The sequence below is a fragment of the Shigella sp. FJ200513 genome, from assembly GCF_040495915.1.
In the GTDB taxonomy this organism is placed as follows: Bacteria; Pseudomonadota; Gammaproteobacteria; order Enterobacterales; family Enterobacteriaceae; genus ECMA0423.
The window spans coordinates 1-55,946 of record NZ_JBDYCV010000012.1 but is presented as its reverse complement, the minus strand read 5'-3'; the positions used below and the strand labels follow the sequence as shown (position 1 = coordinate 55,946).

The window sequence follows — 55,946 nt, the reverse complement described above, 5'->3', positions numbered from 1 at the left end:
CTGGTCAATACGACGTTCGAAAGATTCGAAACGAGCCATTGCTTCATCCAGTTTGCCACTGTCCAGCTGACGACGCACATCGCGCGACGAGTTTGCCGCCTGATGACGTAACATCAATGCCTGCTGGCGAGCGCGTGTTTCGCTCAATTTGTTTTCCAGCTCGCCAATCTCTTTCTTCATGCGTGCCAGCGTATCGTCCACCAGCGTCACTTCATGTTCCAGGGACTTAATCAGATCGGTCAGTTTCTGTTTTTCAATTAACGCTGCACGTGCCAGATCCTCTCTCTCTTTCAGCAGCGCCAGTTCGGCTTTTTCCTGCCATTCAACTTCACGCGCCGACGCTTGTTCAATACGGCGAGTCAGCTGTTTCTTTTCTGCCAACGCACGCGCCGAAGTAGAACGTACTTCAACCAGTGTATCTTCCATCTCCTGGATCATCAGACGCACCAGTTTCTGTGGATCTTCCGCTTTCTCTAACAGAGCGTTGATGTTGGCATTCACGATGTCGGCAAAGCGAGAAAAAATACCCATAATGTTGTCCTCTTGATTTCTGCGTTCAGGATTGTCCTGCTGAACTGTTAATACAATTTGCGTGCCAATTTTTTATCTTTTTGATTTATAAAGATCTGATTGAAGAATCAACAGCAACATGCCAGGATGAATTAGCGAATTACACTAACAAGTGGCGAATTTCATCATGGCCGAATACAAAGATAATTTACTTGGTGAGGCGAACAGCTTTCTCGAAGTGCTGGAACAGGTTTCGCATCTCGCACCGCTGGACAAACCGGTGCTCATCATCGGCGAACGCGGCACCGGTAAAGAGTTGATTGCCAGCCGCCTGCATTATCTCTCCTCCCGTTGGCAAGGGCCGTTTATTTCCCTTAACTGCGCGGCGTTAAATGAAAATCTGCTGGATTCCGAACTGTTTGGTCACGAAGCGGGGGCGTTTACCGGTGCGCAAAAACGTCATCCTGGGAGATTTGAACGTGCCGACGGCGGTACGCTATTTCTTGATGAACTCGCTACGGCACCGATGATGGTGCAGGAAAAATTATTGCGTGTGATTGAGTACGGTGAACTGGAGCGCGTTGGCGGTAGCCAGCCGTTGCAGGTGAATGTGCGGTTGGTATGCGCGACGAATGCCGATCTCCCGGCGATGGTCAATGAAGGTACTTTTCGCGCTGACCTGCTCGACCGGCTGGCTTTCGATGTAGTGCAACTGCCGCCCCTGCGCGAGCGCGAAAGCGACATTATGCTGATGGCAGAACACTTTGCCATTCAGATGTGTCGGGAAATCAAGCTGCCTCTGTTCCCGGGGTTTACGGAGCGCGCCAGAGAAACATTGCTGAATTATCGTTGGCCGGGAAATATTCGTGAATTGAAAAACGTGGTGGAACGTTCAGTGTATCGCCACGGCACCAGCGATTATCCGCTTGATGACATCATTATTGATCCCTTTAAACGGCGTCCACCTGAAGAAGCCATCGCCGTTTCAGAAAATACCTCGCTTCCGACGCTGCCGCTGGATTTACGCGAGTTTCAGATGCAGCAGGAAAAAGAGTTGCTGCAACTCAGTTTGCAACAGGGGAAATATAACCAGAAGCGCGCGGCTGAATTACTGGGGTTAACTTATCATCAGTTCCGCGCGTTGTTGAAAAAGCACCAGATTTAGCGAAGTTGAGCAATACAACTTGCCGGATGCGGCGTGAATGCTTTATTCGGCATACATAATCAATACGTCGTTTGCAGGCCTGATAAGCGCAGCGCATCAGACATTATTGCGTTGGGCTATTAATCGCTCAGCGCATCCTGCAAAATTTTCATTGCCGCATCGAATTGCGCATCCGGGATGGTCAGCGGATACAGGAAGCGAATCACGTTGCCGTATGCGCCACAGGTCAGCAGGAGCAGCCCCTGCGCCAGCGCGCGTTGCTGGATTTTCTGTGCAATCGCCGCTGACGGCTCGCCCGTTTGCGGATCGTTAAACTCTGCCGCAATCATCGACCCCAGGCCGCGTACCGCAGCAATGGCCGGAACGCTTTCTTTGGCATCAATCAACGTGTTTTTGAGACGCTGGCCCAGTTGATTCGCGCGTTCGCAGAGTGATTCTTTGTCGATAATATTGAGCACCGCGTGCGCGGCAGCCACCGCCAGCGGGTTCCCGGCGTAGGTGCCACCCAACCCGCCCGGCGCGGGCGCGTCCATAATATTCGCGTTACCGACCACGCCCGAAAGCGGCATCCCGCCCGCGAGGCTTTTCGCCATCGTCATTAAGTCCGGCTTATCGGCGTAATGATCCATGGCAAACAGTTTACCGGTACGCGCAAAGCCGCTTTGCACTTCATCGGCAATCATCACAATACCGTGCTCGTCGCACAGGCGGCGAATGGCGGCAACCAGCTCTTTTGGCGCAACGTTGAAACCGCACTCGCCCTGCACCGGTTCGAAAATAATGGCCGCGACCTGCTTCGCTTCGATGTCTGATTTAAACAAGCGTTCGATGGCGTCGAGGGAGTCCTGTGTTGAAATGCCGTGTAAATCTGACGGATAAGGTACGTGATACACCGAACCAGGGAACGGGCCGAAGCCGATTTTGTACGGCGCAACTTTTCCGGTCAGCGCCATGGTCATATATGTACGACCGTGGAAGCCACCGCTAAACGCAATCACGCCAGGTCGTCCGGTATGGGCGCGAGCAATTTTCACCGCGTTTTCCACCGCTTCCGCGCCGGTAGTGAAGAATGCGGTTTTAGCCTGCCCGCTCACTGGGGCAAGGGTGTTAATTTTCTCCGCCAGCGTGACGTAGCTTTCGTACGGCACAATCTGATACGCCGTGTGGGTAAACTGTTGCAATTGCTGCTCCACCGCCGCGACCAGATCAGGGTGGCGATGCCCGGTATTCAGCACCGCAATGCCTGCGGCGAAATCGATGTATTCGTTGCCCTCTACGTCCTTCAGCGTAGCGTTTTCTGCCGACTGGGCGAAGAAGTTACACATCACGCCAACCCCGCGTGGGGTAGCAGAAAGACGACGCTGATGGAATTCATTGTTGCTCATGTTTCACACCTTTTGACTCTTCACTGTTAATCGGAAATTAAACGCCCAGACGATCGCGCAGGCTGTAATAAGCCGCGCCCATCGCGGTAAATGGCACGCGCAGCGTGCGCCCGCCGGGGAACGGGTAATGCGGCAGATTGGCGAAGGCATCGAAACGCTCGGCGTCACCGCGCAGCAGTTCAGCAATCAAACGCCCGGCAAGATGGGTACAGGTGACGCCGTGGCCGCTGTAACCCTGCATGTAATAGATGTTGGTATCAAGGCGGCCGAACTGCGGCATGTGCGACAAGGTCAGCAGGAAGTTGCCCGTCCAGCGGTAATCAATTTTCACGCCCTTCAACTGAGGGAAGGTTTTTAGTAGTTTCGGTACCACAAGACGCTCAACGTCATCCGGGTTGCGTGCACCATACACTACACCCCCGCCGTACAGCAGGCGGTTGTCGGCGGTAAGACGGTAGTAATCAAGCAGATAGTTACAGTCTTCCACACAGTAGTTTTTCGGGATCAGCGAACGGGCTAAATCTTCCGACAGCCGTTCGGTGGTGATCACCTGCGTGCCGCACGGCATGCTGCGTTTCGCTAGTTCCGGCTCTACTTTATCGCCCAGATACGCATTCCCGGCGACAATCACATACTTCGCCGTCACCTGACCATTGGCAGTCCGAACCACGGCTGGCGTGGTGTGCTGGATCTGCGTCACGGCGGAAAGCTCATACACGCGCCCGCCGTTCAGGCGGATGGCATCGGCTTCACCAATGGCGAGGTTTAGCGGGTGAATATGCCCACCGCTGTGATCCAGCAGCGCACCAGTGTAGCGATCGCTGGCGACCTCGCGGCGAATAGCGTTGACGTCCAGCAGCTCCAGCTGTTTATTGCCGTAGCGTACCCAGTTCTCTTTCTGCTCTTCGAGTGTGGCGAGTTGTTTATCATTCATCGCCACAAACAGACCGCCGGGGCGGTAGTCGCAGTCAATCTGATAACGTTTGATACGTTCGCGGATGATCTCGCCACCCTCGAACATCATGCTGCCGAGCATACGGGCGGTGTCCATGCCGTAGCTTTTTTCGATCACGTCGATGTCGCGGCTGTAGGAGTTCACAAGCTGCCCGCCATTGCGCCCGCTTGCGCCAAAGCCGATGCGTGAGGCTTCGAGAACCACTACGTCAAAGCCCGCTTCCGCCAGATGCAGCGCGGAGGAGAGCCCGGTATAGCCGCCGCCAACCACGCAAACGTCGCAGGTGATTGACTCATTCAGTGTGTCGAATGGTGCATATTTATTCGCACTGGCGGCGTAGTAACTGCTGGTATGTTCGGTCATTTCAGGCCTCCAGGCTTATCCAGATGGTTTTCAGTTCAGTGAATTTTTCAAGGGCATGCAGGGATTTGTCGCGACCGTTGCCGCTCTGCTTATAGCCGCCAAACGGCACGGTCATATCGCCGTCGTTGTAGTTATTGACGAAGACGGAACCGGCTTTCAGGCGTCGGCTCATGCGGTGCGCGCGGGAGAGGTCGCGCGTCCATACCGCCGCGCCAAGGCCGTACTGGCTGTCGTTGGCAAGCTGCAGCGCCTGATCTTCTGATGTGAAACGGGTGACCACCAGCACCGGACCGAAAATCTCTTCGCGGCTTAAGGACGCATTCGGGTCCACATCCACGAAGATGGTCGGGCCGATGGCCGCTGCCAGCCCGGCGTTGCGACCATCCAGCAGCAGTTGCCCCTTGCCTTCGCCTTCACGAATAAAGGTGTGTACCGAGTCAGCGTGAGCGCTGTCGATTAAGGTGCCCATGGTGGTTGCGGGATCAAGTGGATGGCCCGGCTGCCAGTTTTGCGCCTGCTGTTTTAACAGGGCTAAGAATTCATCGGCGATGCTCTCTTCCAGTAACAAACGCGTTCCGGCGATGCGCACCTGGCCCTGGTTGTAGAAGATGCCTGCGGCGGTGGCGCTTGCCGCTTTTTGCAGATCCGGACAATCGGCGAAAACGATGTTGGCGCTTTTGCCGCCCGCTTCCAGCCAGACACGTTTCATGTTGCTATCACCCGCGTCTTTCAGCAGTTGTTTACCCGTACGCGTGGAGCCGGTAAAGGCGATGGCATCGATATCGTTATGACGCGAAAGCGCCTGCCCCGCTTCATGACCAAAACCCGTCACCACGTTCAACACACCATCCGGCAAGCCTGCTTCTTTCGCCAGCCCCGCGAGACGAATCGCACTGAGCGGTGATTTTTCAGACGGTTTTAGAATCACGCTGTTTCCCGCCGCCAGCGCCGGGCCGAGTTTCCAGCAAGTCAGCAACAGCGGGAAGTTCCACGGCACGATGGCGGCAATCACGCCGACCGGTTCACGCACGATCATCGCCAGCTCATGGCTACTGGTGGTCGCCACTTCGCCATACACTTTGTCGATCGCTTCGGCGTACCAGCGAATGGCGCGCGCCGCGCCGGGAATATCATCACGCAGACTGTGACGAATCGGTTTGCCGGTGTCGAGAGTTTCCAGCAGTGCCAGCTCTTCGGCGTGGGCTTCCATTAAATCGGCGAGTTTATTCAGTACCGCTTTACGTTTAGCCGGAGAAGAGAGTGACCAGTCGCCGCGTTCAAATACGCCGCGTGCTGCGCTCACCGCACGGTCGATATCGACGCTCTTGCCGCGGGCAATTTTCGCCAGCGGTGCCTGGGTGACCGGATCAACGGTTTCAAAGGTTTCATTTTCCGCCGCAGCAGTATATTCACCGTTAATAAATAAGCGGTTTTCAATGGCGAGACTTAACGCTTTATCCTGCCAGTAAGCCAGATGATGAAAATTCATTATGACTCCTGTTTCACGTCTATCAGATATATGCAGTTTGTGAACGTCAGGGCGCAGAGATCCCCGGGCTGCATGCCCGTTTATTTCTGGCGACATTCTTTATGGATTGCCGGGCGCATTGCGCTTACCCGGCTTACAGAACAAAAAGATTAAAACGTGGTGGGCGTATGGGCGCTGATAATTCGGCAAATACCTGCCGACGTATTACTGAAACTGTGCGGGATGCCGGTATTAATGGCATAACTTTGCCCCGCGACGAGGTGGTAATCCTGACCATTAATCGTCAGAACAATTTCACCTTCCAGTACTGTGCCTATTTCCTCACCCTGATGCTTAATTCTTTCCCCAGTGGTTGTGCCCGGCTGGTACGTTTCAAAGATCATCGCCAGCGTGCGATTCGGGTTACCGTTATGAACCAGCTTCATTGACACACCCTGACTGCCCATCTCAATTAAGTCGTCCTGATTAATGACGACCTGCGGCTCATCAGGTTTTTCCGGCTCGGAAAAGAATTCCGAGAGTGACAGACCATACACCTTCAGCAGCTTTTGCAGCGTACTGATGGCAGGGCTGACTTTATCTTGTTCTATCGTACTGATAGCACTGTGAGTCAGCCCGGAGAGTTCGGCGGCACGACGTTGTGAAAGCCCCTGCTGCTGGCGGATTTCCGACAAGCGTTTTCCTGGCGCCAGTCCCTCATCACTCATATTTGCATTTCCTTAAACTGTAGTGGTCAGAGTCGCTGTTTTTCAGCGATATGGTGCTGCCAAGCGGTGATAAAGCCCTCGAACAATATACGCGAAAGCGCGTACTCGCTACTGTTCCATTCCGGGTGCCACTGTACGCCCAGCGCAAAAGGATGATTGATGACGCTAACCGCCTCAACTAAGCCATCCGGCGAGCGAGCTTCAACACGCAACCGTGGGCTAACGACCTTCGCCCCTTGTCCATGTAGAGAGTTTACCCAAAAGTTGCTACATTCAGGTAACAACGCAGACAGTAATCCCCCCTCTTCAACCTGAACTTCATGCGACGGTGCATATTGCTGTTCCACCGGCAGTTCGGGATCTTCCCGATGTTCCAGCAATTCAGGCTGTTCGCACAGCTTGCGATGCAACGAACCACCGGTTGCCACCACCAGTTCTTGTAAACCCCGGCAGATGGCGAAAATGGGGATGCGCCTTTCGAGTGCGGCATTAATTATCGCCATGCTCAGAAGATCACGCCCGGGATCGGCGTCAGGCTCATCGCCGTTTTCACCATATAGGTGCGGCTGCACATTGCTGGGACTACTAGGAAGATAAATGCCATCGAGTTTCGGCAAAAGTTGTTCAAGTAACGACGGTTCCGCCAGCGCATGTGGTAGCGCAATTGGCAAGCCGCCTGCGTGGATGATGGCATTCAGGTACTTTTCTTGCAGAGTCTGGGTCGCATGACCCTTAAGCCTGTTCCTGCACATTACGACACCGATAACCGGATTGTTCATTATATTTTCCATGCTCAATCTCACAAAATGGACTAAATTATCGCCATTACTGCGCTTTAAATGACCTTTATGTTCAATATTTTTTCAATCTAGCAGTGGATTTTCATTTTTGCAAACTCAATTTAACATTTGACAAACATTTGGTTTGCATACAGATTCGAATGATGGTCATTATATTTTACGCTTTGATAACGAGCGGAAAACAAACCAAAGGCGAAGAATCATGGAAACCAATATCGTTGAAGTAGAGAACTTTGTTCAGCAGTCAGAAGAGAGGCGGGGTAGCGCCTTTACGCAGGAAGTGAAACGCTACCTGGAGCGCTACCCGAATACGCAATATGTTGATGTTTTACTTACTGATTTGAATGGTTGCTTCCGTGGAAAACGTATCCCTGTTTCAAGCCTGAAGAAGCTCGAGAAAGGGTGTTATTTCCCGGCCTCGGTATTTGCAATGGATATTCTGGGCAACGTAGTAGAAGAAGCAGGTCTGGGTCAGGAAATGGGCGAGCCGGATCGTACCTGTGTTCCTGTTCTCGGTTCCTTAACTCCTTCTGCCGCCGATCCAGAGTTTATCGGTCAGATGCTCCTGACCATGGTCGATGAAGATGGCGCTCCCTTTGACGTTGAGCCGCGGAACGTTCTTAACCGCCTGTGGCAGCAGCTGCGCCAGCGCGGATTGTTCCCGGTTGTAGCGGTAGAGCTGGAGTTCTATTTACTGGATCGCCAGCGCGACGCTGAAGGGGATCTGCAACCGCCCTGCGCGCCTGGCACCGATGACCGCAATACACAAAGCCAGGTTTACTCCGTTGATAACCTCAACCACTTCGCCGACGTGCTCAATGATATTGATGAACTGGCGCAGTTGCAGCTGATTCCGGCAGATGGCGCGGTCGCTGAGGCCTCGCCGGGTCAGTTTGAAATCAACCTTTACCATACTGATAACGTGCTGGAAGCCTGCGATGATGCGCTGGCACTAAAACGCCTAGTGCGTCTGATGGCAGAAAAGCATAAGATGCACGCCACTTTTATGGCGAAGCCGTATGAAGAGCACGCGGGCAGCGGGATGCATATCCATATCAGTATGCAAAATAATCGTGGCGAGAATGTGCTTTCTGACACAGAAGGCGAAGATTCGCCGCTGCTGAAAAAGATGCTCGCCGGGATGATTGACCTGATGCCGTCGTCGATGGCGTTGCTGGCACCAAACGTGAACTCGTATCGCCGCTTCCAGCCGGGAATGTATGTGCCGACGCAGGCGTCGTGGGGCCATAACAACCGCACCGTCGCCCTGCGTATTCCGTGCGGTGACCGTCATAATCACCGCGTGGAATATCACGTGGCGGGTGCCGATGCCAACCCATATCTGGTGATGGCAGCGATTTTTGCCGGTATTTTGCATGGCCTTGATAACGAGCTGCCGTTGCAGGAAGAAGTCGAAGGCAACGGGCTGGAACAGGAAGGCTTACCCTTCCCGATTCGCCAGAGCGATGCCCTGGGTGAGTTTATCGAGAATGATCACCTGCGCCGCTATTTAGGCGAACGGTTTTGCCATGTGTATCACGCCTGTAAAAATGATGAGCTGTTGCAGTTTGAGCGCCTCATCACAGAAACAGAAATTGAGTGGATGTTGAAAAACGCGTAATTCCCCTTGCGGGGTTGTTTCATCGGCCTGAGCGGAGCCAGGCCTGACATTTGCTGGTAATCCAGACATTTCCCGGATGTCGCGTTATGGAGCGCAGGCGGCAACGGGCTTCCGTTAACGATTAAGACTGTGACGAGGAAATGAGATGATGCCGATGATTAAATCCCCGCATGGCGAGGGAGGCTGCGTATGCGCCCCTCCTGCTACTGACTGGACTCCGCCCCCTTTGCTTCCCTTGCTAAACAGGTTTGATTTCAGGTCGACACGACCGCAAACCTTATTACGCAGGGGAGGCAGCAATTATGGCTATTAATTCACCACTGAATATTGCTGCGCAACCCGGCAAAACCCGTCTGCGAAAATCACTGAAATTGTGGCAGGTGGTAATGATGGGTCTGGCCTATCTCACGCCGATGACCGTATTTGATACTTTTGGTATTGTCTCCGGCATTAGCGACGGTCACGTTCCGGCGTCCTATTTGCTGGCGCTGGCGGGCGTGCTGTTTACCGCTATCAGCTACGGCAAACTGGTTCGCCAGTTTCCGGAGGCCGGTTCGGCCTATACCTACGCGCAAAAGTCGATTAACCCGCACGTCGGATTTATGGTCGGCTGGTCATCACTGCTGGATTATCTCTTTTTGCCAATGATCAACGTTTTGTTGGCGAAAATCTATCTCTCCGCCCTCTTCCCGGAAGTGCCGCCGTGGGTGTGGGTGGTAACCTTCGTCGCCATTTTAACCGCCGCGAATCTGAAGAGCGTCAACCTGGTCGCTAACTTCAATACCCTGTTTGTACTGGTGCAAATCTCCATCATGGTGGTGTTTATCTTCCTGGTGGTTCAGGGACTGCATAAAGGAGAAGGCGTTGGCACCGTCTGGTCACTTCAGCCGTTTATCAGCGAGAACGCGCACCTGATCCCGATTATTACCGGTGCGACGATTGTCTGTTTCTCGTTCCTCGGTTTCGATGCGGTGACCACGCTTTCGGAAGAGACGCCGGACGCCGCACGCGTGATCCCGAAAGCCATCTTCCTGACGGCGGTATACGGCGGCGTTATCTTTATCGCGGCGTCGTTCTTTATGCAGCTGTTCTTTCCCGATATCAGCCGCTTTAAAGACCCGGACGCCGCACTGCCTGAAATTGCGCTGTACGTCGGCGGCAAGCTCTTTCAGTCGATTTTCCTCTGCACCACGTTTGTGAACACATTAGCGTCTGGCCTGGCTTCACATGCCAGCGTGTCGCGTCTGCTGTATGTGATGGGGCGTGACAATGTGTTTCCGGAGCGCGTGTTTGGCTATGTGCACCCAAAATGGCGGACTCCGGCACTCAACGTCATTATGGTCGGGATTGTCGCGCTGTCGGCGCTGTTCTTTGATTTAGTCACCGCGACAGCACTGATTAACTTCGGTGCTCTGGTGGCGTTTACCTTCGTGAATCTGTCGGTGTTTAATCATTTCTGGCGGCGTAAAGGAATGAATAAAAGCTGGAAGGATCACTTCCACTATTTGCTGATGCCGCTGGTTGGCGCGCTGACGGTGGGTGTGCTGTGGGTTAACCTAGAGTCAACGTCACTGACACTCGGTCTGGTATGGGCTTCGTTAGGCGGCGCATATTTGTGGTATCTGATCCGCCGCTATCGCAAAGTGCCGCTGTACGAAGGTGACAGAACGCCGGTGAGCGAAACGTAATAGCCGGATGCGCGGCGCATTATCCTGCCTGAGGGTAACGCGCCGCGCCATTAACTATAAAAAGATGTATGACCCGGATCACGAGTGCTATCATCCGCCCTTATGCTTAGCGCATTAACCCCAGGGGCAAATAATGAACCACGATATCCCGCTAAAATATTTTGATATTGCCGATGAGTACGCGACCGAATGCGCAGAGCCTGTCGCAGAGGCTGAACGCACACCGCTGGCCCACTACTTCCAGTTACTGCTCACCCGTTTGATGAACAATGAAGAGATCAGCGAAGAAGCCCAACATGAAATGGCTGCTGAAGCGGGGATTAATCCCGTACGCATTGATGAGATCGCAGAGTTTTTGAATCAATGGGGTAATGAGTAATTATTTAATTGCAGACGATCGGTCAGTATCGTTGTCCGGATAAAGCGTTCACGCCGCATCCGGCTAACAATGACACGCACTGCAGCGTGCTTTAATGGGTTTCTCACGATCGTACCGCTCTGCTCCTCGCTAAGTTGTTCTGTGAGTTATAGTTATAGAGAAATCACGGGTACGAATGTTGAACAGATGGCGACGCCACCTGTTCAACGACCAACCACACGGCCCTCATTACGACCCCTGAACACAAACGGTAATGGCAAATGTCATTAAATATTAGTAAGATAGCCTCTTTACATAAAATCCCTTAATATTATGCGCCAGGTATTATCGTCTCTTTTGGTGATTGCTGGACTTGTGAGTGGTCAGGCAATCGCCGCGCCTGAATCCCCCCCGCATGCTGATATCCGCGACAGCGGTTTTGTCTATTGCGTCAGCGGGCAAGTCAACACCTTTAACCCATCCAAAGCGAGCAGTGGGTTAATTGTCGATACCCTTGCCGCCCAGTTTTATGATCGACTGCTGGATGTCGATCCCTATACCTATCGCCTGATGCCGGAACTTGCCGAAAGCTGGGAAGTACTCGACAACGGCGCGACCTATCGCTTCCACCTGCGTCGCGATGTTCCGTTTCAAAAAACCGACTGGTTTACTCCCACTCGTAAAATGAATGCCGACGATGTGGTGTTTACCTTCCAGCGAATTTTTGACCGCAACAACCCGTGGCATAACGTCAACGGCAGCAACTTCCCCTACTTCGACAGCCTGCAATTTGCCGATAACGTGAAAAGCGTCCGCAAACTGGATAATCATACCGTTGAGTTCCGACTCGCCCAGCCGGATGCTTCTTTTTTGTGGCACCTCGCAACCCATTATGCTTCGGTCATGTCGGCAGAATATGCCCGGAAGTTAGAGAAAGAAGATCGCCAGGAGCAACTCGACCGTCAACCGGTCGGCACCGGTCCGTATCAGTTGTCGGAATACCGCGCCGGGCAATTTATTCGCCTACAACGTCATGATGACTTCTGGCGCGGTAAACCGTTAATGCCGCAGGTAGTGGTGGATTTAGGCTCCGGCGGCACCGGACGTCTGTCGAAACTCCTGACCGGGGAATGCGACGTTCTGGCCTGGCCTGCTGCCAGCCAGCTATCCATTTTGCGTGACGACCCGCGCTTGCGTTTAACGCTGCGTCCTGGGATGAACGTCGCCTATCTGGCATTTAACACCGCCAAACCGCCGCTAAATAATCCCGCTGTCCGCCATGCACTGGCACTGGCGATTAATAACCAGCGCCTGATGCAATCCATCTATTATGGTACGGCTGAAACGGCGGCCTCTATTTTACCGCGCGCCTCGTGGGCCTATGACAACGAGGCTAAAATTACTGAATACAATCCGGCGAAATCGCGCGAACAGTTGAAGGCGTTGGGGCTGGAAAACTTAACGCTGAAACTGTGGGTGCCCACACGTTCGCAGGCGTGGAACCCCAGTCCACTGAAAACTGCCGAACTGATTCAGGCGGATATGGCGCAGGTTGGCGTAAAAGTGGTGATTGTGCCGGTAGAAGGTCGCTTTCAGGAGGCGCGGTTGATGGATATGAGCCATGATCTGACGTTATCCGGTTGGGCGACGGACAGTAACGACCCGGACAGTTTCTTCCGTCCGTTACTGAGCTGCGCGGCAATTCATTCACAGACCAACCTCGCCCACTGGTGCAATCCGAAATTCGACAGCGTGTTGCGTAAGGCGCTCTCCTCGCAGCAGCTGGCAGCGCGTATTGAAGCCTATGACGAAGCGCAGAGTATTCTGGCGCAGGAATTACCTATTCTGCCGCTGGCGTCGTCATTGCGTTTGCAGGCCTATCGGTACGATATCAAAGGTCTGGTACTTAGCCCGTTTGGTAACGCCTCCTTTGCTGGGGTGTATCGCGAGAAACAGGATGAGGTGAAAAAACCATGATTATCTTCACCTTACGCCGCATTTTGTTATTGATTGTCACCTTGTTCCTGCTGACCTTCGTTGGCTTCAGCTTGAGCTATTTCACTCCACACGCGCCGTTACAAGGCGCGTCACTGTGGAATGCCTGGGTGTTCTGGTTTAATGGCCTGATCCACTGGGATTTTGGTGTTTCCAGCATTAACGGTCAACCAATTGCCGAACAGTTAAAAGAGCTCTTCCCGGCGACGATAGAACTGTGCATCCTCGCCTTCGGTTTTGCGCTGATTGTTGGCATCCCCGTGGGGATGATTGCCGGGATTACGCGCCATAAGTGGCAGGATAACTTGATCAACGCCATCGCCTTACTGGGCTTTTCAATCCCGGTGTTCTGGCTGGCGCTTCTGTTGACACTGTTTTGTTCACTCACGCTAGGTTGGTTGCCCGTTTCAGGGCGTTTCGATCTGCTCTACGAAGTGAAACCGATTACCGGTTTTGCGTTGATTGATGCCTGGCTTTCGGACTCACCATGGCGGGATGAAATGATCATGAGCGCAATCCGCCATATGATATTGCCCGTGATCACCCTGTCGGTTGCGCCAACAACTGAAGTGATCCGCCTGATGCGTATCAGCACTATTGAAGTGTATGACCAGAACTATGTAAAAGCGGCGGCGACCCGCGGTTTGTCGCGCTTTACTATTTTGCGTCGCCACGTTCTGCATAACGCGTTACCGCCGGTTATTCCTCGCCTGGGCTTACAGTTTTCCACCATGCTGACGCTGGCGATGATCACCGAAATGGTTTTTAGCTGGCCGGGTTTAGGGCGCTGGTTAATTAACGCCATCCGCCAGCAGGATTACGCAGCCATTTCCGCCGGAGTGATGGTGTGTGGCTCACTGGTCATTATTGTTAACGTGATTTCTGATATTTTGGGTGCCATGGCTAACCCTCTGAAACATAAGGAATGGTATGCCTTACGATAGCGTATACAGCGAAAAGCGCCCGCCGGGCACGCTGCGTACCGCCTGGCGCAAATTTTATAGTGACGCCTCTGCGATGGTCGGCCTGTACGGCTGCGCGGGACTGGCTGTACTGTGTATTTTTGGCGGCTGGTTTGCGCCTTACGGCATCGACCAGCAATTTCTCGGTTATCAATTATTGCCGCCATCATGGTCGCGCTATGGCGAAGTTTCTTTCTTCCTGGGGACTGACGACCTCGGACGTGATGTTTTAAGCCGTTTACTGAGCGGAGCTGCGCCAACCGTGGGTGGCGCATTTGTGGTGACGCTTGCCGCGACGATCTGTGGCCTGGTACTGGGCACCTTCGCCGGGGCGACACACGGCCTCCGCTCAGCGGTGCTTAACCATATTCTGGATACCTTACTGGCGATCCCTTCGCTGCTGTTGGCAATTATCGTTGTAGCGTTTGCCGGACCGAGTTTGTCCCACGCTATGTTTGCTGTCTGGCTGGCATTGCTGCCGCGTATGGTACGTTCGATTTACAGCATGGTGCATGACGAACTGGAAAAAGAGTACGTTATCGCCGCCCGTCTGGATGGCGCATCAACGCTGAATATTCTCTGGTTTGCTGTGATGCCAAACATCACCGCCGGGCTGGTCACCGAGATCACCCGCGCACTGTCGATGGCAATTCTCGATATCGCCGCGCTGGGCTTTCTCGATCTCGGCGCACAACTCCCCTCGCCTGAATGGGGAGCGATGCTCGGTGATGCGCTGGAACTGATTTATGTCGCCCCGTGGACTGTCATGCTGCCAGGTGCGGCAATTATGATTAGCGTGTTGTTGGTTAACCTCCTTGGCGATGGCGTTCGTCGTGCGATTATTGCGGGGGTGGAATAATGCCATTACTCGATATTCGTAACCTGACCATTGAATTTAAAACCGGTGATGAGTGGGTTAAAGCCGTCGACCGGGTAAGTATGACCTTAACCGAAGGTGAAATCCGCGGTCTTGTTGGTGAATCCGGTTCCGGCAAGAGTTTGATTGCGAAAGCGATTTGTGGGGTGAATAAAGATAACTGGCGTGTTACTGCTGACCGTATGCGTTTTGATGATATCGATTTGCTGCGTCTCTCCGCACGCGAACGGCGCAAACTGGTTGGCCATAACGTGTCGATGATTTTCCAGGAACCGCAGTCGTGTCTTGACCCTTCAGAACGTGTGGGTCGCCAGTTGATGCAAAACATCCCAGCCTGGACCTATAAAGGCCGTTGGTGGCAGCGTTTTGGCTGGCGCAAACGCCGTGCCATTGAACTGCTGCACCGCGTGGGGATTAAAGATCACAAAGATGCGATGCGCAGTTTTCCCTATGAGTTGACCGAAGGTGAATGTCAGAAAGTGATGATAGCCATTGCACTGGCGAATCAACCGCGTCTGCTGATTGCTGACGAACCGACAAACTCAATGGAGCCAACAACCCAGGCGCAAATCTTTCGCCTGCTGACGCGTCTCAACCAAAACAGCAATACCACTATTTTGCTTATCAGCCATGACTTACAAATGCTTAGCCAATGGGCGGATAAAATTAACGTGCTTTACTGCGGTCAAACAGTGGAAACCGCGCCGAGTAAGGAGTTGGTGACGATGCCACATCATCCTTATACCCAGGCGCTGATCCGCGCGATACCAGACTTCGGCAGCGCGATGCCGCATAAAAGTCGCCTCAATACTCTACCCGGCGCTATCCCATTGCTGGAACAGTTACCGATTGGTTGTCGTCTGGGGCCACGTTGCCCGTATGCACAACGAGAATGCATTGTGACGCCACGTTTGACGGGGGCGAAAAATCATCTCTATGCCTGTCATTTCCCGCTGAACATGGAGAAAGAGTGAGATGATCGAAACGCTGCTTGAAGTGCGTAATTTAAGTAAAACGTTCCGCTACCGGACCGGTTGGTTTCGTCGTCAGACCGTAGAAGCGGTAAAACCCTTGAGCTTTACGCTACGTGAAGGCCAGACACTGGCGATTATTGGCGAGAATGGTTCGGGTAAATCCACACTGGCAAAAATGCTGGCGGGAATGATAGAACCTACCAGCGGCGAGTTATTGATTGACGATCATCCGCTGCATTTTGGCGATTATTCCTTCCGTAGTCAGCGTATTCGCATGATTTTTCAGGATCCTTCGACCTCGTTGAATCCCCGTCAACGTATCTCACAAATTCTGGATTTTCCACTGCGCCTGAACACCGACCTGGAACCGGAACAGCGTCGCAAACAGATTATTGAAACGATGCGTATGGTTGGGCTGCTACCGGATCACGTCAGTTACTATCCGCATATGTTGGCACCCGGACAAAAACAGCGTCTGGGTCTGGCGCGCGCGCTGATATTGCGCCCAAAAGTCATTATTGCCGATGAAGCCCTCGCTTCACTGGATATGTCAATGCGTTCGCAGTTGATTAATCTGATGCTGGAGTTACAGGAAAAACAGGGCATTTCGTATATTTATGTTACCCAGCATATCGGAATGATGAAGCACATTAGCGACCAGGTGCTGGTGATGCATCAGGGCGAGGTTGTCGAGCGAGGCAGCACCGCGGATGTGCTGGCATCGCCGCTGCATGAACTCACCAAACGGCTGATTGCCGGGCACTTTGGCGAAGCATTGACAGCGGATGCGTGGCGTAAAGATCGCTAATTTTCTGAATCCTCCTTCCAGATTATTCACCTCATTCTGACAAGAGATTAAATCTTGTCAGAATGAGGTGATGGATAAAATAAAATCAAATGCGCGTGATTTAAGACGCAATCTCACTTTGCAGGAACGAAAGCTCTGGCGATATCTTCGCAGCCGACGTTTTGGTGATTTCAAATTTCGCCGTCAACATCCGGTGGGGAGCTACATTCTCGATTTTGCTTGCTGCTCGGCGCGCGTAGTCGTTGAGCTGGATGGTGGGCAGCATGATTTGGCAGTTGCCTATGATACCAGGCGCACTAGCTGGCTTGAGTCGCAGGGCTGGACCGTGCTGCGTTTCTGGAATAACGAGATTGATTGTAATGAGGAGGCGGTGCTGGAGATTATTCTGCAGGAACTGAACCGCCGGTCACCCTCACCCTGAAAGGGCGAGGGGGCCGACCGAGCCGAATAGCTGTTGTGGTGAAAACATGGAGACAGTGCTGGAGAATATTCGGCAAGGTCTGAACCATCCCAGCCATCGCCATAAAAGGGTTAGGGGCTGTATGAGCCTGTTTGTTGCTGGGGTAACAATATTTGCACAATATGGTCCCCTCGCCCCTCTGGGGAGAGGGTTAGGGTAAGGGGAAAAGCGCCCCCCCTGCCGCAGCCTGCTCCGGTCGGACCTGGTAACTATAGCTACTCACAGCCAGGTTGATTATAATAACCGTTTATCTGTTCGTACTGTTTACTAAAACGACGAATCGCCTGATTTTCAGGCACAACAAGCATCAACAATAAGGATTAAAGCTATGGGTTTTCTTTCCGGTAAGCGCATTCTGGTAACCGGTGTTGCCAGCAAACTGTCCATCGCCTACGGTATCGCTCAGGCGATGCACCGCGAAGGAGCTGAACTGGCATTCACCTACCAGAACGACAAACTGAAAGGCCGCGTAGAAGAATTTGCCGCTCAATTGGGTTCTGACATCGTTCTGCAGTGCGATGTTGCAGAAGATGCCAGCATCGACACCATGTTCGCTGAACTGGGGAAAGTTTGGCCGAAATTTGACGGTTTCGTACACTCTATTGGTTTTGCACCTGGCGATCAGCTGGATGGTGACTATGTTAACGCCGTTACCCGTGAAGGCTTCAAAATTGCCCACGACATCAGCTCCTACAGCTTCGTTGCAATGGCAAAAGCTTGCCGCTCCATGCTGAATCCGGGTTCTGCCCTGCTGACCCTTTCCTACCTTGGCGCTGAGCGCGCTATCCCGAACTACAACGTTATGGGTCTGGCAAAAGCGTCTCTGGAAGCGAACGTGCGCTATATGGCGAACGCGATGGGTCCGGAAGGTGTGCGTGTTAACGCCATCTCTGCTGGTCCGATCCGTACTCTGGCGGCCTCCGGTATCAAAGACTTCCGCAAAATGCTGGCTCATTGCGAAGCCGTTACCCCGATTCGCCGTACAGTTACTATTGAAGATGTGGGTAACTCTGCGGCATTCCTGTGCTCCGATCTCTCTGCCGGTATCTCCGGTGAAGTAGTCCACGTTGACGGCGGTTTCAGCATCGCTGCAATGAACGAACTCGAACTGAAATAATCGTTCTGTTGGTAAAGATGGGCGGCGTTCTGCCGCCCGTTATCTCTGTTATACCTTTCTGATATTTGTTATCGCCGATCCGTCTTTCTCCCCTTCCCGCCTTGCGTCAGGATAACGATTTCCTTTACGACCAAGGAGCGCCCATGGAACAACGCCACATCACCGGCAAAAGCCACTGGTATCATGAAACGCAATCCAGTACTACGGAGTATGACGTTCTGCCTCTGGTCCCGGAAGCCGCAAAGGTCAGCGATCCCTTTCTGCTCGACGTGATCCTTGATGAAGAGACGCTGGCCCCCTTCCTTTCATGGCTGGTCCCTGCGCGCGTTCTTGCAGTGGAGTTGTTCCCTGACCAGCTTACCGTGACCCGTTCACAAACCTTCACCGCTTATGAACGCTTGTCGACGGCCCTGACGGTTGCTCAGGTTTGCGGCGTCCAGCGGTTATGTAACTACTATTCGGCGCGACTTACGCCGCTCCCCGGACCTGATTCCTCCAGGGAAAGTAATCATCGGTTGGCACAAATCACGCAATATGCCCGCCAACTGGCTAGCTCGCCTTCTATTATCGACAACCGATCGCGCCAGCATCTGAATGACGTCGGTCTTACTGTCTGGGACTGTGTGATCATTAACCAAATCATTGGTTTTATTGGCTTTCAGGCGCGGACAATTGCGACATTTCAGGCTTATCTCGGGCATCCGGTACGCTGGTTACCCGGGCTGGCGATACAAAACTACGCCGACGCGTCACTGTTTGCTGATGAATCAATACGCTGGCGAAGCAGCTATGAGGTGGAAAAACTACCTGAAGAGCACACAAAAAGTTCAACTGCAGAACTTTGCCAACTGGCCGAAACACTCTCTCTCCACCCTATTTCACTTTCCCTTCTCGAAAAGTTGTTAAACAGCACACGGGTCAATGCACAGCCGGATAATCAGCTTGCGGCGTTGTTATGCGCGCGTATAAATGGCAGTCCTGCTTGTTTTTCCACCTGTATGGATTCATCAAATGAATATAAAAAAATCAGCACCCTTCTGCGCAAGGGCGAAAATGAAATTAACCGATGGGCTGACCGTCATTCTGTTGAGCGCGCTACCGTTCAGGCGATACAATGGCTGACCCGAGCACCCGATCGCTTTAGCGCCGCCCAGTTCAGCCCTTTACTCGAACACGAAAAATCATCAACGCAGATTATTAATCTGCTGGTATGGAGCGGGCTGTGTGGCTGGATAAATCGCTTAAAAATCGCGTTGGGTGAGACATATTAACCTTGCCGCGTCAGACAGATTCGCGTAAAACTGTCAGCCGCTCTAATGGCCACCAAAATAGACAATTATGTTTCAGGACAACCCGCTGCTAGCGCAGCTTAAACAGCAACTGCATTCCCAGACGCCACGCGCTGAAGGGGTGGTAAAAGCCACAGAAAAAGGCTTTGGCTTCCTGGAAGTCGACGCACAAAAAAGTTATTTCATTCCGCCGCCGCAGATGAAAAAAGTCATGCATGGCGACCGAATTATCGCGGTGATCCACAGTGAAAAAGAACGTGAATCCGCAGAGCCAGAAGAACTGGTTGAACCGTTCCTGACTCGTTTCGTGGGTAAAGTTCAGGGCAAAAATGACCGTCTGACCATCGTTCCTGATCATCCACTTTTAAAAGACGCCATTCCTTGCCGCGCAGCCCGTGGCCTGAACCACGAGTTTAAAGAAGGCGACTGGGCGGTTGCCGAAATGCGCCGTCATCCGCTGAAAGGCGATCGTTCTTTCTATGCTGAACTGACACAATACATCACTTTTGGTGACGACCACTTTGTACCGTGGTGGGTTACCCTTGCGCGCCATAATCTGGAAAAAGAAGCACCAGACGGCGTCGCTACCGAAATGCTCGATGAAGGTCTGGTTCGTGAAGATCTGACCTCGCTGGATTTTGTCACCATCGACAGTGCCAGCACTGAAGATATGGATGACGCCCTTTTCGCTAAGGCGCTGCCGGATGACAAACTTCAGCTGATTGTGGCGATTGCCGATCCAACCGCGTGGATTGCTGAAGGCAGCAAGCTGGACAAAGCCGCGAAAATTCGCGCATTCACCAACTATCTGCCTGGCTTCAACATCCCTATGCTGCCTCGCGAGCTTTCTGACGATCTCTGCTCACTGCGCGCCAATGAAGTCCGCCCGGTACTGGCATGCCGCATGACGCTCTCCGCTGATGGCACCATTGAAGATAATATCGAATTCTTTGCCGCCACCATCGAATCCAAAGCGAAGCTGGTGTATGACCAGGTTTCTGACTGGCTGGAAAATACCGGTGACTGGAAGCCTGAAAGTGAAGCAATTGCCGAACAAGTCCGTTTGCTAGCGCAAATTTGCCAACGCCGCGGCGAGTGGCGTCATAACCACGCACTGGTGTTTAAAGATCGCCCGGATTACCGCTTTATTCTCGGTGAAAAAGGTGAAGTGCTGGATATCGTCGCCGAGCCTCGTCGCATTGCCAACCGTATCGTCGAAGAAGCGATGATTGCCGCTAACATTTGTGCGGCCCGCGTACTGCGCGATAAGCTCGGTTTTGGCATCTATAACGTGCATATGGGCTTTGATCCGGCGAATGCCGACGCGCTGGCAGCGTTGCTGAAAACGCACGGTCTGCATGTCGATGCCGAAGAAGTGCTCACGCTGGACGGTTTCTGCAAACTGCGTCGTGAACTGGATGCGCAACCAACTGGTTTCCTCGACAGCCGCATTCGTCGCTTCCAGTCATTTGCTGAAATTAGCTCTGAACCCGGTCCTCACTTTGGCCTCGGTCTGGAAGCATACGCCACCTGGACTTCGCCGATCCGTAAATATGGCGACATGATCAACCACCGTCTGCTGAAAGCGGTTATCAAAGGCGAAACTGCGACGCGTCCGCAGGATGAAATCACTGTCCAAATGGCCGAACGTCGCCGTCTCAACCGGATGGCAGAACGTGATGTTGGCGACTGGTTATACGCACGCTTCCTGAAAGATAAAGCCGGGACCGGCACCCGTTTCGCGGCGGAAATTGTCGATATCAGCCGTGGCGGCATGCGTGTGCGTTTGGTTGATAACGGCGCTATCGCCTTTATTCCGGCACCTTTCTTACACGCTGTGCGCGATGAACTGGTTTGCAGCCAGGAAAACGGCACTGTACAAATTAAAGGTGAAACGGTTTACAAAGTAACTGACGTTATTGACGTCACCATTGCCGAAGTCCGCATGGAAACCCGCAGCATTATTGCGCGCCCGGTCGCGTAATCTCCTTTCACGGCCCATTCCTCATGGATGGGCCGTTTATTTCCCCGCTCTACCTTCGTTATATCCAGGCAGATTTTTTAACTGACTTTCGTTTGAAAACTGGCGTTTTTCCAAAACTGGATTACAAATAAATATATAAAAAAACAATGCGTTTAGCCGCCGTTAATTTCATGTAAGTCATGTTGTTCCTTTTATTTAACCGCGGACTCCGCTGTTAACCGGAGGATATGCATCATGAAAACCGTTAGGGAGTCCACAACGTTGTACAACTTTCTCGGATCGCACAATCCATACTGGCGGTTGACGGAAAGCAGCGATGCTTTGCGCTTTTCTACCACCAAAACCACAGAACCTGATCGTACATTGCAGTTATCTGCCGAACAGGCTGCTCGCATCAGGGAAATGACGGTCATCACCTCCAGCCTGATGATGAGTCTGACCGTCGATGAAAGCGATCTTTCTGTGCATCTGGTAGGACGAAAAATCAATAAACGGGAATGGGCTGGCAACGCGTCTGCATGGCATGACACACCGGCGGTTGCTCGTGATTTATCACACGGGCTTTCCTTTGCTGAGCAGGTAGTTTCTGAAGCACATTCCGCAATAGTGATTCTCGACAGCCGGGGGAATATCCAACGCTTCAATCGGTTATGTGAAGATTACACAGGGTTGAAAGAACACGACGTCATTGGGTAAAGCGTGTTTAAACTGTTTATGAGCCGTCGTGAAGCTGCGGCATCCAGGCGCAATAACCGTGTATTTTTTCGAAGCGGCAATGCATATGAAGTCGAACTGTGGATACCAACACGTAAAGGCCAGCGGCTGTTTCTGTTTCGCAATAAATTTGTCCACAGCGGCAGTGGCAAAAACGAGATTTTTTTAATCTGTTCCGGTACCGACATTACCGAAGAGCGCCGCACTCAGGAGCGACTGCGTATTCTGGCAAATACCGACAGTATCACCGGACTGCCGAATCGTAACGCAATGCAGGAGTTAATCGATCACGCTATTAATCAGGCAGATAACAATAAAGTTGGGGTTGTGTATCTTGATTTGGATAATTTTAAAAAGGTCAACGACGCCTATGGGCATTTGTTTGGTGACCAGTTATTACGCGACGTGTCATTGGCTATTTTAAGCTGTCTCGAACATGACCAGGTGTTGGCGCGTCCAGGTGGCGATGAGTTTCTGGTACTGGCATCCAATACCTCACAAAGCGCGCTGGAAGCAATGGCATCACGAATTTTGACCCGCTTACGCCTCCCCTTTCGTATTGGTTTAATTGAAGTTTATACCAGCTGTTCAGTAGGTATTTCGCTCTCTCCCGAACATGGTTCGGACAGCGCGACTATTATTCGTCACGCCGACACAGCAATGTACACAGCGAAGGAAGGCGGACGAGGACAATTTTGCGTTTTTACTCCAGAAATGAATCAGCGGGTATTTGAATATCTCTGGCTGGATACCAACTTGCGTAAAGCACTGGAAAACGATCAGTTGGTTATCGAAAATCACCTAGCGTGTCGAAGTGCGCAGTCTGGAAGCACTAGTACGTTGGCAGTCACCTGAACGTGGGTTGATTCCACCGTTGGACTTCATTTCCTACGCCGAAGAGTCAGGGCTAATTGTGCCTTTAGGCCGTTGGGTGATTCTCGATGTCGTACGCCAGGTGGCAAAGTGGCGGGATAAAGGCATAAACCTGCGAGTGGCGGTAAATATTTCTGCACGTCAGCTCGCCGATCAAACCATTTTCACCGCCCTGAAACAGGTTCTCCAGGAACTCAATTTTGAATACTGCCCTATAGATGTTGAACTGACAGAGAGTTGTCTGATTGAGAATGATGAACTGGCACTGTCTGTTATTCAACAATTTAGCCAACTAGGTGCGCAAGTGCATCTGGATGATTTTGGTACCGGCTACTCTTCACTTTCGCAACTGGCGCGCTTTCCGATCGATGCCATCAAACTTGACCAGGTTTTTGTTCGAGATATTCACAAACAACCTGTCTCGCAGTCACTGGTCCGGGCGATCGTCGCTGTGGCCCAGGCATTGAATCTTCAGGTGATCGCCGAAGGTGTAGAGAGTGCAAAGGAAGATGCTTTTTTAACCAAGAACGGGATCAATGAGCGGCAAGGATTTTTGTTTGCCAAACCGATGCCCGCCGTCGCCTTCGAACGCTGGTATAAACGCTATCTGAAGCGCGCATAAGTAGATGAATATATATACTTAGCGCTATATCCCGTCATTATATATCGTATTCCTGGATGATAATTAGCCGTTGCTGTTAAACACTTCTCTTTTAGCGGCAATTTTTGCATTATTCATTTTCCCCCTTTTGCTATAAGGATGTCCTTGATGTCTGAATTTGATGCCCAGCGCGTTGCCGAACGTATTGATATTGTGTTAGATATCCTTGTGGCAGGCGATTACCACTCTGCGATCCATAATCTCGAGATACTTAAAGCAGAACTCTTGCGCCAGGTTGCTGAATCTACGCCAGACATCCCGAAGACACCGTGGGAGATTTAACAATCGTGCCTTCAGGTTTTCCTATTTGAGGATGCCCGGCGCGTCAGTATTTTTTTATTTAGTATTATAACGTTATAAGAATTACAGCGATGAATTCCCGACAACAAACTATTCTACAGATGGTCATTGACCAGGGTCAGGTTAGCGTAACCGATCTGGCAAAAGCCACTGGAGTTTCTGAAGTTACCATTCGCCAGGATCTCAACACCCTCGAAAAACTGAGTTACCTCCGCCGTGCACATGGCTTTGCAGTTTCGCTTGATAGTGATGACGTCGAAACCCGTATGATGAGCAACTATACGCTGAAGCGTGAACTCGCCGAGTTTGCCGCGTCACTGGTTCAACCGGGCGAAACCATCTTTATCGAAAATGGCAGCAGCAATGCCCTGCTCGCCCGGACTCTGGGGGAGCAGAAGAAAAATGTCACTATCATCACGGTCAGCAGCTACATCGCGCATTTGCTGAAAGACGCGCCTTGTGAAGTCATTTTGCTCGGTGGCGTGTACCAGAAAAAAAGCGAAAGTATGGTTGGCCCTTTGACACGCCAGTGCATCCAGCAGGTACATTTCAGCAAAGCATTTATTGGTATTGATGGCTGGCAACCTGAAACTGGATTCACCGGTCGCGATATGATGCGCACCGATGTGGTCAATGCCGTGCTGGAAAAAGAGTGCGAAGCGATAGTCCTGACTGACAGCTCGAAATTTGGTGCTGTACATTCATACTCCATCGGTCCCGTTGAGCGATTCAATCGCGTGATTACCGATTCGAAAATACGCGCCAGCGATCTGATGCATCTTGAGCACAGTAAACTCACCGTTCACGTCGTTGACATTTAACCATTTCCCTTCTCTACGGATGATTTGCAGTTTGGCAAATCATCCGCTCTAAGATGATTCCTGGTTGATAATTAAGACTATTTACCTGTTATTAACACTCTCAAGATATAAAATTATTATCAGCGATATAACAGGAAGTAATTATCACCTGCGTGATATAACCCTGCGCGCGAGCAGATTTCACGGAATAATTTCACCAGGCTTATTCTTAGCTATTATAGTTATAGAGAGCTTACTTCCGTGAATCATAAATTCAGGAGAGAGTATTATGTTTGTAACGAGCAAAAAAATGACCGCGGCTGTTCTGGCAATTACTTTGGCAATGTCTCTGAGTGCCTGTTCTAACTGGTCTAAACGGGACCGCAACACCGCAATCGGCGCGGGTGCAGGGGCATTAGGCGGTGCAGTACTGACCGATGGCAGTACGTTGGGTACATTAGGTGGTGCAGCTGTCGGTGGTGTTATTGGTCACCAGGTCGGTAAATAATCGTAAATAAATGTCGATTATCGACTCGCAATTATAATACGCTTGATTCTGTTCAGTACGAAATAACTGAATAATACACACAGTAAAATATTCGAAAGCCACGGATATATCCGTGGCTTTTTATGTTAACCGCCTGCGAGTTTTACCTTCATCCCTTTCGCTTCAAGTAGTGATTTTAATAAATCACGCTTATCGCCCTGGATTTCAATAACTCCATCTTTAACTGCTCCGCCGCAGCCGCATTTTTTCTTCAGTTCCGCTGCAAGTTTTGTCAGTTCGGCATCATCGAGATCGATACCGGTAATCAGGCAAACGCCCTTACCTTTACGTCCACTGGTCTGACGCTGAATACGCACCGCTCCATCGCCTTTAGGGCGTACTGGGGCCGCTTTGGGCTCATCAATACGCCCGGTTTCCGTTGAGTAGACCAGACGGCTGTTGGAATCACTCATCATGCACTCCGCTGTAAAGAGGCGTTGATCGCTTTCAGTGTCTGCGCTGGATCTACCGATTGCGTTACCGGGCGACCAATCACCATATAATCAACACCAGCCGCCAACGCCTGTTCTGGCGTCATAATGCGGCGCTGGTCACCAGCTTCACTCCCCTGCGGACGAATGCCCGGTGTAACCAGTTTGAACTCCTGACCGAATACCTGTTTAAAGCGCACAGCTTCCTGAGCAGAACACACCACACCATCAAGGTCACATTTTTGCGTCAGTGCTGCCAGACGTTCTGCATAATCTGCAGGTGACAGTGTCACGCCAAGATCGGCCAGGTCGCTGGCTTCCATGCTGGTCAACACTGTCACAGCAATCAAAAGCGGTGCATCTTTGCCAAACGGAACCAGTGCCTCACGCGCTGCGGTCATCATACGCGCCCCACCGGAGGCATGAACATTCACCATCCACACGCCTAAGTCAGCTGCAGCAGCGACAGCGTGCGCTGCAGTGTTGGGGATATCGTGGAATTTCAGGTCAAGAAAGATATCAAAACCACGCTGTTGAAGTTCGCGCACAAACTGTGGCCCAAACAATGTAAACATCTCTTTACCGACCTTCAGACGACAATCGCGTGGGTCGATCTTGTCGACAAAGGACAGCGCGTCATCACAATTATGATAATCAAGGGCAACAACCACAGGAGAATTCGTAACGGCGCGGGAAGAAGATGAAGCAGTTAACGTCATGACCAGACCTTCTTGATGATGGGCACCGGGAGTGGCGCGAAACAGGTAAACGGCGAGCATTCTACCCGTGAAAATAAAAAATTAACAGTTGCGATTTTTCCCCTAGCAGGCTTTTTCTGCTCCGTCGTTGCCGGAGCACAATGGGACATCAATAACTAGTATGTTGTAACTAAAGTCGGATTTTTTTAAAAATTACAGGCCATCAAGACCGCGAATCGGTTTAATAGTTGACCAGGCACGACAAGACGGACAATGCCAGTAGAGGGTGTATGCGGTAAAACCACATTTCTGGCAGCTATAACGAGGCTTACTACGCACCTTCTCGCCAACCATGTCACGCAGCACCATCAGACTCTCTTTGGCGCGCCCTTCTTCCGCTTCATTTAAGTGGTAATCCATTAGCTTATGGAATACACGCATGGTCGGATGACGCTGAAGCTGGCGTGTAATATAGACCTGTGCAGCCTCACTACCGTCGCGCGCTTCGATGATATCAGCAAGCATCAATTCAGCATCGGCACCGGTGTTCTCTTCCACCGCGCGTTGCAGGAATTCTGCCCATTCGGCAGTTTTACCCAACTGCTGATAGCAGGTTTGCAACATTTCCAGCGTTTCGCTGACCAGTTCTCTGTCCTGGGATATGACGCGTTGCAAACTTTCGACGGCTTTGGCGTATTCTCCTTTCGCCATAAACACGCGTCCCATCATGATGGATACGCGGGCGCTGTTTTTATCTGCCGCCGCCCCTTTTTTTAGCAAGGTCATGGCACGATCGAGATCGTCGCTGGCCATATGCTGCAGGGCTAACTCACAGTAGAAATGGGCAATTTCGACGCGCTGTTTATCTTTACCCAGCTTCACCAGGCGTTCGGCAACATCAATTGCTTTCTGCCACTCACTGGTAGCCTGGTAGATTTGTAGCAACTGTTGCAGCGCGCCAATGCGGAAGTCAGTTTCATCGGTCAGCTGATTGAACATGTCTTCCGCGCGGTCGTATAACCCGGCGGCCATGTAATCACGCCCCAGTTGTTGAATCGCCAACAGACGCTGTTCATAGGTCAGCGAGGCGCTTTCCATTAGGGTCTGATGGATGCGAATAGCGCGATCAACTTCGCCACGCGAACGGAACAGGTTTCCGAGCGTAAGGTGGGCTTCAACGGTGCCTGTATCCTCTTTAAGCATATCGAGAAACAGGTCTACCGCTTTATCCTGTTGATTACTAAGCAGGAAGTTAACCCCCGCTACGTAATCACGCGACAAGCGGTTGGCTTCATCTTGCTTGTTTTGTTGCGCACTTCTGCGGCCCATATACCAGCCATAGGCAGCGGCTACAGGCAAAAGCAGAAACAACAACTCCAGCATAGAAAGTTATTCCTTCGCCGCTGACGAGTGCGGCACTACAGCCACGTCAGTCGCGGGTGAAAGCTGGTTTTCCAGTCGCTTTATTTTACGTTCAGCGCGCGCCAGGGAAACACGAACTCGCAGCCAGAACAGGCCACAAATCAACCAACCGATAGCAAACCCCGCAGCAAACAATACCGCCAGCAATGTGGAAATACGGTACTCCCCTTGCGCTAACAGATAATTAAACGTCACCTGTTGATCGTTCTGCGCACCCAACGTGACCGAAATCACGAAGATCGCTAACACCAGTAAGAAAATGAGTAAATATTTCACATTACTTCCCGTTATGTGGTTAGAGCGAATAAATTATGGTCAACTTACCGCAATAGCCCTTTAAAGTACCATTTTCGCGCCGTCTGCGAAATGGCATCCACGCGCATTGTTGATGATTTAAGGCCTAAATTCGGAAAATCAACCAGCGTTAACTTTCTTGTTCTCGTTGTGCAATTTCGCGATTTTCTTCCGCAGGTGGTGTTAATGGCCCACAAATTCGTTGCGCAAGCCACGTTGCCACCGCCACCAGCGCCCACGAAATCAACGTAGCTACCACCAGATCGCGTGGCCAATGCATCCCGAGCAGCAGGCGGCTTCCCATGACTCCCGTTGCCCAGACCAACAAGATAGCAATGGTTAACGTTCGCCGACGCGGCCACAGCAAACCAACGGCCAGCAGTGCCCAACTGGCAGCAAACATCGTGTGACCGGAAGGAAAGGCAAACCCCGTCTCTTTCTGCCAGTGTGAACGCAAATATTGTGGAATATTTTTCTCTTCAGCCAACTGTTCTTTTACTAGATTTCCGCGTTCTGCTCGCTTTAAAGTGTAGAACTCATCAACCGGAATATGATGTGTTTTTTCCAACCAGATAACAAAAGGTCGTGGTTCCTGTACTTTGTCTTTGATCCAGGATTTAACGCCTTGTCCAACAAGGATTGCCGCCGCCAGAATGGCAAATAATACAAAGGCAGCCTTAATGCGAAAACGCAGACACCAGAGAAACCAGCCGAACAAAATCAAATGTGTAATGACGCCCCAGGGCTGGGTGACAGTTTCAGTAACCCAAAAAGCCGCTTTTAGTAGCCAACTTTGTTCTCCAGGTTGCCAACGCCAGCCAGAAATCCATACGGCTACTGGCATGACAAGCAATAGTGCAGCTCCCACTGCGGTACGTCGGGCAATCGAACGCATGGCCTCTCCTTTTTGATAAGTCCCACAATCATAACTGAAAATGCCAGTTCCAAGAAAAATTGACAGATTTGTGCCATTCCGTGAACGATCGACGCGTCGTGATTAGGTGAACCCCTTCTCGTTATGGCAAAATAAGCCAATACAGAACCAGCATTATCTGGAGAATTTCATGCAGCTTAAACGTGTGGCAGAAGCCAAACTGCCAACCCCATGGGGCGATTTCCTGATGGTGGGATTTGAAGAACTGGCAACCGGACACGATCATGTTGCGCTAGTCTATGGCGATATTTCCGGGCATACCCCGGTACTTGCGCGCGTCCATTCCGAATGTCTGACCGGTGACGCCCTGTTCAGCTTGCGCTGCGATTGTGGCTTCCAGCTCGAAGCGGCATTGACGCAAATTGCCGAGGAAGGCCGTGGTATTTTGCTGTATCACCGTCAGGAAGGTCGTAACATTGGTCTGCTGAATAAAATCCGCGCTTACGCACTGCAGGATCAAGGTTACGATACCGTAGAGGCTAACCACCAGTTAGGCTTCGCCGCTGATGAGCGCGACTTCACTCTTTGCGCTGATATGTTCAAACTCCTTGGCGTCAATGAAGTCCGCTTGTTAACCAATAACCCGAAAAAAGTCGAAATTCTGACCGAAGCAGGGATTAATATTGTTGAACGCGTACCATTGATTGTAGGTCGTAACCCCAATAACGAACATTATCTCGATACCAAAGCCGAGAAAATGGGCCATTTGCTGAACAAATAACCCTCTTGCATCGTGTAATTCATTTGCTTGCCGGAAGCAAAATAACCGGCAAGCAAATACTTGTTACTTCAACATATTACGAATGACATAATGCAAAATGCCGTCGTTCTGGTAGTAGGTCAACTCCGTCGCGGTGTCGATACGACAACGGCAGGGTACGACTTCCTGGCTACCATCCGCGCGCGTAAGCGTCACCGGAACCGTCGCGCCAGGTTGTAGATTTTGCAGATCGCCAATATCAATCTTCTCTTCCCCGGTTAGCCCTAACGTTTTACGCGTCACGCCTTGCGGAAATTCCAGCGGCAGGATGCCCATGCCAATTAAATTCGAACGGTGAATTCGTTCAAACGATTCGGCAATCACCACACGAATTCCAAGCAGACGAGGTCCTTTTGCCGCCCAGTCACGGCTTGAGCCTGATCCATACTCTTTCCCGGCAATCACCGCCAGCGGCGTTTGCTCCTGCTTATAGCGCATCGCAGCATCATAAATAGAGACTACGTCGCTGTCAGGTAAATGCCGCGTCATCCCCCCTTCAACGCCAGGCACCATTTCATTACGGATGCGAATATTGGCGAAGGTGCCGCGCATCATCACTTCATGGTTACCACGCCGCGAACCGTAGGAGTTAAAGTCTTTTCGCTCAACACCCCGACCTTGTAGATATCGACCCGCTGGGCTGTCGGGCTTAATACTGCCCGCCGGAGAGATATGGTCAGTGGTGACTGAATCCCCCAGCATTGCGAGGATCCGCGCACCGTGAATATCTTCCACTGGTGCTGGTGTTGCCTGCATTTCATCAAAGAAAGGCGATAAGCGAATATAGGTTGAGTCCTCCTGCCAACCGTAGGTATCGGATCGTGTGACGTTAATTTCCTTCCACTCTGCTGTGCCTTCAAAAACTTCTGCGTACTCTTTGCGGAACATTTCTGTGGAGACTTGTTCTACCGCACGGGCAATTTCTTGTGCCGATGGCCAGATATCTTTCAGATAAACCGGCTCGCCTTTGCGATCATGGCCGATAGGCTCAGAAGCCAGGTTGATATTCATATTTCCCGCCAGCGCATAGGCAACCACCAGCGGTGGCGAGGCCAGCCAGTTAGTTTTAACCAGCGGATGGATACGGCCTTCAAAGTTACGGTTGCCGGACAGCACCGCACCGACGGTTAAATCGCCTTTTTTGATTGCCGTTTCGATAGGATCGGGCAGCGGCCCAGAGTTACCAATACAGGTGGTACAACCGTATCCCACAAGGTTAAACCCCAGTTCGTCGAGATACGGTGTCAGTTTCGCTTTTGCCAGATAATCAGAAACGACTTTCGAACCCGGTGCCAACGACGCTTTGACCCACGGTTGCCGCTTGAGGCCAAGAGTTACGGCTTTTTTCGCCAGCAAGCCTGCGGCCATCAGCACACTTGGGTTAGAGGTGTTGGTGCACGAGGTTATCGCAGCAATGACCACAGCGCCATCAGGTAACTGATACTGATGTCCGTTCATAACATAATCGACTGGCAGGCGATCTTTATGCGTGGCATTCACTTTCAGTTCGTTACTGGCGGCAAATGCTTTTGGTACATCGGGCAGTGCAACGCGATCCTGTGGGCGTTTTGGCCCTGCCAGGCTCGCTTCAACGTCATTCATATCCAGTTCTAACATACTGGTAAAAATCGGTTCATCGCCCGGGTTACGCCACATGCCCTGCGCTTTGGCATATTTTTCGACCAACTCGACCTGATCTTCGCTGCGCCCGCTTAAACGCATGTAATCGAGGGTTACTGCATCGATTGGGAAGAAGCCACAGGTGGCACCATATTCTGGCGACATATTGGCAATGGTGGCGCGATCCGCCAACGGTAGTGAATCCAGACCATCACCATAAAATTCGACGAATTTCCCCACCACGCCATGTTTGCGCAGCATTTGGGTAACAGTGAGAACCAGGTCTGTGGCGGTAATACCTTCACGTAATTTTCCGGTAAGTTTAAAGCCCACTACGTCCGGGATAAGCATGGAAACCGGCTGGCCTAACATGGCGGCTTCTGCTTCGATCCCACCCACGCCCCACCCCAGCACGCCAAGGCCGTTGATCATAGTGGTGTGCGAGTCAGTACCAACGAGTGTATCCGGATAAGCAATCCATTCACCGTCCTGCAATTCGCTCCACACTGCTTTGCCGAGATATTCGAGGTTAACCTGATGGCAAATGCCTGTGCCTGGCGGCACGACGCTAAACCGACTGAACGCTTGCTTTCCCCATTTCAGGAACACATAACGTTCGTGGTTGCGCTCCATTTCCAGGCGTACGTTTTCTTCAAATGCCTCATCATCACCAAAACGATCGACGGTCACCGAGTGGTCAATGACCAGGTCGACCGGTGAGAGCGGGTTAACCTTTGCAGTATCGCCACCGAGGCGTTTAACCGCTTCGCGCATTGCCGCCAGATCAACAACGGCAGGTACGCCGGTAAAGTCCTGCATCAGCACCCTTGCCGGGCGGTAGGCAATTTCACGGTCAGCATGGGCATTTTTCAGCCATCCCGCCAGTGCGTGGATATCCTCTTCGGTAACTGAGTTACCATCCTGCCAGCGCAGCAGGTTTTCGAGCAAAACTTTGAGTGACTTGGGTAGACGGGTGATATCGCCCAGTGATTTAGCAGCAAGCGGCAGGCTGTAGTAGTGGTAAGTTTTATCTTTGGCCTGCAACGTGTCCTTACTGGCTTCTCGTAGGGTTGACGACATAGCTCCTCCTTAATGACAGGGTTGCGAAGCCCTGATTCTCTTCAGGGTGAATATTAAAGATAACACAAACATCGCGTAACGATTTGATAACAACCCAAATTGATAAAAGAGGAGAAACCTTGTGGCAAAGCAAATGACAACCCCGCCGCAGCGGGGTCAAGGATCAGTGAGTAATGATCCAGAGGAGTTCGGCCCAGAAGAGCATCGACAGAGAAAACGCGCCCATCCAGGACCAATATTTCATATTTGTGTTGATCATAGGCTACACCCTTAACGGTTATTATTTTGTGTTGAGATAACTCAAGCTGTTATTGCTGCGGTGTATTAAAAGCCCTTTAATTCATTAAAAATGGGTAATAAGAATGATGATAATTATTGTTTCGGCTGATCATCTTCAGCAAACAGTTCTATAAAGGCTTGCTGCTGCGATGTTAGTTGCCAGTCGTCTGGAATAACGACGGAACATTCCCGTTTCGTTTCTGGTTCATTGTCACTATGCTGGCATAATGGTGACGACTCCAGTTGCTCCTGACCGACCATAGTTATCCCCACACTTTCCAAATCAGCAGTGCGACAACCACCCAGAAAAGTGCAGAACCAAGAAAAACCGCCAGCCAGGCTTTACGTTTTAATTCAGGATCACGGCGGGGTTCCTGATTTCCAGAAGGCATTGCTAACCTCATATAATCGCCATCACTTATCAGCAAGACGTTGAATGATTGGTGTAATTAATCATACGATGAGACAAATCCTAAAGAAACTTTAGTCAAAAATCCAGCGAATTTACGAATCGTCTCCAGTGAATAATTCAATCTTTTGACCTGAAATAGATATTTGAAAACTGGAATTTGCGAGGCGGGTAATTAGACACTACTTTACAGGTAATTTACCCTATAAATATGAGGGATAAAAATATTGTGCACGGTATAGAAATAAGTAACAAAAGAGAATATATTCCGGCACCTTCGCTACATAAAAGGTGCCGAAAATAACGCAAGAAATTATTTTTCCGGCAGTTTTATATCTTTAAACATGACCTCAATTTCTTCATTGGAGCGCAATGCGACAGCCGCATCAACGACATCACGCGTTAAATGCGGTGCAAAACGCTGAATGAAATCATACATATAACTGCGCAAAAAAGTACTACGGCGAAAACCAATTTTGGTTGTACTGTGGCTGAAGATATCGTGAGCATCAACGCGCACAAGGTCGGGATCGGCGACCGGATCCACCGCCATGCTGGCAATGACCCCTACCCCCAGCCCTAACCGGACGTAAGTTTTAATGACGTCAGCATCCGTTGCCGTGAAAACGATACGCGGCGTTAACCCTGCGCGGTTAAAGGCAGTATCCAGTTCTGAACGTCCGGTAAAGCCGAAGGTATATGTCACCAACGGATATTGCGCCAGTTCTTCAATGGTAATGGCTTTTTTGCCTGCCAGCGGGTGATCCGGAGTGACTACAATAGCCCGATTCCAGTGGTAGCACGGTAACATCACTAAATCTTCATACAGATGCAGCGCTTCTGTGGCGATAGCGAAATCGGCATTGCCTTTAGAGACGGCATCAGCAATTTGTGTCGGCGGGCCCTGGTGCATATGCAAAGAAACGCGGGGATAACGCTCAATAAAGCCTTTGATAACGTTTGGTAACGCGTAGCGTGCCTGGGTATGCGTGGTGGCGATATACAGCGAGCCTTTATCCGGCCAGGTGTGCTCACCGGCAACCGATTTTATGGCATCGACTTTCGACAGGACTTCGCGAGCGATACGAATTATTTCTTGTCCTGCTGGCGTTACCTGCGTCAGGTGCTTGCCGCTTCGGGAAAAAATTTGAATGCCTAGCTCGTCTTCCAGCATTCTGACTTGTTTACTGATCCCGGGTTGTGATGTGTAAAGTCCTTCCGCTGTTGATGAGACATTCAGGTTATGATTGACCACCTCAACAATATAGCGAAGTTGTTGTAATTTCATGTTAAACCATCCACTTAGACGCCATCAGAACATCGTTTTTTCGTCACACCTGGCGGGTGACTAATACGATTTAATAATAAAAAAGGTGCTAACTATAACCACTATATCATTTATAGCCTTAGTGTATAGGTGTGAAGAAAAAATAATATGCAATAAAAAAGGGCCGCTTTCGCGACCCTTTGTTTATAAAAACCTGACAGAATTAAAGGTTATTTTTTTCCTTCAACCCATTTGCCATCAACATAAAATGCTGACCAGCCAGTCGCCTTTCCGTCTTTTTCCGAAGAGACATATTGCTGTTTGGTTTTACGGCTAAAGCGAACCATGGTCTTATTACCTTCCGGATCCTGCTGTGGCGCATCGGCCAGATAACGCAGTTTTTCCGGCAGACGGTCGCGGAAGCGATAAAGCTCTTCCACCAGTGGCGCACGCGTTTCACGCGATTTCGGGAAAGTGTTGGCAGCCAGGAACACACCGGCAGCACCGTCACGCAGCACGAAATAAGCATCTGATTTTTCGCACGGCAGCTCAGGTAATGGCACCGGATCTTCTTTCGGTGGTGCCACTTCACCGTTACGTAAAATCTTACGTGTGTTTTTACACTCTTCGTTGGTGCAGGCCATGTATTTACCGAAACGCCCCATTTTCAGGTGCATTTCAGAGCCACATTTTTCACACTCAACGATCGGGCCGTCATAACCTTTAATGCGGAATTCGCCCTCTTCGATCTCGTAACCGTCGCAGGTTGGGTTATTACCACAGACATGCAACTTACGTTTCGGATCGATGAGATAGCTGTCCATCGCCGTGCCGCATTTCGGGCAACGACGTTTTGCGCGCAGCGCGTTGGTTTCAGCATCTTCGCCTTCCAGCACGTTCAGCACTTCGTTTTCCGGCACCAGGTTAATGGTGGTTTTGCAACGCTCTTTCGGCGGCAGCGCATAGCCAGAACAGCCAAGGAATACCCCGGTACTCGCTGTGCGAATCCCCATTTTGCGACCACAAGTCGGGCAGTCAATGCTGGTCAGAACCATCTGGTTCGGGCGCATACCACCCTCTTCCGGATCTTTTTCAGCTTTATCTAACTGCTGGGTGAAATCCGAGAAGAAGTGATCCAGTACAGCTTTCCACTCTGCTTCGTGATTTGCCACCTGGTCGAGGCTGTTTTCCATCTGCGCGGTAAAGTCGTAGTTCATTAACTCGCGGAAATTTTCTTCAAGGCGATCGGTGACGATTTCGCCCATTTTTTCCGCATAGAAACGACGATTTTCTACTCGCACATAGCCACGATCCTGAATGGTCGAAATGATCGACGCATAGGTAGACGGACGACCGATACCACGTTTTTCCAGTTCTTTAACCAGCGATGCTTCACTGAAACGGGCTGGCGGCTTGGTAAAGTGCTGGGCTGGTGTTAGTTCAACGAGCGTCAGAGCATCGCCTTTATCGACTGCCGGTAAGATACGATCTTCATCGCCTTTACGCAGTGCAGGCATCACTTTTGTCCAGCCATCAAAGCGCAAAATACGACCGCGTGCTTTCAGGCGGAAATCGCCCGCACCAACGGTCAGCGTCGTGGAGTCATATTTCGCTGGGGTCATCTGGCAGGCAACGAACTGACGCCAGATTAACTGGTACAGTTTCTGCGCATCTGCTTCCATATCCTTCAGCGATTCCGCCATCACATTGACGTCAGAAGGACGAATCGCTTCGTGCGCTTCCTGTGAGTTTTCTTTGCTGGCGTACTGATTCGGACTTTCCGGCAGATATTTCTTACCAAAATTATCGCTGATATAACCGCGAACCATATTTACCGCGTCCTGACTCAGGTTAGTGGAGTCGGTACGCATGTAAGTGATATAGCCTGCTTCATACAAACGCTGCGCCATCATCATGGTTTTTTTCACGCCAAAACCAAGACGGGTGCTGGCAGCTTGTTGCAGCGTAGAGGTAATAAAAGGAGCGCCAGGTTTACTGGTTGTCGGTTTGTCTTCACGTTCCAGCACGCTGTAGCGCGCTTTTTCCAGCAGACTTACCGCAGCCTGAGTTTGTTCTTTGTTGACCGGACGGAACGGTTTGTCATTCTGATGAGTCACCTGCAACTCCAACGCTTCACCAGATGGCGTAGTCGTGCTGGCATCGACTTCCCAGAACTCTTCCGGTACGAACGCTTTAATTTCACGCTCACGCTCTACCACCAGGCGGACCGCCACCGACTGCACACGACCGGCAGACAGACCACGAGCGATCTTTTTCCACAGCAGCGGCGAAACCATATACCCCACCACGCGGTCCATAAAGCGACGCGCCTGCTGGGCATTAACACGATCAATATTCAGCTCACCCGGTTTGTTAAATGCCTGGCGGATCGCGTTTTTAGTAATTTCGTTAAACACCACTCGGCTATAGCGCGCATCATCACCACCAATCACTTCCCGCAGGTGCCATGCAATGGCTTCCCCTTCGCGGTCAAGGTCGGTTGCGAGATAGATGTGGTCGGCTTTTTCAGCCAGTTGTTTCAGTTCAGAGACGACCTTCTCTTTACCAGGCAACACTTCATAGTGCGCCTCCCAATTGTGCCACGGGTCAACCCCCATACGGTTGACGAGAGCGCCACGTTCATCCTTTTTAGGCTTTTTAGCCGTCTTGGTGGAGGTAGAGTCGGCACTCTTTTTGGCAGCTGAGCCACTGGTCGGCAAATCGCGGATGTGACCGACGCTGGATTTCACCACGTAGTCACAACCCAGATACTTGTTGATCGTTTTGGCTTTTGCCGGGGACTCAACGATGACAAGAGCTTTACCCATATTCACCTTACCTAATTTGATTCTTCCAGGAATGCGTCGCACGTTGATAAACCTTCCACTGGCAACGAGTTACCGATATGGACTCGCTCTCTGCGGATATCAACCCCTTGTCGTGACTCTGTTCACGAAAATTCAGGTGACTGAGTTAACAGGTCTTGGCCTACAGGCGCTATAGCACGACGGATTTTTGGTCGAATGTCAAGCAAATCTATTGCCAGATTGACGAAAGCGTCACACTGTACCTGATAAAATCCGATACGCAACTTTATTAGCATGCAAAATCCAAAGTTGCCAGTAAGGCGCTCTTGCCACCAGCGTGGTATATTTGTCTGCAAGCCATGCCTGGCGTAGACTAATGTCCTTGTTTAAGGAGTAAATAATGAACAAAGAGACACAACCCATCGACCGCGAAACGCTGTTGAAAGAGGCCAACAAAATCATTCGTGAGCATGAGGATACGCTCGCAGGGATTGAAGCCACCGGCGTCACGCAGCGTAATGGCGTGCTGGTATTTACCGGCGACTACTTTTTAGATGAACAAGGATTGCCAACAGCCAAAAGCACCGCGGTGTTTAATATGTTCAAACACCTGGCCCATGTGCTTTCAGAAAAATATCATCTGGTTGATTAAAGCAAAACGCGAGGTCTTAGCCTCGCGTTTGTCTTTTACATCAATGGCTTTTGACCCCGCTGCCACCAGCGTAGCAACAATCGATCGGCGCTCTCTGCCGCGCTGCCGGTGAATCGGTCAATGAGTCGTTTACGCTGCATATAGCGTACATTAACCACTTCACGGCCTTCCATCAGGCTAAGAATAACTTCATCACTGGTGTTGATTTCATCAACCAGGCCTTTCTCTACCGCCTGTTGTCCGTACCAGTGTTCACCCGTTGCCACCTGTTCAATATCCAGAGACGGACGCATACGCTTCACAAAATCTTTAAATAACTGATGCGTTTCGTTCAGCTCTTCGCGGAATTTCTCCCGCCCTTCTTCGGTATTTTCACCCAGCAAGGTCAGCGTGCGCTTATACTGCCCGGCGGTGTGCAGTTCGATATCAATATCTTTGCTTTTCAGGAAGCGGTTAAAGTTGGGCATTTGCGCCACCACCCCAATGGAACCCACAATAGCAAACGGTGCGGAAACAATTTTGTCCGCCACACAGGCCATCATGTAACCGCCGCTGGCAGCGACTTTGTCTACCGTAACAGTTAAAGGAATGTTTTTATCACGCAGACGCTGCAGCTGCGAAGCCGCCAACCCGTAACCATGCACCATGCCACCAGGGCTTTCCAGACGGAGCACAACCTGATCCTGCGGTTTGAATGCTGCGAGTACCGCCGTTATCTCTTCACGTAGCGAGTTCACTTCATGGGCGTCCATGCTGCCTTTAAAATCCAGCACCCAGACGCGAGGTTTACTGTCAGTTGCCACCTCGCCCAGTTTGGCTTTCGCTTTTGCTGCTTTCGCTTCTTGCTTGTGCTTTTTCTTCTGCGCTTTGTGCCACTGTTTTTGCTGATGTGAGTCCATCAGCGCCGCGGCCAGTTCTTCTTTCATCTCCTTATACTGTTCGCTGAGATTGTTGACCCGTAACTCGCCACGCTGGCGTTTATTACGTTGAGCAACATTGACAATAATGGCGGCAATCGCCGCAATCGCTAGCACAACGGTAACGATTTTAGCCAAAAACAAACCATATTCAGACAACAATTCCACGAGTCCCCACCTTGGTTAAACAACGCTTTGGCTCACAGTTTACAACAGGCATGTTAAGCCGTCTCGCAGAGATGTTATTGCAGCGAAAGTATGACAAAGTATCCATTTTGCGGTGTTATCGCCCCAGGCTGATTGAAATGCCCTTCTGTTTCAGGCATAAAGCCCCAAAGTCATAAAGTACACTGGCAGCGCGACAGACAACGTCGTTGAGGAGTAGCCATGCATTACCAGCCAAAACAAGATTTACTCAATGATCGCATTATCCTGGTGACGGGAGCCAGCGATGGGATTGGTCGTGAAGCCGCGATGACGTATGCACGCTATGGTGCGACAGTGATTCTGTTGGGCCGTAATGAAGAAAAATTACGTCAGGTAGCCAGCCACATAAACGAAGAAACTGGGCGTCAGCCACAGTGGTTTATTCTCGATTTGCTGACCTGCACGTCCGAAAATTGCCAACAACTGGCACAGCGCATTGTCGTTAATTATCCGCGTCTGGATGGTGTTTTGCATAATGCCGGATTGCTCGGCGATGTTTGCCCAATGAGCGAACAAAATCCGCAGGTCTGGCAGGACGTCATGCAGATCAACGTTAATGCCACCTTTATGCTCACCCAGGCACTGCTTCCTTTATTACTCAAATCGGACGCCGGTTCACTGGTCTTTACTTCATCAAGCGTTGGACGTCAGGGACGAGCCAACTGGGGTGCATATGCAGCGTCGAAATTTGCCACCGAAGGGATGATGCAGGTACTGGCCGATGAATATCAGCAGCGCCTGCGCGTCAACTGCATTAACCCAGGCGGTACGCGCACCGCAATGCGCGCAAGCGCCTTCCCGACCGAAGATCCACAGAAACTTAAAACACCCGCTGATATCATGCCGCTCTACCTCTGGCTGATGGGCGATGACAGCCGCCGTAAAACCGGCATGACCTTTGACGCCCAACCGGGCCGTAAACCAGGAATTTCCCAATGAGTGATGAACGCTACCAACAGCGTCAGCAGCGAGTGAAAGAAAAAGTAGATGCTCGTGTGGCCCAGGCCCAGGATGAACGCGGTATTATCATCGTCTTTACCGGCAATGGAAAAGGCAAAACCACCGCGGCATTTGGTACGGCAACACGCGCAGTTGGTCACGGAAAAAAAGTGGGCGTCGTGCAGTTTATTAAAGGCACCTGGCCTAATGGCGAACGCAATCTGCTGGAGCCACATGGCGTTGAGTTTCAGGTGATGGCAACGGGCTTTACCTGGGATACACAAAACCGCGAGTCTGATACCGCCGCCTGCCGCGAAGTCTGGCAACATGCAAAGCGGATGCTTGCTGATTCCTCACTGGATATGGTTTTGCTTGATGAACTGACGTATATGGTGGCGTATGACTATTTGCCACTGGAAGAAGTGGTGCAGGCGTTAAATGAACGTCCACATCAACAGACGGTGATTATCACGGGTCGAGGCTGTCATCGGGATATTCTTGAACTGGCGGATACGGTAAGTGAGCTGCGCCCCATCAGACATGCGTTTGATGCCGGTGTTAAGGCGCAAATAGGGATTGATTATTAATCTGTAAAAATGCCGGATATGACGTCCGGCATACTTTGATTAACCGTTATTACGCCCGCCAGAACGACGACTGCCGCTCACCTGACTGTGACGTTTCACCGCACGACGAATCTGATTAGCCTTCATGCGACGACGGTCTTTTTCTACAGCGACTTTAGAGCTGGTTTCTGGCGGAAGCTCCACCAGTTCGCGCAGATAGTTAGTCTGGGCGAGGTCCAGCTCCGTCCAGCCACCGCGTGGCAGACCTTTTGGCAGTGGGATATCACCGTAACGAACACGGATCAGGCGGCTCACCTGCACACCAACCGCTTCCCACAGACGACGAACTTCACGGTTACGGCCTTCGGTCAGAGTCACGTTGTACCACTGGTTGATCCCTTCGCCGCCGCTGAACTTGATGGTTTTAAAAGCTGCCGGACCATCTTCCAGTTGCACGCCACGACTCAAATCACGCAGTTTCGCGTCGTCAACCTGACCAAATACACGCACGGCGTATTCACGTTCAACTTCACGGCTTGGATGCATTAAACGGTTTGCCAGTTCACCATCGGTGGTGAACAGCAGCAGACCACAGGTGTTAACGTCCAGACGACCTACGGCAATCCAGCGTGCGCCACGCAGCTTTGGCAGACGGTCAAACACCGTCGGACGCCCTTCCGGATCGTTACGGGTACACAACTCACCTTCCGGTTTGTAATAGGCCAGAACGCGACAAATTTGTTCAGCGGACTCACGTACCGAAATCAGATGACCATCGATACGAATTTTCAGCCCAGGGGTAACTTCAACGCGATCGCCGAGTTTAGCAATTTTGCCATCAACACTCACACGACCGGCTTCAATAATAGATTCGATTTCACGGCGGGAGCCGTGGCCAGCGCGGGCCAGCACTTTCTGTAATTTTTCGCTCATAGAGCTTCCTTTTGGTGTCGCCTTCACAGGCGTCGAACAGGAGAATCAATGGCGCCGTATAGCGCCATTTTAAGGCCGCGTAGTATACAGAGTTACGCACTTATAAGAAAGGCTTCACATCACCTACGCCTTCACGCACCACGACCGGCGTATCATCGGTAAGATCAATAACCGTTGTTGGTTTCTGCCCGAGATAGCCGCCGTGAATAATCAAATCTACCTGTTTTTCCAGACGGTCTTTAATTTCTTCGGGATCGGATTCGGTAAATTCGCTGCCTGGCAGCATTAGCGAAGTGGAAAGCATCGGTTCGCCCAGTGCTTCAAGCAACGCCTGCGCAATCGGGTTAGAAGGCACACGCATACCGATGGTTTTGCGTTTCTCCTGCAACAGACGGCGTGGCACTTCCTTCGTCCCCTTCAGGATGAAGGTATAGTTGCCCGGCGTGTTGTTTTTCATCAAACGAAACGCAACGTTATCCACGAATGAATAGGTCGAGAGTTCAGAAAGATCGCGACACATCAGGGTAAAGTTGTGACCGTCCGGCAGCTGGCGAATACGACAAATACGCTCCATGGCGTTTTTATCTTCAATTTTACAGCCGAGCGCATAGCCGGAATCAGTTGGATAGACAATCACCCCGCCTTTACGCACGATCTCCACCGCCTGGTTGATCAGACGTTGCTGCGGGTTATCAGGATGAATATAAAAAAACTGGCTCATAATTCCCTCTCTGTGGTGTTCTGCGGCTGTTCCCATAGCTGCCAGACGCCTTCAACGCCTGCGGGCAGCCAGAGTTTACGACCCAGTTCGATCCACGGGCATGGCTGATGAAAATCAGATCCTTGTGATGCCCATAAATGATGCTGACGCGCAAGTGTGGCCAGCTGGGTGCGTTCATTGGGCGATTGCTGGCACTGCGCGACTTCCATCGCGTCGCCGTGGTGTTCGGCAAAATGCGCAACCAATCTTTTCAGCCATTTAGCACTAAGATTGTACCGCCCAGGATGAGCTAGCACCGCCTTACCGCCAGAATGATGAATGACATCAATAGCTTGTTCTATTGTACACCACTGTGGCGGAACGTATCCGGTTTTCCCGCGCGCCAGATACTTTTTAAAGACATCTGCCATTGAACTGGCTTTGCCGCACTCCACAAGGAAACGCGCAAAATGACCGCGCGTCACTGCGCCGCCCTGCGCCAGTCGTTGTGCGCCTTCCAGCGCCCCAGGTATTTGCGCTTTTTCAAGTCTTTCGGCAATTTGCTGCGCCCGCTGATTGCGCCGTTCTGTCTGCTGCGCGAGGAACTCACACATTAGCGGATGAGTAATATCAATATTCAGCCCGACAATATGAATTTCATGATTTTCCCAGACCGTGGAAATTTCCACGCCGGGAATAAGATTCAGCGCCAGTCCCGAACGTGAAATTTCCTCTCTTGCTGGCGCGATTGCAGCTGTGGTGTCATGGTCGGTGATCGCCAGGGTGCCGACGCGCATCTCGACTGCACGGTGCACCAATGCTTCTGGCGTCAGGCAGCCATCGGAAGCTGTGGTATGGCTGTGCAGGTCGTAAATCACTGCATAATTCGTGTCGCTCAAGGCGCACTCCCGTTCTGGATAATGTTTTTTGCGCCGACATCATAACGGGTCTGGCAAATATTCTGAAATGAGCTGTTGACAATTAATCATCGAACCAGTTAACTAGTACGCAAGTTCACGTAAAAAGGGTATCGACAATGAAAGCAATTTTCGTACTGAAAGGTTGGTGGCGCACTTCCTGAAACGGGCAGTGTATTCACCATGCGTAAAGCAATCAGATACCCAGCCCGCCTAATGAGCGGGCTTTTTTTTGAACAAAATTAGAGAATAACAATGCAAACACAAAAACCGACTCTCGAACTGCTAACCTGCGAAGGCGCTTATCGCGACAACCCGACTGCGCTTTTTCACCAGTTGTGTGGGAATCGTCCGGCAACGCTGCTGCTGGAATCCGCAGATATCGACAGCAAAGATGATTTAAAAAGCCTGCTGCTGATAGACAGTGCGCTGCGCATTACAGCATTAGGTGACACCGTCACAATTCAGGCACTTTCCGGCAATGGCGAAGCCCTGCTGGCACTACTGGATAACGCCCTGCCTGCGGGTGTGGAAAGTGAACAATCACCAAACTGCCGTGTGCTGCGCTTCCCCCCTGTCAGTCCACTGCTGGATGAAGACGCCCGCTTATGCTCCCTTTCGGTTTTTGACGCTTTCCGTTTATTGCAGAATCTGTTGAATGTACCGAAGGAAGAACGAGAAGCAATGTTCTTCGGCGGCCTGTTCTCTTATGACCTTGTGGCGGGATTTGAAGATTTACCGCAACTGTCAGCGGAAAATAACTGCCCTGATTTCTGTTTTTATCTCGCTGAAACGCTGATGGTGATTGACCATCAGAAAAAAAGCACCCGTATTCAGGCCAGCCTGTTTGCTCCGAATGAAGAAGAAAAACAACGTCTCACTGCTCGCCTGAACGAACTACGTCAGCAACTGACCGAAGCCGCGCCGCCGCTGCCAGTGGTTTCCGTGCCGCATATGCGTTGTGAATGTAATCAGAGCGATGAAGAGTTCGGTGGCGTAGTGCGTTTGTTGCAAAAAGCGATTCGCGCTGGAGAAATTTTCCAGGTGGTGCCATCTCGCCGTTTCTCTCTGCCCTGCCCGTCACCGCTGGCGGCCTATTACGTGCTGAAAAAGAGTAATCCCAGCCCGTACATGTTTTTTATGCAGGATAATGATTTCACCCTATTTGGCGCGTCGCCGGAAAGCTCGCTCAAGTATGATGCCACCAGCCGCCAGATTGAGATCTACCCGATTGCCGGAACACGCCCACGCGGTCGTCGCGCCGATGGTTCACTGGACAGAGATCTCGACAGCCGTATTGAACTGGAAATGCGTACTGACCATAAAGAGCTGTCTGAACATCTGATGCTGGTTGATCTCGCCCGTAATGATCTGGCACGCATTTGCACCCCTGGCAGCCGCTACATCGCCGATCTCACCAAAGTTGACCGTTATTCCTATGTGATGCACCTCGTCTCTCGCGTAGTCGGCGAACTGCGTCACGATCTTGACGCCCTGCACGCTTATCGCGCCTGTATGAATATGGGGACGTTAAGCGGTGCGCCGAAAGTACGCGCTATGCAGTTAATTGCCGAGGCGGAAGGTCGTCGCCGCGGCAGCTACGGCGGCGCGGTAGGTTATTTCACCGCGCATGGCGATCTCGACACCTGCATTGTGATCCGCTCGGCGCTGGTGGAAAACGGTATCGCCACCGTGCAAGCGGGTGCTGGTGTAGTCCTTGATTCTGTTCCGCAGTCGGAAGCCGACGAAACCCGTAACAAAGCCCGCGCTGTACTGCGCGCTATTGCCACCGCGCATCATGCACAGGAGACTTTCTGATGGCTGACATTCTGCTGCTCGATAATATCGACTCTTTTACGTACAACCTGGCAGATCAGTTGCGCAGCAATGGTCATAACGTGGTGATTTACCGCAACCATATTCCGGCGCAGACCTTAATTGAACGCCTGGCGACGATGAGCAATCCGGTACTGATGCTTTCTCCTGGCCCCGGTGTGCCGAGCGAAGCCGGTTGTATGCCGGAACTCCTCACCCGCTTGCGTGGCAAGCTGCCCATTATTGGCATTTGCCTCGGACATCAGGCAATTGTCGAAGCTTACGGGGGCTATGTCGGTCAGGCGGGCGAAATTCTTCACGGTAAAGCGTCGAGCATTGAACATGACGGTCAGGCGATGTTTGCCGGATTAACAAACCCGCTGCCGGTGGCGCGTTATCACTCGCTGGTTGGCAGTAACATTCCGGCCGGTTTAACCATCAACGCCCATTTTAATGGCATGGTGATGGCAGTACGTCACGATGCGGATCGCGTTTGTGGATTCCAGTTCCATCCGGAATCCATTCTCACCACCCAGGGCGCTCGCCTGCTGGAACAAACGCTGGCCTGGGCGCAGCAGAAACTAGAGCCAGCCAACACGCTGCAACCGATTCTGGAAAAACTGTATCAGGCGCAGACGCTTAGCCAACAAGAAAGCCACCAGCTGTTTTCAGCGGTGGTGCGTGGCGAGCTGAAGCCGGAACAACTGGCGGCGGCGCTGGTGAGCATGAAAATTCGCGGTGAGCACCCGAACGAGATCGCCGGGGCAGCAACCGCGCTACTGGAAAACGCAGCGCCGTTCCCGCGCCCGGATTATCTGTTTGCTGATATCGTCGGTACTGGCGGTGACGGCAGCAACAGTATCAATATTTCTACCGCCAGTGCGTTTGTCGCCGCGGCCTGTGGGCTGAAAGTGGCGAAACACGGTAACCGCAGCGTCTCCAGTAAATCCGGCTCGTCGGATCTGCTGGCGGCATTCGGTATTAATCTTGATATGAACGCCAATAAATCGCGCCAGGCGCTGGACGAGTTAGGCGTATGTTTCCTCTTTGCGCCGAAATATCACACCGGATTCCGCCACGCGATGCCGGTTCGCCAGCAACTGAAAACCCGCACCCTGTTCAATGTGCTGGGGCCATTGATTAACCCGGCGCATCCGCCGCTGGCGTTAATTGGTGTTTATAGTCCGGAACTGGTGCTGCCGATTGCCGAAACCTTGCGCGTGCTGGGGTATCAACGCGCGGCGGTGGTGCACAGCGGCGGGATGGATGAAGTTTCATTACACGCGCCGACAATCGTTGCCGAGCTGCATGACGGCAAAATTAAGAGCTATCAATTGACCGCTGAAGATTTTGGCCTGACTCCCTACCACCAGGAGCAACTGGCAGGCGGAACACCTGAAGAAAACCGTGACATTTTAACACGCTTGTTACAAGGTAAAGGCGACGCCGCCCATGAAGCAGCCGTCGCTGCGAACGTCGCCATGTTAATGCGCCTGCATGGCCATGAAGATCTGCAAGCCAATGCGCAAACCGTTCTTGAGGTACTGCGCAGTGGTTCCGCTTACGACAGAGTTACCGCGCTGGCGGCACGAGGGTAAATGATGCAAACCGTTTTAGCGAAAATCGTCGCAGACAAGGCGATTTGGGTAGAAACCCGCAAACAGCAGCAACCGCTGGCCAGTTTTCAGAATGAGGTTCAGCCGAGCACACGACATTTTTATGATGCGCTACAGGGTGCACGCACGGCGTTTATTCTGGAGTGTAAAAAAGCGTCGCCGTCAAAAGGCGTGATCCGTGATGATTTCGATCCGGCACGCATTGCCGCCATTTATAAACATTACGCTTCGGCAATTTCGGTGCTGACTGATGAGAAATATTTTCAGGGGAGCTTTGATTTCCTCCTCATCGTCAGCCAAATCGCCCCGCAGCCGATTTTATGTAAAGACTTCATTATCGACCCTTACCAGATCTATCTGGCGCGCTATTACCAGGCCGATGCCTGCTTATTAATGCTTTCAGTACTGGATGACGACCAATATCGCCAGCTTGCAGCCGTCGCTCACAGTCTGGAGATGGGGGTGCTGACCGAAGTCAGTAATGAAGAGGAACTGGAGCGCGCCATTGCATTAGGGGCAAAGGTCGTTGGCATCAACAACCGCGATCTGCGTGATTTGTCGATTGATCTCAACCGTACCCGCGAGCTTGCGCCGAAACTGGGGCACAACGTAACGGTAATCAGCGAATCCGGCATCAATACTTACGCTCAGGTGCGCGAGTTAAGCCACTTCGCTAACGGTTTTCTGATTGGTTCGGCGTTGATGGCCCATGACGATTTGCACGCCGCCGTGCGCCGGGTGTTGCTGGGTGAGAATAAAGTATGTGGCCTGACGCGTGGGCAAGATGCTAAAGCAGCTTATGACGCGGGCGCGATTTACGGTGGGTTGATTTTTGTTGCGACATCACCGCGTTGCGTCAACGTTGAACAGGCGCAGGAAGTGATGGCTGCGGCACCGTTGCAGTATGTTGGCGTGTTCCGCAATCACGATATTGCCGATGTGGTGGACAAAGCTAAGGTGTTATCGCTGGCGGCAGTGCAACTGCATGGCAATGAAGATCAGCTGTATATCGATACGCTGCGTGAAGCTCTGCCAGCACATGTTGCCATCTGGAAAGCATTAAGCGTCGGTGAAACCCTGCCCGCCCGCGAGTTTCAGCACGTTGATAAATATGTTTTAGACAACGGCCAGGGTGGAAGCGGGCAACGTTTTGACTGGTCACTATTAAATGGTCAATCGCTTGGCAACGTTCTGCTGGCGGGGGGCTTAGGCGCAGATAACTGCGTGGAAGCGGCACAAACCGGCTGCGCCGGACTTGATTTTAATTCTGCTGTAGAGTCGCAACCGGGCATCAAAGACGCACGTCTTTTGGCCTCGGTTTTCCAGACGCTGCGCGCATATTAAGGAAAGGAACAATGACAACATTACTTAACCCCTATTTTGGTGAGTTTGGCGGCATGTACGTGCCACAAATCCTGATGCCTGCTCTGCGCCAGCTGGAAGAAGCTTTTGTCAGCGCGCAAAAAGATCCTGAATTTCAAGCCCAGTTCAACGACCTGCTGAAAAACTATGCCGGGCGTCCAACCGCACTGACCAAATGCCAGAACATTACAGCCGGGACGAACACCACGCTGTATCTCAAGCGTGAAGATTTGCTGCACGGCGGCGCACATAAAACCAACCAGGTGCTGGGGCAGGCGTTGCTGGCGAAGCGGATGGGTAAAACCGAAATCATCGCCGAAACCGGGGCCGGTCAGCATGGCGTGGCGTCGGCCCTTGCCAGCGCCCTGCTCGGCCTGAAATGCCGTATTTATATGGGTGCCAAAGACGTTGAACGCCAGTCGCCTAACGTTTTTCGTATGCGCTTAATGGGTGCGGAAGTGATCCCGGTACATAGCGGTTCCGCCACGCTGAAAGATGCCTGTAATGAGGCGCTACGCGACTGGTCCGGCAGTTATGAAACCGCGCACTATATGCTGGGCACCGCGGCTGGCCCGCATCCTTATCCGACCATTGTCCGTGAGTTTCAGCGGATGATTGGCGAAGAAACCAAAGCGCAGATTCTGGAAAGAGAAGGTCGCCTGCCGGATGCCGTTATCGCCTGTGTTGGCGGCGGTTCGAATGCCATCGGCATGTTTGCTGATTTCATCAATGAAACCAACGTCGGCCTGATTGGTGTGGAGCCTGGTGGTCACGGTATCGAAACTGGCGAGCACGGCGCACCGCTAAAACATGGTCGCGTGGGCATTTATTTCGGTATGAAAGCGCCGATGATGCAAACCGAAGACGGGCAGATTGAAGAATCTTACTCCATCTCCGCCGGACTGGATTTCCCGTCTGTCGGTCCACAACACGCGTATCTTAACAGCACTGGACGCGCTGATTACGTGTCTATTACCGATGATGAAGCCCTTGAAGCCTTCAAAACGCTGTGCCTGCACGAAGGGATCATCCCGGCGCTGGAATCCTCCCACGCCCTGGCCCATGCGCTGAAAATGATGCGCGAAAACCCGGATAAAGAGCAGCTACTGGTGGTTAACCTTTCCGGTCGCGGCGATAAAGACATCTTCACCGTTCACGATATTTTGAAAGCACGAGGGGAAATCTGATGGAACGCTACGAATCTCTGTTTGCCCAGTTGAAGGAGCGCAAAGAAGGCGCATTCGTTCCTTTCGTCACGCTCGGTGATCCGGGCATTGAGCAGTCATTGAAAATTATCGATACGCTAATTGAAGCCGGTGCTGACGCGCTGGAGTTAGGTATCCCCTTCTCCGACCCACTGGCGGATGGCCCGACCATTCAAAACGCCACTCTGCGCGCCTTTGCGGCAGGTGTGACTCCGGCACAATGTTTTGAAATGCTGGCACTGATTCGCCAGAAACACCCGACCATTCCCATTGGCCTGTTGATGTATGCCAATCTGGTGTTTAACAAAGGCATTGATGAGTTTTATGCCCAGTGCGAGAAAGTCGGCGTCGATTCGGTGCTGGTTGCCGATGTGCCAGTTGAAGAGTCCGCGCCCTTCCGCCAGGCCGCGTTGCGCCATAATGTCGCACCTATCTTCATCTGCCCGCCAAATGCCGATGACGACCTGCTGCGCCAGATAGCCTCTTACGGTCGTGGTTACACATATTTGCTGTCACGAGCGGGCGTGACCGGCGCAGAAAACCGCGCCGCGTTACCCCTCAATCATCTGGTTGCGAAGCTGAAAGAGTACAACGCTGCACCTCCATTGCAGGGGTTTGGTATTTCCGCCCCGGATCAGGTAAAAGCAGCGATTGATGCAGGAGCTGCGGGCGCGATTTCTGGTTCGGCCATTGTTAAAATCATCGAGCAACATATTAATGAGCCAGAGAAAATGCTGGCGGCACTGAAAGTTTTTGTACAACCGATGAAAGCGGCGACGCGCAGTTAATCCCACAGCCGCCAGTTCCGCTGGCGGCATTTTAACTTTCTTTAATGAAGCCGGAAAAATCCTAAATTCATTTAATATTTATCTTTTTACCGTTTCGCTTACCCCGGTCGAACGTCAACTTACGTCATTTTTCCGCCCAACAGTAATATAATCAAACAAATTAATCCCGCAACATAACACCAGTAAAATCAATAATTTTCTCTAAGTCACATATTCCTCAGGTAATTGTTAATATATCCAGAATGTTCCTCAAAATATATTTCCCTCTATCTTCTCGTTGCGCTTAATTTGACTAATTCTCATTAGTGACTAATTTTAATGAGTGTCGACACACAACACTCATATTAATGAAACAATGCAACGCAACGGGAGAAATAACATGGCCGAACATCGTGGTAGTTCAGGAAATTTCGCCGAAGACCGTGAGAAGGCATCCGACGCAGGCCGTAAAGGCGGTCAGCATAGCGGCGGTAATTTTAAAAATGATCCGCAACGCGCATCTGAAGCGGGTAAAAAAGGCGGTCAACAAAGCGGTGGTAATAAATCAGGCAAATCCTGATTCACCGTTAATTATTAATATCAGCTGATAAAGATAATTGCATCTGCGGGCCGTATGGCTCGCAGTGATTTCACTGGAGAAAAATATGAATATGAAGACCATTGAAGATGTATTTATTCAACTGCTTTCAGATACCTACAGCGCAGAAAAACAATTAACCCGGGCACTGGCAAAACTCGCAAGAGCAACATCAAATGAAAAATTAAGTCAGGCTTTTCATGCGCACCTCGAGGAAACTCATGGACAGATTGAACGAATTGATCAAGTTGTGGAATCAGAATCAAATCTGAAAATTAAGCGCATGAAATGTGTGGCAATGGAAGGTCTTATTGAAGAAGCTAATGAGGTCATCGAAAGTACCGAGAAAAACGAAGTGCGTGATGCCGCACTGATTGCCGCAGCACAGAAAGTCGAGCATTATGAGATTGCCAGTTACGGGACATTAGCGACGCTGGCTGAACAATTAGGTTACCGTAAAGCAGCGAAGCTTCTGAAAGAAACCCTGGAAGAAGAAAAGGCCACCGACATCAAACTGACTGATCTGGCCCTTAATAACGTAAATAAGAAAGCCGAAAATAAAGCCTGAAATATGAATTTTAACTTTTAGTCATTTTATAAAGAGGACATTTTCATGAATCGTATTGAACATTATCATGACTGGTTACGTGACGCCCACGCAATGGAAAAGCAAGCCGAATCTATGCTTGAATCCATGGCCAGCCGTATAGATAATTATCCTGAACTACGCGCTCGTATTGAACAACATCTTAGTGAAACCAAAAACCAGATTGTTCAACTGGAAACTATTCTTGATCGTAATGACATTTCACGTTCAGTCATTAAAGATTCCATGAGTAAAATGGCTGCGCTTGGGCAGTCAATCGGTGGTATATTCCCTTCTGATGAAATAGTTAAAGGCTCTATTGGCGGATATGTCTTCGAGCAATTTGAAATCACCTGTTACACCTCACTATTAGCAGCAGCAAAAAATGCCGGTGATACAGTCTCAATTCCGATCATCGAAGCGATTTTAAATGAGGAAAAGCAAATGGCCGACTGGCTGATTCAGCATATTCCGCAAACAACTGAGAAATTTTTAATTCGTTCTGAAACTGATGGCGTAGAAGCGAAGAAATAATACCCTTTATACCATGTCCTTATTGACCCCGTATATTACGGGGTCGTTTTTGTGCGGAATTAAAAACGATATCCTGCTGAGAACATAAACACCCACGGATCGAGGCGTACGCTATCGTGTTGCTGTGCACCGCCTAGCTTATAATTGGCGGTGGTATCGATATCCATGTACCACACTGACATGTTAACCAACCAGTCACGGTTAATCAGATAATCAACCCCCACCTGCCCGGCAGCTCCCCAGGAATCTTTCAGACTGAGATCGGAAAGCCCCGCCTCTTTGCCATGATCGTTAAATCCATTATCAAAGAAGGTGGTGTAGTTAATACCGGCCCCAACGTAAGGACGGAATTTGCTGCTGGCATCACCAAAATACCACTGCGCCATCAGTGTTGGCGGCAGATGGTGAACGGTTGCAATATCGCCGGTCGCCCGGGTGCCGATTTTATGGCGGAACGGCGTCGCTGCCAGTAATTCCACACCAATGTTGTCGGTCGCCATATAAGTAAACGTCAAGCCCAGTTGAGTGTTATTGGTCACGCTGAATCCACCCAGACTTCCTAACGTACCACCAGCACCTTCTGTTGGACGTACGGTTGCAGAACCTGCACGCATAAAAAATTCGCCTGCTTCATGCGCAAAGGCACTGCCAGAAAGAAGAGTTGTTACTGCCAAAGCCGCCACTGTTAACTTTTTCATATCCGCTCCGTCGTTATGGTTATAAAAACGTGACGAATATACCTACATTGGAGTAACAAATGATCCTACATAGATCACATTACATATGATAATTCACCATTTATTGATCTGGATTAATTTAGAAGTTGCATTGAGAATCCTGGTTAATGTGATTTAAATCAATTTTTAAATATTTTCTCTACGCAAATATTAACTCGATCGCCACTTGCCGCGCTTTGCCCACGCCTGAAGGCCAGCAATTACCTCCGCTTTACAAAGATATGCTTTTCCATACAAGACCTGATGCTGCCACCCGAGGCTTAACCAGGGTACAATTGCCCGCTAATTAACACCTGCATAAAACTCAAGGAGAGTGCATGTCTATCACGGCGCAGTCCGTATACCGTGACACCGGAAATTTCTTCCGTAATCAATTTATGACCATTCTGTTGGTATCGTTGCTATGTGCGTTTATCACAGTGGTGTTAGGGCATGTTTTCTCACCCAGTGATGCACAGCTTGCGCAGCTCAATGACGGCGTGCCCGTTAGCGGCAGTAGTGGGTTGTTCGACCTGGTTCAGAATATGTCACCGGAACAGCAACAAATTTTGCTGCAGGCTTCAGCGGCGTCCACTTTTTCAGAATTAATCGGTAACGCCATTCTCGCCGGAGGCGTAATATTAATTATCCAGCTGGTGTCTGCGGGTCAGAGAGTCAGTGCGCTGCGAGCTATTGGTGCCAGTGCGCCGATATTGCCCAAGTTATTTATTCTGATTTTTCTGACTACCCTTTTAGTACAGATTGGCATCATGCTGGTGGTCGTTCCGGGAATTATCATGGCCATTTTACTGGCCCTGGCACCGGTGATGCTGGTACAGGACAAAATGGGCATTTTTGCCTCGATGCGTAGCAGTATGCGGCTGACTTGGGCGAATATGCGTCTGGTGGCACCCGCAGTACTGAGCTGGTTGCTGGCAAAAACACTGTTGCTGCTTTTTGCCTCTTCTTTTGCCGCATTAACCCCGGAAATTGGTGCCGTACTGGCGAACACCTTGAGCAACCTGATTTCTGCCATATTGCTCATCTATCTGTTCCGCCTGTATATGTTGATTCGCCAATAACCTTAAGCATTTGATTACGGAATCGTAAAATGAAGCAGTTTCTTGATTTTTTACCGCTGGTTGTCTTTTTCGCGTTTTACAAGATTTATGACATCTATGCGGCTACTGCAGCGCTGATCGTCGCCACGGCGATTGTGCTTATCTATAGCTGGGTTCGCTTTCGTAAGGTTGAGAAGATGGCCCTGATCACTTTTGTTCTGGTGGTCGTCTTCGGTGGCTTGACGCTGTTCTTCCACAATGATGAGTTTATTAAATGGAAGGTTACAGTCATTTATGCTCTGTTTGCGGGAGCCCTGTTAGTCAGCCAATGGGTGATGAAAAAGCCGCTAATTCAGCGGATGCTGAGTAAAGAACTCACGCTGCCGCAACCGGTATGGTCGAAGCTAAATCTGGCCTGGGCTGTTTTCTTTATCCTTTGCGGTCTGGCAAACATCTACATCGCATTCTGGCTGCCGCAAAATATTTGGGTCAACTTTAAAGTCTTTGGCCTGACCGCCCTTACCTTAATCTTCACATTGTTAAGCGGTATCTATATCTACCGCCACATGCCGCAGGAAGATAAATCCTAACCAGACTGCCAGTCCTTCGGGGCTGGCGCTGTATCTCCTCTGTTCTCCTCAGGAAAATCATAGTAGCATCGCGCCTGTGATTTTCCTTTTAAGTCGGTTTTACCATGTCTACAACACATAACGTCCCTCAGGGCGATCTTGTTTTACGTACTTTAGCCATGCCCGCCGATACCAATGCCAATGGTGACATCTTTGGTGGTTGGTTAATGTCACAAATGGATATTGGCGGCGCTATTCTGGCAAAAGAAATTGCCCACGGTCGCGTAGTGACTGTGCGGGTTGAAGGAATGACTTTCTTACGGCCGGTTGCGGTCGGCGATGTGGTGTGCTGCTATGCACGCTGTGTCCAGAAAGGGACGACATCGGTCAGCATTAATATTGAAGTGTGGGTGAAAAAAGTAGCGTCTGAACCAATCGGGCAACGCTATAAAGCGACAGAAGCATTATTTAAGTATGTAGCGGTTGATCCTGAAGGAAAACCTCGCGCCTTACCTGTTGAGTAATAGTCAAAAGCCTCCGGTCGGAGGCTTTTGACTTTCTGCTTACTGAATTTCGGTGGTGCCGTTAATTTTAAACAGGATATTCACCACAATCCCACTGCCTGGCTTACCCGGCTCATAACGCCATCTGCGCATCGCATTTTTCACCTCACGCTCAAACATGTTCGCAGGCTTGGCTGAGAGGATTTGTACGTTATCCACGCGACCATCCGGCGTGACGTCAAATTTAACTTTAACCTGCCCTTCAATGCGCAATGCCTGTGCTCGTGCCGGATACTGCGGCTGATTACGGCTTAATGCGCGTGGTCCTGAAGCCACACTGGTAACCGGCTTGCTGGTTGCAGCCGTTGCCGTACTTGATGTGGGGCGCGCGGGTGCCGTATTTTCAAACGGTGATGCCGGACGCGACTCTACGGGTTTGACATCGCGTTTTGGCTGCTCCTGTACCTTTTTCACCGGCTTCGGTTTTGGCTTAGGTTTCGGCTTCGGCTTTTCAATGACCACCGGTGCTTCTTTTGGCGGTTCGGGGATCGGCTCAGGTTCCGGTTCTGGCTCTACCACCGGCTCCGGTGGCGGCTGAACGGCTTGTGGCGGTTCGAGATCAGCAGGCGCAACCATCGTGACAGAAATTGGTTGCGCAGGCGCAGGTAGTTCAATAACCTGATGTACCGAGGTATAGAGCAGCCCCGCCACAACAGCACCATGAATGCAGACCGAAAGTAACGTCGGCCAGGGGAAGCGGCGAGGTAAATCAAGGGTTATTGAAGTCATAATCATTTCAGTAGAAAAACTAGGCCTCGATTTTAAATGCAAATAGCAATCATATTCAATAAGGCAAGACGATCAGGATCAGTGAAAATGTCATTTTTGGCGTAATTACCCTTACTTTATGCATGACCTTAACAAAGACATCATCTTTCCGTTGCAGATCTTCGCCCTTTCAAATAACGTACTTTACAACTTTCCCGAACAAGGAGTTGTGCCCGTGTTGTATGTTATTTACGCTCAAGACAAAGCTGATAGCCTCGAAAAACGCCTTTCCGTTCGTCCGGCACATTTAGCACGTTTACAGTTACTGCATGATGAAGGTCGTTTGTTGACAGCTGGTCCAATGCCAGCGGTAGACAGTAACGATCCAGGGGCTGCGGGATTTACTGGCTCAACCGTTATTGCTGAATTTGAATCGCTGGAAGCAGCTCAGGCCTGGGCCGATGCTGACCCGTACGTAGCGGCAGGAGTCTATGAACACGTTTCAGTGAAACCATTTAAGAAAGTGTTCTGAGTAGTGAGGTGTACTGGCAATAGCGGACACTACCATTTGTTCTTTTTTTAAGCAGCCATCTGATGATATTTTTCCCTGAA

58 protein-coding genes, 3 pseudogenes and 1 other annotated feature (1 of these 62 running past the window's edge) are annotated in these 55,946 nt (G+C 51.0%); of the genes and pseudogenes, 36 read left to right on the top strand and 25 right to left on the bottom strand.

Features of this window, described 5'->3' with window-relative positions; genetic code table 11:
- On the bottom strand, positions 1–531 hold the 5' portion of the coding sequence (gene pspA / locus ABZJ92_RS04640) for a phage shock protein PspA (RefSeq protein WP_000511025.1). 138 nt of this gene lie to the left of the window's left edge; 531 of the gene's 669 nt are visible here — the first part of the coding sequence; it begins with the start codon at positions 529–531; the stop codon falls past the left edge of the window.
- 166 nt (positions 532–697) lie between these two features.
- Between pspA and pspF the strand changes: the two genes are divergently transcribed.
- Positions 698–1,675, top strand: coding sequence for a phage shock protein operon transcriptional activator (gene pspF, locus ABZJ92_RS04635; protein ID WP_005049736.1), 978 nt, complete (start codon positions 698–700; stop codon positions 1,673–1,675).
- A 119-nt stretch (positions 1,676–1,794) separates the two neighbouring features.
- Here pspF and puuE read toward each other — a convergent pair whose 3' ends face one another.
- The 5 genes from puuE to puuD all read right to left on the bottom strand — a co-directional run bounded on the left by puuE (position 1,795) and on the right by puuD (position 7,365).
- Complete coding sequence (gene puuE, locus ABZJ92_RS04630; RefSeq protein ID WP_000069252.1) at positions 1,795–3,060, bottom strand: 4-aminobutyrate transaminase; 1,266 nt, start codon at positions 3,058–3,060, stop codon at positions 1,795–1,797.
- 37 nt (positions 3,061–3,097) lie between these two features.
- On the bottom strand, positions 3,098–4,378 hold the full coding sequence (puuB, locus tag ABZJ92_RS04625) for a gamma-glutamylputrescine oxidase (RefSeq protein WP_000134885.1): 1,281 nt from the start codon (positions 4,376–4,378) through the stop codon (positions 3,098–3,100).
- A gap of 1 nt (position 4,379) precedes the next feature.
- Positions 4,380–5,867 (bottom strand): aldehyde dehydrogenase PuuC, encoded by a 1,488-nt coding sequence (gene puuC / locus ABZJ92_RS04620; RefSeq protein WP_001009102.1) that lies wholly within the window; start codon positions 5,865–5,867, stop codon positions 4,380–4,382.
- Positions 5,868–6,016: 149 nt separating this feature from the next.
- Positions 6,017–6,574: an HTH-type transcriptional regulator PuuR gene (gene puuR, locus ABZJ92_RS04615; protein ID WP_001278727.1), complete on the bottom strand. Its 558-nt coding sequence runs from the start codon at positions 6,572–6,574 to the stop codon at positions 6,017–6,019.
- 26 nt (positions 6,575–6,600) lie between these two features.
- The gene (gene puuD, locus ABZJ92_RS04610; protein ID WP_005049729.1) at positions 6,601–7,365 is read right to left on the bottom strand and encodes a gamma-glutamyl-gamma-aminobutyrate hydrolase; all 765 of its coding nucleotides are present in this window, start codon (positions 7,363–7,365) and stop codon (positions 6,601–6,603) included.
- Positions 7,366–7,576: 211 nt separating this feature from the next.
- Between puuD and puuA the strand changes: the two genes are divergently transcribed.
- From puuA to rnb, 13 genes are all read left to right on the top strand, one after another.
- Complete coding sequence (gene puuA, locus ABZJ92_RS04605; protein WP_005049726.1) at positions 7,577–8,995, top strand: glutamate-putrescine ligase; 1,419 nt, start codon at positions 7,577–7,579, stop codon at positions 8,993–8,995.
- 148 nt (positions 8,996–9,143) lie between these two features.
- Positions 9,144–9,308 carry a YmjE family protein gene (locus tag ABZJ92_RS04600; RefSeq protein WP_120795382.1) on the top strand — a complete coding sequence of 55 codons (165 nt, stop codon included), beginning with the start codon at positions 9,144–9,146 and terminating at the stop codon, positions 9,306–9,308.
- Complete coding sequence (puuP, locus tag ABZJ92_RS04595) at positions 9,298–10,683, top strand: putrescine/proton symporter PuuP (RefSeq protein ID WP_000996858.1); 1,386 nt, start codon at positions 9,298–9,300, stop codon at positions 10,681–10,683. The genes ABZJ92_RS04600 and puuP overlap by 11 nt, the downstream gene beginning before the upstream one ends.
- Before the next feature lie 133 nt (positions 10,684–10,816).
- Complete coding sequence (locus ABZJ92_RS04590) at positions 10,817–11,062, top strand: YmjA family protein (protein ID WP_001015110.1); 246 nt, start codon at positions 10,817–10,819, stop codon at positions 11,060–11,062.
- 312 nt (positions 11,063–11,374) lie between these two features.
- Positions 11,375–13,018 (top strand): ABC transporter substrate-binding protein SapA, encoded by a 1,644-nt coding sequence (gene sapA, locus ABZJ92_RS04585; protein ID WP_001250215.1) that lies wholly within the window; start codon positions 11,375–11,377, stop codon positions 13,016–13,018.
- Positions 13,015–13,980, top strand: coding sequence for a putrescine export ABC transporter permease SapB (gene sapB, locus ABZJ92_RS04580; RefSeq protein WP_000583261.1), 966 nt, complete (start codon positions 13,015–13,017; stop codon positions 13,978–13,980). Before sapA ends, sapB begins: the two co-directional genes overlap by 4 nt.
- Positions 13,967–14,857, top strand: a complete 891-nt coding sequence (sapC, locus tag ABZJ92_RS04575; protein ID WP_001146163.1) for a peptide ABC transporter permease SapC — start codon at positions 13,967–13,969, stop codon at positions 14,855–14,857. The genes sapB and sapC overlap by 14 nt, the downstream gene beginning before the upstream one ends.
- Positions 14,857–15,849, top strand: a complete 993-nt coding sequence (gene sapD, locus ABZJ92_RS04570) for a peptide ABC transporter ATP-binding protein SapD (RefSeq protein ID WP_001128858.1) — start codon at positions 14,857–14,859, stop codon at positions 15,847–15,849. Before sapC ends, sapD begins: the two co-directional genes overlap by 1 nt.
- Before the next feature lies 1 nt (position 15,850).
- On the top strand, positions 15,851–16,657 hold the full coding sequence (gene sapF, locus ABZJ92_RS04565) for a peptide ABC transporter ATP-binding protein SapF (protein WP_000573407.1): 807 nt from the start codon (positions 15,851–15,853) through the stop codon (positions 16,655–16,657).
- Between the two features lie 67 nt (positions 16,658–16,724).
- Positions 16,725–17,078: a DUF559 domain-containing protein gene (locus ABZJ92_RS04560; protein ID WP_000968844.1), complete on the top strand. Its 354-nt coding sequence runs from the start codon at positions 16,725–16,727 to the stop codon at positions 17,076–17,078.
- 367 nt (positions 17,079–17,445) lie between these two features.
- On the top strand, positions 17,446–18,234 hold the full coding sequence (gene fabI, locus ABZJ92_RS04555) for an enoyl-ACP reductase FabI (RefSeq protein ID WP_000506490.1): 789 nt from the start codon (positions 17,446–17,448) through the stop codon (positions 18,232–18,234).
- A 143-nt stretch (positions 18,235–18,377) separates the two neighbouring features.
- Positions 18,378–19,505, top strand: a complete 1,128-nt coding sequence (locus ABZJ92_RS04550; RefSeq protein WP_005049719.1) for a carboxymuconolactone decarboxylase family protein — start codon at positions 18,378–18,380, stop codon at positions 19,503–19,505.
- A gap of 67 nt (positions 19,506–19,572) precedes the next feature.
- Positions 19,573–21,507 carry an exoribonuclease II gene (gene rnb, locus ABZJ92_RS04545; RefSeq protein WP_000485028.1) on the top strand — a complete coding sequence of 645 codons (1,935 nt, stop codon included), beginning with the start codon at positions 19,573–19,575 and terminating at the stop codon, positions 21,505–21,507.
- 77 nt (positions 21,508–21,584) lie between these two features.
- On the opposite strand, the pseudogene ABZJ92_RS04540 reads toward rnb, so the two are convergent.
- Positions 21,585–21,688: pseudogene (locus ABZJ92_RS04540) on the bottom strand (hypothetical protein).
- A gap of 53 nt (positions 21,689–21,741) precedes the next feature.
- On the opposite strand from ABZJ92_RS04540, the pseudogene pdeR reads away from it, so the two are divergent.
- Positions 21,742–23,716: pseudogene (gene pdeR / locus ABZJ92_RS04535) on the top strand (cyclic di-GMP phosphodiesterase).
- Here the strand turns inward: pdeR and ymiD are convergent.
- On the bottom strand, positions 23,698–23,826 hold the full coding sequence (ymiD, locus tag ABZJ92_RS04530; RefSeq protein WP_211180493.1) for a protein YmiD: 129 nt from the start codon (positions 23,824–23,826) through the stop codon (positions 23,698–23,700). The pseudogene pdeR and the gene ymiD sit on opposite strands and share 19 nt — an antisense overlap.
- A 37-nt stretch (positions 23,827–23,863) precedes the next feature.
- Between ymiD and ABZJ92_RS04525 the strand changes: the two genes are divergently transcribed.
- From ABZJ92_RS04525 to osmB, 3 genes are all read left to right on the top strand, one after another.
- Entirely contained in the window at positions 23,864–24,037 is a 174-nt protein-coding gene (locus tag ABZJ92_RS04525) for a YciZ family protein (RefSeq protein WP_001288369.1), read from the top strand.
- Positions 24,038–24,126: 89 nt separating this feature from the next.
- Entirely contained in the window at positions 24,127–24,876 is a 750-nt protein-coding gene (yciT, locus tag ABZJ92_RS04520; protein ID WP_001088621.1) for a DNA-binding transcriptional regulator YciT, read from the top strand.
- Positions 24,877–25,144: 268 nt separating this feature from the next.
- Positions 25,145–25,363, top strand: coding sequence for an osmotically-inducible lipoprotein OsmB (gene osmB, locus ABZJ92_RS04515; RefSeq protein WP_000498253.1), 219 nt, complete (start codon positions 25,145–25,147; stop codon positions 25,361–25,363).
- A gap of 125 nt (positions 25,364–25,488) precedes the next feature.
- On the opposite strand, the gene yciH is transcribed toward osmB, so the two are convergent.
- The 5 genes from yciH to pgpB all read right to left on the bottom strand — a co-directional run bounded on the left by yciH (position 25,489) and on the right by pgpB (position 29,142).
- Complete coding sequence (gene yciH, locus ABZJ92_RS04510; RefSeq protein WP_005049711.1) at positions 25,489–25,815, bottom strand: stress response translation initiation inhibitor YciH; 327 nt, start codon at positions 25,813–25,815, stop codon at positions 25,489–25,491.
- Positions 25,815–26,552 carry an orotidine-5'-phosphate decarboxylase gene (gene pyrF / locus ABZJ92_RS04505; RefSeq protein WP_000176258.1) on the bottom strand — a complete coding sequence of 246 codons (738 nt, stop codon included), beginning with the start codon at positions 26,550–26,552 and terminating at the stop codon, positions 25,815–25,817. Before pyrF ends, yciH begins: the two co-directional genes overlap by 1 nt.
- Before the next feature lie 192 nt (positions 26,553–26,744).
- A complete protein-coding gene (gene lapB / locus ABZJ92_RS04500; RefSeq protein WP_000891355.1) occupies positions 26,745–27,914 on the bottom strand; it encodes a lipopolysaccharide assembly protein LapB in 1,170 nt (389 codons plus the stop codon).
- A gap of 6 nt (positions 27,915–27,920) precedes the next feature.
- The gene (lapA, locus tag ABZJ92_RS04495; RefSeq protein ID WP_000876286.1) at positions 27,921–28,229 is read right to left on the bottom strand and encodes a lipopolysaccharide assembly protein LapA; all 309 of its coding nucleotides are present in this window, start codon (positions 28,227–28,229) and stop codon (positions 27,921–27,923) included.
- 148 nt (positions 28,230–28,377) lie between these two features.
- Complete coding sequence (gene pgpB / locus ABZJ92_RS04490; RefSeq protein ID WP_001256538.1) at positions 28,378–29,142, bottom strand: phosphatidylglycerophosphatase B; 765 nt, start codon at positions 29,140–29,142, stop codon at positions 28,378–28,380.
- Positions 29,143–29,311: 169 nt separating this feature from the next.
- Here pgpB and ribA point away from each other — a divergent pair, with 169 nt between their 5' ends.
- Positions 29,312–29,902: a GTP cyclohydrolase II gene (ribA, locus tag ABZJ92_RS04485; protein WP_001176295.1), complete on the top strand. Its 591-nt coding sequence runs from the start codon at positions 29,312–29,314 to the stop codon at positions 29,900–29,902.
- A gap of 63 nt (positions 29,903–29,965) precedes the next feature.
- On the opposite strand, the gene acnA is transcribed toward ribA, so the two are convergent.
- From acnA to topA, 6 genes are all read right to left on the bottom strand, one after another.
- Positions 29,966–32,641: an aconitate hydratase AcnA gene (gene acnA / locus ABZJ92_RS04480; protein WP_000099514.1), complete on the bottom strand. Its 2,676-nt coding sequence runs from the start codon at positions 32,639–32,641 to the stop codon at positions 29,966–29,968.
- A 163-nt stretch (positions 32,642–32,804) separates the two neighbouring features.
- Positions 32,805–32,900, bottom strand: a complete 96-nt coding sequence (gene ymiC / locus ABZJ92_RS04475; RefSeq protein ID WP_001310756.1) for a small membrane protein YmiC — start codon at positions 32,898–32,900, stop codon at positions 32,805–32,807.
- Between the two features lie 113 nt (positions 32,901–33,013).
- Positions 33,014–33,181: a protein YciX gene (yciX, locus tag ABZJ92_RS04470; RefSeq protein WP_000233043.1), complete on the bottom strand. Its 168-nt coding sequence runs from the start codon at positions 33,179–33,181 to the stop codon at positions 33,014–33,016.
- Positions 33,182–33,183: 2 nt separating this feature from the next.
- Positions 33,184–33,324: a YmiA family putative membrane protein gene (locus tag ABZJ92_RS04465; protein ID WP_001300896.1), complete on the bottom strand. Its 141-nt coding sequence runs from the start codon at positions 33,322–33,324 to the stop codon at positions 33,184–33,186.
- A 318-nt stretch (positions 33,325–33,642) separates the two neighbouring features.
- The gene (gene cysB / locus ABZJ92_RS04460; protein ID WP_000776246.1) at positions 33,643–34,617 is read right to left on the bottom strand and encodes an HTH-type transcriptional regulator CysB; all 975 of its coding nucleotides are present in this window, start codon (positions 34,615–34,617) and stop codon (positions 33,643–33,645) included.
- A gap of 209 nt (positions 34,618–34,826) precedes the next feature.
- Complete coding sequence (topA, locus tag ABZJ92_RS04455) at positions 34,827–37,424, bottom strand: type I DNA topoisomerase (RefSeq protein ID WP_024259893.1); 2,598 nt, start codon at positions 37,422–37,424, stop codon at positions 34,827–34,829.
- Positions 37,425–37,803: 379 nt separating this feature from the next.
- Between topA and ABZJ92_RS04450 the strand changes: the two genes are divergently transcribed.
- Positions 37,804–38,055, top strand: a complete 252-nt coding sequence (locus tag ABZJ92_RS04450; RefSeq protein WP_001031530.1) for a YciN family protein — start codon at positions 37,804–37,806, stop codon at positions 38,053–38,055.
- Between the two features lie 35 nt (positions 38,056–38,090).
- On the opposite strand, the gene sohB is transcribed toward ABZJ92_RS04450, so the two are convergent.
- The gene (sohB, locus tag ABZJ92_RS04445) at positions 38,091–39,140 is read right to left on the bottom strand and encodes a protease SohB (protein ID WP_000422045.1); all 1,050 of its coding nucleotides are present in this window, start codon (positions 39,138–39,140) and stop codon (positions 38,091–38,093) included.
- A gap of 219 nt (positions 39,141–39,359) precedes the next feature.
- On the opposite strand from sohB, the gene ABZJ92_RS04440 reads away from it, so the two are divergent.
- Both ABZJ92_RS04440 and cobO read left to right on the top strand, forming a co-directional pair.
- Positions 39,360–40,118 carry a YciK family oxidoreductase gene (locus tag ABZJ92_RS04440; RefSeq protein WP_000559292.1) on the top strand — a complete coding sequence of 253 codons (759 nt, stop codon included), beginning with the start codon at positions 39,360–39,362 and terminating at the stop codon, positions 40,116–40,118.
- Entirely contained in the window at positions 40,115–40,705 is a 591-nt protein-coding gene (gene cobO, locus ABZJ92_RS04435) for a cob(I)yrinic acid a,c-diamide adenosyltransferase (RefSeq protein ID WP_001278905.1), read from the top strand. The genes ABZJ92_RS04440 and cobO overlap by 4 nt, the downstream gene beginning before the upstream one ends.
- Positions 40,706–40,744: 39 nt before the next feature.
- On the opposite strand, the gene rluB is transcribed toward cobO, so the two are convergent.
- The 3 genes from rluB to rnm form a co-directional block, all read right to left on the bottom strand.
- Positions 40,745–41,617: a 23S rRNA pseudouridine(2605) synthase RluB gene (gene rluB / locus ABZJ92_RS04430; protein WP_001291219.1), complete on the bottom strand. Its 873-nt coding sequence runs from the start codon at positions 41,615–41,617 to the stop codon at positions 40,745–40,747.
- Between the two features lie 100 nt (positions 41,618–41,717).
- On the bottom strand, positions 41,718–42,338 hold the full coding sequence (locus ABZJ92_RS04425) for an L-threonylcarbamoyladenylate synthase (RefSeq protein WP_001295575.1): 621 nt from the start codon (positions 42,336–42,338) through the stop codon (positions 41,718–41,720).
- Positions 42,335–43,216, bottom strand: coding sequence for an RNase RNM (gene rnm, locus ABZJ92_RS04420; protein ID WP_001285681.1), 882 nt, complete (start codon positions 43,214–43,216; stop codon positions 42,335–42,337). Before rnm ends, ABZJ92_RS04425 begins: the two co-directional genes overlap by 4 nt.
- A 137-nt stretch (positions 43,217–43,353) precedes the next feature.
- On the opposite strand from rnm, the gene trpL reads away from it, so the two are divergent.
- From trpL to ABZJ92_RS04375, 9 genes are all read left to right on the top strand, one after another.
- Entirely contained in the window at positions 43,354–43,398 is a 45-nt protein-coding gene (gene trpL / locus ABZJ92_RS04415; protein ID WP_001700591.1) for a trp operon leader peptide, read from the top strand.
- Positions 43,375–43,468 (top strand) — a sequence feature (Trp leader region). Its footprint overlaps the gene before it by 24 nt.
- Before the next feature lie 21 nt (positions 43,469–43,489).
- Positions 43,490–45,052, top strand: a complete 1,563-nt coding sequence (trpE, locus tag ABZJ92_RS04410; RefSeq protein WP_001194617.1) for an anthranilate synthase component I — start codon at positions 43,490–43,492, stop codon at positions 45,050–45,052.
- Positions 45,052–46,647, top strand: coding sequence for a bifunctional anthranilate synthase glutamate amidotransferase component TrpG/anthranilate phosphoribosyltransferase TrpD (gene trpD, locus ABZJ92_RS04405; RefSeq protein WP_000763514.1), 1,596 nt, complete (start codon positions 45,052–45,054; stop codon positions 46,645–46,647). Before trpE ends, trpD begins: the two co-directional genes overlap by 1 nt.
- Positions 46,648–48,009: a bifunctional indole-3-glycerol-phosphate synthase TrpC/phosphoribosylanthranilate isomerase TrpF gene (gene trpCF, locus ABZJ92_RS04400; protein WP_000983893.1), complete on the top strand. Its 1,362-nt coding sequence runs from the start codon at positions 46,648–46,650 to the stop codon at positions 48,007–48,009.
- Between the two features lie 11 nt (positions 48,010–48,020).
- Positions 48,021–49,214 (top strand): tryptophan synthase subunit beta, encoded by a 1,194-nt coding sequence (gene trpB / locus ABZJ92_RS04395; RefSeq protein ID WP_000209520.1) that lies wholly within the window; start codon positions 48,021–48,023, stop codon positions 49,212–49,214.
- Positions 49,214–50,020 carry a tryptophan synthase subunit alpha gene (gene trpA, locus ABZJ92_RS04390; protein WP_000443067.1) on the top strand — a complete coding sequence of 269 codons (807 nt, stop codon included), beginning with the start codon at positions 49,214–49,216 and terminating at the stop codon, positions 50,018–50,020. Before trpB ends, trpA begins: the two co-directional genes overlap by 1 nt.
- Positions 50,021–50,399: 379 nt before the next feature.
- A complete protein-coding gene (locus tag ABZJ92_RS04385; protein WP_000807659.1) occupies positions 50,400–50,579 on the top strand; it encodes a con-10 family general stress protein in 180 nt (59 codons plus the stop codon).
- Positions 50,580–50,664: 85 nt separating this feature from the next.
- Positions 50,665–51,165, top strand: coding sequence for a YciE/YciF ferroxidase family protein (locus ABZJ92_RS04380; protein WP_001056505.1), 501 nt, complete (start codon positions 50,665–50,667; stop codon positions 51,163–51,165).
- Between the two features lie 45 nt (positions 51,166–51,210).
- The gene (locus ABZJ92_RS04375; RefSeq protein ID WP_001079496.1) at positions 51,211–51,717 is read left to right on the top strand and encodes a ferritin-like domain-containing protein; all 507 of its coding nucleotides are present in this window, start codon (positions 51,211–51,213) and stop codon (positions 51,715–51,717) included.
- Positions 51,718–51,776: 59 nt separating this feature from the next.
- On the opposite strand, the gene ompW is transcribed toward ABZJ92_RS04375, so the two are convergent.
- A complete protein-coding gene (gene ompW, locus ABZJ92_RS04370; protein WP_000737226.1) occupies positions 51,777–52,415 on the bottom strand; it encodes an outer membrane protein OmpW in 639 nt (212 codons plus the stop codon).
- A gap of 239 nt (positions 52,416–52,654) precedes the next feature.
- Between ompW and ABZJ92_RS04365 the strand changes: the two are divergent.
- The 4 genes and pseudogenes from ABZJ92_RS04365 to yciA form a co-directional block, all read left to right on the top strand.
- Positions 52,655–52,744 (top strand): annotated as a pseudogene (locus ABZJ92_RS04365) (YkgJ family cysteine cluster protein); the annotation flags it as partial.
- 27 nt (positions 52,745–52,771) lie between these two features.
- Positions 52,772–53,515 carry a YciC family protein gene (locus tag ABZJ92_RS04360; RefSeq protein ID WP_000028536.1) on the top strand — a complete coding sequence of 248 codons (744 nt, stop codon included), beginning with the start codon at positions 52,772–52,774 and terminating at the stop codon, positions 53,513–53,515.
- A 29-nt stretch (positions 53,516–53,544) separates the two neighbouring features.
- Positions 53,545–54,084 (top strand): septation protein A, encoded by a 540-nt coding sequence (locus tag ABZJ92_RS04355; RefSeq protein WP_000808673.1) that lies wholly within the window; start codon positions 53,545–53,547, stop codon positions 54,082–54,084.
- 104 nt (positions 54,085–54,188) lie between these two features.
- Complete coding sequence (gene yciA, locus ABZJ92_RS04350) at positions 54,189–54,587, top strand: acyl-CoA thioester hydrolase YciA (protein ID WP_000108160.1); 399 nt, start codon at positions 54,189–54,191, stop codon at positions 54,585–54,587.
- 39 nt (positions 54,588–54,626) lie between these two features.
- Here the strand turns inward: yciA and tonB are convergent, their stop codons facing one another.
- Positions 54,627–55,355 (bottom strand): TonB system transport protein TonB, encoded by a 729-nt coding sequence (gene tonB, locus ABZJ92_RS04345; RefSeq protein ID WP_011069346.1) that lies wholly within the window; start codon positions 55,353–55,355, stop codon positions 54,627–54,629.
- Positions 55,356–55,569: 214 nt separating this feature from the next.
- Between tonB and ABZJ92_RS04340 the strand changes: the two genes are divergently transcribed.
- Entirely contained in the window at positions 55,570–55,866 is a 297-nt protein-coding gene (locus ABZJ92_RS04340; protein WP_000967595.1) for a YciI family protein, read from the top strand.
- The last annotated feature ends 80 nt before the right edge of the window (positions 55,867–55,946 follow it).

Excerpts from the sequence above, each read along its gene's own strand:
- cysB (WP_000776246.1), bottom strand. The coding sequence starts at position 34,617 with ATGAAATTACAACAACTTCGCTATATTGTTGAGGTGGTCAATCATAAC.
- yciX (WP_000233043.1), bottom strand. The coding sequence starts at position 33,181 with ATGGTCGGTCAGGAGCAACTGGAGTCGTCACCATTATGCCAGCATAGT.
- ABZJ92_RS04380 (WP_001056505.1), top strand. The coding sequence starts at position 50,665 with ATGAATATGAAGACCATTGAAGATGTATTTATTCAACTGCTTTCAGAT.
- cobO (WP_001278905.1), top strand. The coding sequence starts at position 40,115 with ATGAGTGATGAACGCTACCAACAGCGTCAGCAGCGAGTGAAAGAAAAA.
- acnA (WP_000099514.1), bottom strand. The coding sequence starts at position 32,641 with ATGTCGTCAACCCTACGAGAAGCCAGTAAGGACACGTTGCAGGCCAAA.
- fabI (WP_000506490.1), top strand. The coding sequence starts at position 17,446 with ATGGGTTTTCTTTCCGGTAAGCGCATTCTGGTAACCGGTGTTGCCAGC.
- sapB (WP_000583261.1), top strand. The coding sequence starts at position 13,015 with ATGATTATCTTCACCTTACGCCGCATTTTGTTATTGATTGTCACCTTG.
- puuR (WP_001278727.1), bottom strand. The coding sequence starts at position 6,574 with ATGAGTGATGAGGGACTGGCGCCAGGAAAACGCTTGTCGGAAATCCGC.
- pspF (WP_005049736.1), top strand. The coding sequence starts at position 698 with ATGGCCGAATACAAAGATAATTTACTTGGTGAGGCGAACAGCTTTCTC.
- ABZJ92_RS04385 (WP_000807659.1), top strand. The coding sequence starts at position 50,400 with ATGGCCGAACATCGTGGTAGTTCAGGAAATTTCGCCGAAGACCGTGAG.
- trpA (WP_000443067.1), top strand. The coding sequence starts at position 49,214 with ATGGAACGCTACGAATCTCTGTTTGCCCAGTTGAAGGAGCGCAAAGAA.
- ABZJ92_RS04425 (WP_001295575.1), bottom strand. The coding sequence starts at position 42,338 with ATGAGCCAGTTTTTTTATATTCATCCTGATAACCCGCAGCAACGTCTG.
- sapD (WP_001128858.1), top strand. The coding sequence starts at position 14,857 with ATGCCATTACTCGATATTCGTAACCTGACCATTGAATTTAAAACCGGT.
- trpD (WP_000763514.1), top strand. The coding sequence starts at position 45,052 with ATGGCTGACATTCTGCTGCTCGATAATATCGACTCTTTTACGTACAAC.
- pgpB (WP_001256538.1), bottom strand. The coding sequence starts at position 29,142 with ATGCGTTCGATTGCCCGACGTACCGCAGTGGGAGCTGCACTATTGCTT.
- sapA (WP_001250215.1), top strand. The coding sequence starts at position 11,375 with ATGCGCCAGGTATTATCGTCTCTTTTGGTGATTGCTGGACTTGTGAGT.
- ABZJ92_RS04450 (WP_001031530.1), top strand. The coding sequence starts at position 37,804 with ATGAACAAAGAGACACAACCCATCGACCGCGAAACGCTGTTGAAAGAG.
- ABZJ92_RS04375 (WP_001079496.1), top strand. The coding sequence starts at position 51,211 with ATGAATCGTATTGAACATTATCATGACTGGTTACGTGACGCCCACGCA.
- ABZJ92_RS04355 (WP_000808673.1), top strand. The coding sequence starts at position 53,545 with ATGAAGCAGTTTCTTGATTTTTTACCGCTGGTTGTCTTTTTCGCGTTT.
- rnb (WP_000485028.1), top strand. The coding sequence starts at position 19,573 with ATGTTTCAGGACAACCCGCTGCTAGCGCAGCTTAAACAGCAACTGCAT.
- puuD (WP_005049729.1), bottom strand. The coding sequence starts at position 7,365 with ATGGAAAATATAATGAACAATCCGGTTATCGGTGTCGTAATGTGCAGG.
- rluB (WP_001291219.1), bottom strand. The coding sequence starts at position 41,617 with ATGAGCGAAAAATTACAGAAAGTGCTGGCCCGCGCTGGCCACGGCTCC.
- ribA (WP_001176295.1), top strand. The coding sequence starts at position 29,312 with ATGCAGCTTAAACGTGTGGCAGAAGCCAAACTGCCAACCCCATGGGGC.
- ABZJ92_RS04590 (WP_001015110.1), top strand. The coding sequence starts at position 10,817 with ATGAACCACGATATCCCGCTAAAATATTTTGATATTGCCGATGAGTAC.
- pyrF (WP_000176258.1), bottom strand. The coding sequence starts at position 26,552 with ATGACGTTAACTGCTTCATCTTCTTCCCGCGCCGTTACGAATTCTCCT.
- sapF (WP_000573407.1), top strand. The coding sequence starts at position 15,851 with ATGATCGAAACGCTGCTTGAAGTGCGTAATTTAAGTAAAACGTTCCGC.
- ABZJ92_RS04525 (WP_001288369.1), top strand. The coding sequence starts at position 23,864 with ATGTCTGAATTTGATGCCCAGCGCGTTGCCGAACGTATTGATATTGTG.
- ABZJ92_RS04440 (WP_000559292.1), top strand. The coding sequence starts at position 39,360 with ATGCATTACCAGCCAAAACAAGATTTACTCAATGATCGCATTATCCTG.
- ABZJ92_RS04550 (WP_005049719.1), top strand. The coding sequence starts at position 18,378 with ATGGAACAACGCCACATCACCGGCAAAAGCCACTGGTATCATGAAACG.
- yciA (WP_000108160.1), top strand. The coding sequence starts at position 54,189 with ATGTCTACAACACATAACGTCCCTCAGGGCGATCTTGTTTTACGTACT.
- yciH (WP_005049711.1), bottom strand. The coding sequence starts at position 25,815 with ATGAGTGATTCCAACAGCCGTCTGGTCTACTCAACGGAAACCGGGCGT.
- lapB (WP_000891355.1), bottom strand. The coding sequence starts at position 27,914 with ATGCTGGAGTTGTTGTTTCTGCTTTTGCCTGTAGCCGCTGCCTATGGC.
- puuE (WP_000069252.1), bottom strand. The coding sequence starts at position 3,060 with ATGAGCAACAATGAATTCCATCAGCGTCGTCTTTCTGCTACCCCACGC.
- ABZJ92_RS04360 (WP_000028536.1), top strand. The coding sequence starts at position 52,772 with ATGTCTATCACGGCGCAGTCCGTATACCGTGACACCGGAAATTTCTTC.
- ompW (WP_000737226.1), bottom strand. The coding sequence starts at position 52,415 with ATGAAAAAGTTAACAGTGGCGGCTTTGGCAGTAACAACTCTTCTTTCT.
- ABZJ92_RS04600 (WP_120795382.1), top strand. The coding sequence starts at position 9,144 with ATGCCGATGATTAAATCCCCGCATGGCGAGGGAGGCTGCGTATGCGCC.
- trpCF (WP_000983893.1), top strand. The coding sequence starts at position 46,648 with ATGATGCAAACCGTTTTAGCGAAAATCGTCGCAGACAAGGCGATTTGG.
- tonB (WP_011069346.1), bottom strand. The coding sequence starts at position 55,355 with ATGACTTCAATAACCCTTGATTTACCTCGCCGCTTCCCCTGGCCGACG.
- puuA (WP_005049726.1), top strand. The coding sequence starts at position 7,577 with ATGGAAACCAATATCGTTGAAGTAGAGAACTTTGTTCAGCAGTCAGAA.
- ymiD (WP_211180493.1), bottom strand. The coding sequence starts at position 23,826 with ATGCAAAAATTGCCGCTAAAAGAGAAGTGTTTAACAGCAACGGCTAAT.
- ABZJ92_RS04465 (WP_001300896.1), bottom strand. The coding sequence starts at position 33,324 with ATGAGGTTAGCAATGCCTTCTGGAAATCAGGAACCCCGCCGTGATCCT.
- osmB (WP_000498253.1), top strand. The coding sequence starts at position 25,145 with ATGTTTGTAACGAGCAAAAAAATGACCGCGGCTGTTCTGGCAATTACT.
- puuC (WP_001009102.1), bottom strand. The coding sequence starts at position 5,867 with ATGAATTTTCATCATCTGGCTTACTGGCAGGATAAAGCGTTAAGTCTC.
- puuB (WP_000134885.1), bottom strand. The coding sequence starts at position 4,378 with ATGACCGAACATACCAGCAGTTACTACGCCGCCAGTGCGAATAAATAT.
- puuP (WP_000996858.1), top strand. The coding sequence starts at position 9,298 with ATGGCTATTAATTCACCACTGAATATTGCTGCGCAACCCGGCAAAACC.
- ymiC (WP_001310756.1), bottom strand. The coding sequence starts at position 32,900 with ATGATCAACACAAATATGAAATATTGGTCCTGGATGGGCGCGTTTTCT.
- yciT (WP_001088621.1), top strand. The coding sequence starts at position 24,127 with ATGAATTCCCGACAACAAACTATTCTACAGATGGTCATTGACCAGGGT.
- sapC (WP_001146163.1), top strand. The coding sequence starts at position 13,967 with ATGCCTTACGATAGCGTATACAGCGAAAAGCGCCCGCCGGGCACGCTG.
- topA (WP_024259893.1), bottom strand. The coding sequence starts at position 37,424 with ATGGGTAAAGCTCTTGTCATCGTTGAGTCCCCGGCAAAAGCCAAAACG.
- trpE (WP_001194617.1), top strand. The coding sequence starts at position 43,490 with ATGCAAACACAAAAACCGACTCTCGAACTGCTAACCTGCGAAGGCGCT.
- trpB (WP_000209520.1), top strand. The coding sequence starts at position 48,021 with ATGACAACATTACTTAACCCCTATTTTGGTGAGTTTGGCGGCATGTAC.